Annotated in this window: 47 protein-coding genes (1 of these 47 only partly in view); 34 read left to right on the top strand and 13 right to left on the bottom strand. The window is 72.4% G+C overall.

Annotated elements, in window-relative coordinates:
• A protein-coding gene (locus ACZ5CZ_RS27600; protein ID WP_468946939.1) for an FAD-dependent oxidoreductase crosses the window boundary here: on the top strand, nt 1-907 show its 3' portion. The gene continues 737 nt to the left of window position 1, outside the view; the window shows 907 of its 1644 coding nt (coding positions 738-1644); its start codon lies beyond the left edge, outside the window; its stop codon occupies nt 905-907.
• A gap of 889 nt (nt 908-1796) precedes the next feature.
• On the opposite strand, the gene ACZ5CZ_RS27595 is transcribed toward ACZ5CZ_RS27600, so the two are convergent.
• Complete coding sequence (locus ACZ5CZ_RS27595) at nt 1797-2264, bottom strand: RDD family protein (protein ID WP_385845074.1); 468 nt, start codon at nt 2262-2264, stop codon at nt 1797-1799.
• A 209-nt stretch (nt 2265-2473) separates the two neighbouring features.
• Between ACZ5CZ_RS27595 and glnA (ACZ5CZ_RS27590) the strand changes: the two genes are divergently transcribed.
• Nucleotides 2474-3883: a type I glutamate--ammonia ligase gene (glnA, locus tag ACZ5CZ_RS27590; protein ID WP_385845075.1), complete on the top strand. Its 1410-nt coding sequence runs from the start codon at nt 2474-2476 to the stop codon at nt 3881-3883.
• 79 nt (nt 3884-3962) lie between these two features.
• On the opposite strand, the gene ACZ5CZ_RS27585 is transcribed toward glnA (ACZ5CZ_RS27590), so the two are convergent.
• Nucleotides 3963-4949, bottom strand: a complete 987-nt coding sequence (locus ACZ5CZ_RS27585; RefSeq protein WP_468946936.1) for a GlxA family transcriptional regulator — start codon at nt 4947-4949, stop codon at nt 3963-3965.
• Nucleotides 4950-5032: 83 nt separating this feature from the next.
• Between ACZ5CZ_RS27585 and ACZ5CZ_RS27580 the strand changes: the two genes are divergently transcribed.
• The 4 genes from ACZ5CZ_RS27580 (at nt 5033) to pspAB (ending at nt 7800) form a co-directional block, all read left to right on the top strand.
• Complete coding sequence (locus tag ACZ5CZ_RS27580; protein ID WP_468946934.1) at nt 5033-5623, top strand: cysteine hydrolase family protein; 591 nt, start codon at nt 5033-5035, stop codon at nt 5621-5623.
• A 110-nt stretch (nt 5624-5733) separates the two neighbouring features.
• Complete coding sequence (locus tag ACZ5CZ_RS27575) at nt 5734-5991, top strand: SCO2583/SCO2584 N-terminal domain-containing protein (RefSeq protein ID WP_468946931.1); 258 nt, start codon at nt 5734-5736, stop codon at nt 5989-5991.
• 271 nt (nt 5992-6262) lie between these two features.
• Nucleotides 6263-7183 (top strand): zinc metalloprotease HtpX, encoded by a 921-nt coding sequence (gene htpX / locus ACZ5CZ_RS27570; protein WP_468946929.1) that lies wholly within the window; start codon nt 6263-6265, stop codon nt 7181-7183.
• A gap of 32 nt (nt 7184-7215) precedes the next feature.
• Nucleotides 7216-7800 carry a PspA-associated protein PspAB gene (pspAB, locus tag ACZ5CZ_RS27565; protein ID WP_385845083.1) on the top strand — a complete coding sequence of 195 codons (585 nt, stop codon included), beginning with the start codon at nt 7216-7218 and terminating at the stop codon, nt 7798-7800.
• Nucleotides 7801-7816: 16 nt separating this feature from the next.
• Here the strand turns inward: pspAB and ACZ5CZ_RS27560 are convergent, their stop codons facing one another.
• Entirely contained in the window at nt 7817-8128 is a 312-nt protein-coding gene (locus tag ACZ5CZ_RS27560; RefSeq protein ID WP_468946926.1) for a hypothetical protein, read from the bottom strand.
• A gap of 197 nt (nt 8129-8325) precedes the next feature.
• Nucleotides 8326-9669, bottom strand: coding sequence for a DUF2252 domain-containing protein (locus tag ACZ5CZ_RS27555; RefSeq protein WP_385845087.1), 1344 nt, complete (start codon nt 9667-9669; stop codon nt 8326-8328).
• Nucleotides 9670-9833: 164 nt separating this feature from the next.
• On the opposite strand from ACZ5CZ_RS27555, the gene ACZ5CZ_RS27550 reads away from it, so the two are divergent.
• On the top strand, nt 9834-11003 hold the full coding sequence (locus ACZ5CZ_RS27550; RefSeq protein ID WP_385845088.1) for a winged helix DNA-binding domain-containing protein: 1170 nt from the start codon (nt 9834-9836) through the stop codon (nt 11001-11003).
• A 46-nt stretch (nt 11004-11049) separates the two neighbouring features.
• Here ACZ5CZ_RS27550 and ACZ5CZ_RS27545 read toward each other — a convergent pair whose 3' ends face one another.
• Nucleotides 11050-11364 carry a hypothetical protein gene (locus ACZ5CZ_RS27545; RefSeq protein WP_385845089.1) on the bottom strand — a complete coding sequence of 105 codons (315 nt, stop codon included), beginning with the start codon at nt 11362-11364 and terminating at the stop codon, nt 11050-11052.
• 201 nt (nt 11365-11565) lie between these two features.
• Entirely contained in the window at nt 11566-12483 is a 918-nt protein-coding gene (locus ACZ5CZ_RS27540) for an SGNH/GDSL hydrolase family protein (protein ID WP_385845091.1), read from the bottom strand.
• 179 nt (nt 12484-12662) lie between these two features.
• Here ACZ5CZ_RS27540 and ACZ5CZ_RS27535 point away from each other — a divergent pair, with 179 nt between their 5' ends.
• The 3 genes from ACZ5CZ_RS27535 (at nt 12663) to ACZ5CZ_RS27525 (ending at nt 15084) form a co-directional block, all read left to right on the top strand.
• Entirely contained in the window at nt 12663-13859 is a 1197-nt protein-coding gene (locus tag ACZ5CZ_RS27535) for a PucR family transcriptional regulator (protein WP_468946922.1), read from the top strand.
• A gap of 10 nt (nt 13860-13869) precedes the next feature.
• The gene (locus ACZ5CZ_RS27530) at nt 13870-14238 is read left to right on the top strand and encodes an arsenate reductase family protein (RefSeq protein ID WP_385845093.1); all 369 of its coding nucleotides are present in this window, start codon (nt 13870-13872) and stop codon (nt 14236-14238) included.
• A 120-nt stretch (nt 14239-14358) separates the two neighbouring features.
• On the top strand, nt 14359-15084 hold the full coding sequence (locus tag ACZ5CZ_RS27525; protein WP_468946919.1) for an RlpA-like double-psi beta-barrel domain-containing protein: 726 nt from the start codon (nt 14359-14361) through the stop codon (nt 15082-15084).
• Nucleotides 15085-15087: 3 nt separating this feature from the next.
• Here ACZ5CZ_RS27525 and ACZ5CZ_RS27520 read toward each other — a convergent pair whose 3' ends face one another.
• Nucleotides 15088-15960 carry an alpha/beta fold hydrolase gene (locus tag ACZ5CZ_RS27520; RefSeq protein ID WP_468946916.1) on the bottom strand — a complete coding sequence of 291 codons (873 nt, stop codon included), beginning with the start codon at nt 15958-15960 and terminating at the stop codon, nt 15088-15090.
• A 66-nt stretch (nt 15961-16026) separates the two neighbouring features.
• Between ACZ5CZ_RS27520 and ACZ5CZ_RS27515 the strand changes: the two genes are divergently transcribed.
• The 6 genes from ACZ5CZ_RS27515 (at nt 16027) to ACZ5CZ_RS27490 (ending at nt 21363) form a co-directional block, all read left to right on the top strand.
• Nucleotides 16027-16539, top strand: a complete 513-nt coding sequence (locus ACZ5CZ_RS27515) for a MarR family winged helix-turn-helix transcriptional regulator (protein ID WP_468946913.1) — start codon at nt 16027-16029, stop codon at nt 16537-16539.
• 139 nt (nt 16540-16678) lie between these two features.
• A complete protein-coding gene (glnII, locus tag ACZ5CZ_RS27510; protein ID WP_385845099.1) occupies nt 16679-17710 on the top strand; it encodes a glutamine synthetase in 1032 nt (343 codons plus the stop codon).
• Nucleotides 17711-17856: 146 nt separating this feature from the next.
• The gene (locus ACZ5CZ_RS27505) at nt 17857-17979 is read left to right on the top strand and encodes a hypothetical protein (RefSeq protein WP_385845100.1); all 123 of its coding nucleotides are present in this window, start codon (nt 17857-17859) and stop codon (nt 17977-17979) included.
• 79 nt (nt 17980-18058) lie between these two features.
• The gene (locus ACZ5CZ_RS27500) at nt 18059-18652 is read left to right on the top strand and encodes a winged helix-turn-helix domain-containing protein (RefSeq protein ID WP_468946908.1); all 594 of its coding nucleotides are present in this window, start codon (nt 18059-18061) and stop codon (nt 18650-18652) included.
• 67 nt (nt 18653-18719) lie between these two features.
• Complete coding sequence (locus tag ACZ5CZ_RS27495; protein ID WP_468946905.1) at nt 18720-19751, top strand: SDR family oxidoreductase; 1032 nt, start codon at nt 18720-18722, stop codon at nt 19749-19751.
• Between the two features lie 100 nt (nt 19752-19851).
• Complete coding sequence (locus ACZ5CZ_RS27490) at nt 19852-21363, top strand: DUF1996 domain-containing protein (RefSeq protein WP_468946903.1); 1512 nt, start codon at nt 19852-19854, stop codon at nt 21361-21363.
• A gap of 90 nt (nt 21364-21453) precedes the next feature.
• On the opposite strand, the gene ACZ5CZ_RS27485 is transcribed toward ACZ5CZ_RS27490, so the two are convergent.
• Nucleotides 21454-21849, bottom strand: a complete 396-nt coding sequence (locus ACZ5CZ_RS27485; protein WP_385845105.1) for a hypothetical protein — start codon at nt 21847-21849, stop codon at nt 21454-21456.
• A 146-nt stretch (nt 21850-21995) separates the two neighbouring features.
• On the opposite strand from ACZ5CZ_RS27485, the gene ACZ5CZ_RS27480 reads away from it, so the two are divergent.
• From ACZ5CZ_RS27480 to ACZ5CZ_RS27465, 4 genes are all read left to right on the top strand, one after another.
• Nucleotides 21996-23915 (top strand): hypothetical protein, encoded by a 1920-nt coding sequence (locus ACZ5CZ_RS27480; protein WP_468946900.1) that lies wholly within the window; start codon nt 21996-21998, stop codon nt 23913-23915.
• A gap of 69 nt (nt 23916-23984) precedes the next feature.
• The gene (locus ACZ5CZ_RS27475) at nt 23985-24863 is read left to right on the top strand and encodes a metal-dependent hydrolase (protein WP_385845108.1); all 879 of its coding nucleotides are present in this window, start codon (nt 23985-23987) and stop codon (nt 24861-24863) included.
• The gene (locus ACZ5CZ_RS27470; RefSeq protein ID WP_468946898.1) at nt 24863-25921 is read left to right on the top strand and encodes a PDR/VanB family oxidoreductase; all 1059 of its coding nucleotides are present in this window, start codon (nt 24863-24865) and stop codon (nt 25919-25921) included. The genes ACZ5CZ_RS27475 and ACZ5CZ_RS27470 overlap by 1 nt, the downstream gene beginning before the upstream one ends.
• A gap of 36 nt (nt 25922-25957) precedes the next feature.
• On the top strand, nt 25958-26674 hold the full coding sequence (locus tag ACZ5CZ_RS27465) for a TetR/AcrR family transcriptional regulator (protein WP_385845110.1): 717 nt from the start codon (nt 25958-25960) through the stop codon (nt 26672-26674).
• A 12-nt stretch (nt 26675-26686) separates the two neighbouring features.
• Here ACZ5CZ_RS27465 and ACZ5CZ_RS27460 read toward each other — a convergent pair whose 3' ends face one another.
• Nucleotides 26687-27052 carry a 5-carboxymethyl-2-hydroxymuconate Delta-isomerase gene (locus ACZ5CZ_RS27460; RefSeq protein ID WP_385845111.1) on the bottom strand — a complete coding sequence of 122 codons (366 nt, stop codon included), beginning with the start codon at nt 27050-27052 and terminating at the stop codon, nt 26687-26689.
• Nucleotides 27053-27084: 32 nt separating this feature from the next.
• Complete coding sequence (gene pulA / locus ACZ5CZ_RS27455) at nt 27085-32484, bottom strand: pullulanase-type alpha-1,6-glucosidase (RefSeq protein WP_468946894.1); 5400 nt, start codon at nt 32482-32484, stop codon at nt 27085-27087.
• 190 nt (nt 32485-32674) lie between these two features.
• Here pulA and ACZ5CZ_RS27450 point away from each other — a divergent pair, with 190 nt between their 5' ends.
• The 7 genes from ACZ5CZ_RS27450 (at nt 32675) to ACZ5CZ_RS27420 (ending at nt 43536) form a co-directional block, all read left to right on the top strand.
• Nucleotides 32675-34741, top strand: coding sequence for a carbohydrate-binding module family 20 domain-containing protein (locus ACZ5CZ_RS27450; protein WP_468946892.1), 2067 nt, complete (start codon nt 32675-32677; stop codon nt 34739-34741).
• Between the two features lie 1646 nt (nt 34742-36387).
• Nucleotides 36388-37677 carry an extracellular solute-binding protein gene (locus ACZ5CZ_RS27445; protein WP_385845114.1) on the top strand — a complete coding sequence of 430 codons (1290 nt, stop codon included), beginning with the start codon at nt 36388-36390 and terminating at the stop codon, nt 37675-37677.
• A gap of 149 nt (nt 37678-37826) precedes the next feature.
• On the top strand, nt 37827-38822 hold the full coding sequence (locus ACZ5CZ_RS27440; RefSeq protein ID WP_468946889.1) for a carbohydrate ABC transporter permease: 996 nt from the start codon (nt 37827-37829) through the stop codon (nt 38820-38822).
• A 12-nt stretch (nt 38823-38834) separates the two neighbouring features.
• Nucleotides 38835-39746 carry a sugar ABC transporter permease gene (locus ACZ5CZ_RS27435; protein WP_468946886.1) on the top strand — a complete coding sequence of 304 codons (912 nt, stop codon included), beginning with the start codon at nt 38835-38837 and terminating at the stop codon, nt 39744-39746.
• 89 nt (nt 39747-39835) lie between these two features.
• Nucleotides 39836-41488 (top strand): glycoside hydrolase family 13 protein, encoded by a 1653-nt coding sequence (locus ACZ5CZ_RS27430; RefSeq protein ID WP_468946882.1) that lies wholly within the window; start codon nt 39836-39838, stop codon nt 41486-41488.
• A 25-nt stretch (nt 41489-41513) separates the two neighbouring features.
• Nucleotides 41514-42548: a LacI family DNA-binding transcriptional regulator gene (locus ACZ5CZ_RS27425; RefSeq protein WP_385845119.1), complete on the top strand. Its 1035-nt coding sequence runs from the start codon at nt 41514-41516 to the stop codon at nt 42546-42548.
• 118 nt (nt 42549-42666) lie between these two features.
• Entirely contained in the window at nt 42667-43536 is an 870-nt protein-coding gene (locus ACZ5CZ_RS27420; RefSeq protein WP_468946879.1) for a phosphatase PAP2 family protein, read from the top strand.
• On the opposite strand, the gene ACZ5CZ_RS27415 is transcribed toward ACZ5CZ_RS27420, so the two are convergent.
• Entirely contained in the window at nt 43524-46559 is a 3036-nt protein-coding gene (locus tag ACZ5CZ_RS27415) for a bifunctional [glutamine synthetase] adenylyltransferase/[glutamine synthetase]-adenylyl-L-tyrosine phosphorylase (protein ID WP_468946876.1), read from the bottom strand. The genes ACZ5CZ_RS27420 and ACZ5CZ_RS27415 overlap by 13 nt on opposite strands.
• A 315-nt stretch (nt 46560-46874) precedes the next feature.
• Here ACZ5CZ_RS27415 and ACZ5CZ_RS27410 point away from each other — a divergent pair, with 315 nt between their 5' ends.
• From ACZ5CZ_RS27410 to ACZ5CZ_RS27400, 3 genes are read left to right on the top strand one after another with little or no spacing between them, the layout of a single operon-like run.
• The gene (locus ACZ5CZ_RS27410) at nt 46875-47756 is read left to right on the top strand and encodes an alkaline phosphatase family protein (RefSeq protein ID WP_385845123.1); all 882 of its coding nucleotides are present in this window, start codon (nt 46875-46877) and stop codon (nt 47754-47756) included.
• Between the two features lies 1 nt (nt 47757).
• Nucleotides 47758-48999 (top strand): MFS transporter, encoded by a 1242-nt coding sequence (locus ACZ5CZ_RS27405; RefSeq protein WP_385845125.1) that lies wholly within the window; start codon nt 47758-47760, stop codon nt 48997-48999.
• Nucleotides 48996-50015 (top strand): TolB family protein, encoded by a 1020-nt coding sequence (locus ACZ5CZ_RS27400; protein ID WP_468946872.1) that lies wholly within the window; start codon nt 48996-48998, stop codon nt 50013-50015. Before ACZ5CZ_RS27405 ends, ACZ5CZ_RS27400 begins: the two co-directional genes overlap by 4 nt.
• Nucleotides 50016-50113: 98 nt before the next feature.
• Here the strand turns inward: ACZ5CZ_RS27400 and ACZ5CZ_RS27395 are convergent, their stop codons facing one another.
• A complete protein-coding gene (locus tag ACZ5CZ_RS27395; protein ID WP_468946869.1) occupies nt 50114-50995 on the bottom strand; it encodes a hypothetical protein in 882 nt (293 codons plus the stop codon).
• A 188-nt stretch (nt 50996-51183) separates the two neighbouring features.
• On the opposite strand from ACZ5CZ_RS27395, the gene ACZ5CZ_RS27390 reads away from it, so the two are divergent.
• The gene (locus ACZ5CZ_RS27390) at nt 51184-51501 is read left to right on the top strand and encodes a hypothetical protein (RefSeq protein WP_468946866.1); all 318 of its coding nucleotides are present in this window, start codon (nt 51184-51186) and stop codon (nt 51499-51501) included.
• Nucleotides 51502-51617: 116 nt separating this feature from the next.
• Here the strand turns inward: ACZ5CZ_RS27390 and glnA (ACZ5CZ_RS27385) are convergent, their stop codons facing one another.
• A complete protein-coding gene (gene glnA / locus ACZ5CZ_RS27385) occupies nt 51618-52979 on the bottom strand; it encodes a type I glutamate--ammonia ligase (protein ID WP_385845130.1) in 1362 nt (453 codons plus the stop codon).
• 379 nt (nt 52980-53358) lie between these two features.
• Between glnA (ACZ5CZ_RS27385) and ACZ5CZ_RS27380 the strand changes: the two genes are divergently transcribed.
• The 3 genes from ACZ5CZ_RS27380 to ACZ5CZ_RS27370 all read left to right on the top strand — a co-directional run bounded on the left by ACZ5CZ_RS27380 (nt 53359) and on the right by ACZ5CZ_RS27370 (nt 56969).
• Nucleotides 53359-54069, top strand: coding sequence for a DUF3105 domain-containing protein (locus ACZ5CZ_RS27380; protein ID WP_385845131.1), 711 nt, complete (start codon nt 53359-53361; stop codon nt 54067-54069).
• The gene (locus tag ACZ5CZ_RS27375) at nt 54069-54707 is read left to right on the top strand and encodes a DUF305 domain-containing protein (protein ID WP_468946863.1); all 639 of its coding nucleotides are present in this window, start codon (nt 54069-54071) and stop codon (nt 54705-54707) included. Before ACZ5CZ_RS27380 ends, ACZ5CZ_RS27375 begins: the two co-directional genes overlap by 1 nt.
• A gap of 315 nt (nt 54708-55022) precedes the next feature.
• Nucleotides 55023-56969 (top strand): S53 family peptidase, encoded by a 1947-nt coding sequence (locus ACZ5CZ_RS27370; protein WP_468946861.1) that lies wholly within the window; start codon nt 55023-55025, stop codon nt 56967-56969.
• Nucleotides 56970-57123 lie beyond the last annotated feature (154 nt).

The following is a 57123-nucleotide window of genomic DNA, read 5'->3' as shown; positions in this document are numbered from 1 at the left end:
CCCCTGGCACCCCGAGCACGGCGAGACGCTGGACGAGTTCACCGAGGAACGGCTGCGCCGGCACATCCGCCGCGCCGTCGGTGTCCCCGACCTCGACGTGGAGATCACCGGCAAGGCGTCCTGGCGCGCCGCCGAACGGGTCGCCGCGGCCTACGCCGACGGGCGGGTCTTCCTGGCCGGCGACTCCGCCCACGAGATGTCCCCGACCGGCGCGTTCGGCTCCAACACCGGCATCCAGGACGCCCACAACCTGGCCTGGAAGCTCGCCGCCGTCGTCGACGGCTGGGCCGGCCCCGGCCTGCTCGGCAGTTACGACGCCGAGCGCCGCCCGGTCGCCCTCGCCACCAGCGCCCGTGCCTCGGCCCGCTCGGTGGAGCACAGCCACCCGGGCTTCGCCCCGGCTCCCGGCATCGGCGGCGGCAGACGCGGCGGCATCCTCAACGTCGTCCTCGGCCACCGCTACCCGGACGGCGCGGTCGTCGGCGCCGACCGGTCCCAGCCCGTCGTCCCCGAGGGCCTCGGCCTGTCCGGCGAGCCGGGCACCCGCGCCCCCCACCTGTGGCTGCACCGCGCGGGCGACCGCCTGTCCACCCTGGACCTGTACGAGCGGTCACTGGTCCTGCTCAGCGACGCGTCGACCCCGGCGGGCGCGGAGTGGCAGCGGGCGGCGCACCGGATCGCCCAGACGGACGGGGTACGTCTGGAGCCCTACCGAATCGGCCCCGCCACCGCTCCGGACGCCGACCTGCACTGCGACACCGCCTGGACCGAGTCCCACGGCACGACGGCCGACGGCGCGGTACTGATCCGCCCGGACGGCTTCGTGGCCTGGCGGACGCAGGACGCCCCGACGGACGCGGAGGCCGAGCTGCGGGGAGTGGTGCGGGAGGTGCTGGGGTTGGGGTGAGGGGGGTGGGGTTGGGGCGGGGCTGAGGCGGGGCTGAGGCGGGGTGGGTGCGGCGCGAGCGCGGGGGTCAGGCCGGCGCCGGGTGGGTCACCGGCCGGCCGGGGGGCCGGTGACCGGCCGGTGCGGGGTCGGGCCGGTGGTCGGCCGGTGCGGGGTCGGGCCGGTGGTCGGCCGGTGCGGGGTCGGGCCGGTGGTCGGCCGGTGCGGGGTCGGGCCGGTGGTCGGCCGGTGCGGGCCCCGGCCGGTGGCCGACCGGTGCAGATCCGGCCCGGTGGCCGGTGTGCGTCAGCGGATGCGGGAGGCCGACCTTCGGCGGACGGTGCGACAGGGGCTGACGCGGAGAGGGTGCGGGGGCCGGGCCGACGCGGAGAGGGTGCGGGCACCGGGCCGACGCGGAGAGGGTGCGGGGGCCGGGCCGACGCCGGATGGGTCGCCGACCAGCGGGAGTCCGAGCCCGGTGGCCGACCCGTGCGGGGTCGGGCCGGGGGCCGACCGCTACGGTTCCGGCCGGGGGGCGGGTCCCGGCCGGTGCGGGTCCGGACCGGTGGCCGGTGTGCGGGTCTGGACCGGGGGCCGACCCATGAGAGCGCAGGCGGCGTCGGCGGATGCGGGAGGCCGAGCTGCGGGGGACGGTGCGGCAGGGGCTGAAGCGGGATCGGCGCAGGCGCCCGGGACCTGGGCCGACGCCGGGCGGGTCGCCGACCAGCGGGAGTCCGGGCGCAGTGGCCGACCGGCACGGGTCCGGACCGGTGGCCGACGTGCGGGTCCCGGCCGTGGGGACCGGTGCAGGTACGGACCGGTGGCCCGATGCCGGGCGTCGGCGCTGCGCAGGTCGGCGGCCGGTACTGGGACCGGTGCCGGATCGGTGTGGTCCTGGCCTCGGCCGGTGTTAGATACGGACCTCGACCGTTTTCGCGAGGCGGTCGTGGAGTCCTCGCCCGTCCCGGTCCCAGATCAGCGCCGGGATGGCCAGGCAGAGCAGGACCGAGCGGAACAGGGAGCGCAGCGGGCTGACCGTGCCGGTCTCCAGGGCGACGACCCGGAGGCCGAAGATCCGCTTACCCGGAGTGGAGCCGACCGTGCCGACGGTCAGCACGCTCAGCACGAAGAAGATGCCCAGTGCCCAGTTGCTGGTAGCCGGGCCGTTGCCGTGCGTGATCAGGCCGTATGCGATCAAGACACACAGCCCCCAGTCCACGAGCAGCGCGCCGAGCCGCCGCCCGGGCCGGGCGATCGAGTTCGGCCCCTGCTCCGGGAGCCCCAGCTGCTCACCCCGGTAGCCGAAGTCCGCACCGGCCTCTTCCATGGCCGCGCGGGGCCCGGAGAGCCACGATCCGATTGCCTGCCTGTTGTCCACGCGACCACGGTACTGTGCCCGAAATGACCGGGGTACGGCGGGGTGTCCCGGGGCTACGGTGGAAGCGTGGCCGGTTAACTTCTGCGAAACAAACGAGTCACGCCCGAGAAATCACCCATCCCTAGGGTCGAGACCAGCGTGTGCCACCGCACTGGCCGCACGAACGATCTACCACCCCGGCGAGGACGGTCGGGAGTAGGAGGAGCTGGATGTTCCAGAACGCCGACGAGGCCAAGAAGTTCATCGCGGACGAGGACGTCAAGTTCGTCGACGTCCGCTTCTGCGACCTGCCGGGCGTCATGCAGCACTTCACGGTGCCCGTTGAGGCGTTCGACCCGGACGAGGAGCTCGCCTTCGACGGCTCGTCGATCCGCGGCTTCCAGGCCATTCACGAGTCCGACATGGCCCTGCGCGCCGACCTCTCCACCGCCCGCGTGGACCCGTTCCGCCGCGACAAGACCCTCAACATCAACTTCTTCATCCACGACCCGATCACGGGCGAGCAGTACTCCCGCGACCCGCGCAACGTGGCGAAGAAGGCCGAGGCCTACCTCGCCTCGACCGGCATCGCGGACACCGCCTACTTCGGTCCCGAGGCGGAGTTCTACGTCTTCGACTCGGTCCGCTTCGCCACCTCCGCGAACGAGTCCTTCTACCACATCGACTCCGAGGCGGGCGCCTGGAACACCGGTGCGGTGGAGAACAACCGCGGTTACAAGGTCCGCTACAAGGGCGGCTACTTCCCGGTCGCGCCGGTCGACCACTTCGCCGACCTGCGTGCCGAGATCTCCCTGGAGCTGGAGAAGTCCGGCCTGAAGGTGGAGCGCCAGCACCACGAGGTGGGCACGGCCGGCCAGGCGGAGATCAACTACAAGTTCAACACGCTGCTCGCCGCGGCCGACGACCTCCAGCTCTTCAAGTACATCGTGAAGAACGTGGCCTGGCGCAACGGCAAGACCGCGACCTTCATGCCGAAGCCGATCTTCGGTGACAACGGCTCGGGCATGCACGTGCACCAGTCCCTCTGGTCCAACGGCGACCCGCTGTTCTACGACGAGGCCGGTTACGCGGGCCTGTCGGACACCGCCCGCTACTACATCGGCGGCATCCTCAAGCACGCCCCGTCGCTGCTGGCCTTCACCAACCCGACGGTGAACTCGTACCACCGCCTGGTGCCGGGCTTCGAGGCGCCGATCAACCTGGTGTACTCGCAGCGCAACCGCTCCGCCGCCATGCGTATCCCGATCACGGGTTCGAACCCGAAGGCCAAGCGTGTCGAGTTCCGCGCGCCCGACTCCTCCGGCAACCCGTACCTCGCCTTCTCGGCCCTGCTCCTCGCGGGCCTGGACGGCATCAAGAACAAGATCGAGCCGGCCGAGCCGATCGACAAGGACCTGTACGAGCTGGCTCCGGAGGAGCACGCGAACGTCGCCCAGGTCCCGACCTCGCTGAACGCCGTCCTGGACGCGCTCGAGGCCGACCACGAGTTCCTCCTCCAGGGCGACGTGTTCACGTCCGACCTGATCGAGACCTGGATCGACTTCAAGCGCACCAACGAGATCGCCCCGCTCCAGCTGCGTCCGCACCCGCACGAGTTCGAGCTGTACTTCGACGTGTGATCGACACCGCCGAGCGCCTCTGGGGGCCGTCATCCGCAAGGGTGGCGGCCCCCGCCGCGTTCGCCGGTCCCGGCCGCGCTCAGCCCGTGTGCCGGAACCGGCTGCGGTACTCCGTCGGGGTGGTGTCGAGCTTGCGGCGGAAGGCGCGGATGAGGGTGTCGACGGTGTTGAACCCGCAGGCCGCGGCCACCCGCTCCAGGGTGTCGTCGGTGGTCTCCAGCCGGTTGCGGGCCGCCTCGACCCGGGCCGACTCGATGTACGACGCCGGGGTCGTGCCCAGTTCGGTCTTGAACAGGCGGGTCAGCTGGCGCTCGCTGACATGGGCGTGGGCGGCGAGGTCGGCGACGGTGAGCCGGCCGGTGGCGTGCCGGGTGACATGGCGGCGCAGCTCGTCCATGCGGCGGGTGGTCGAGACGGGTTCGAGGGGGACGCTGAACTGGCTCTGGCCGCCCGGCCGCTTCAGGTACATCACCAGTTGCCGGGCGACCCGCAGCGCGACGGTCTCGCCGAAGTCCTCGGCGACCAGGGCGAGGGAGAGGTCCAGGCAGGCCGTGATGCCCGCGCCGGTCCACACCTTGCCGTCGCGGATGAAGATCGGGTCGGCGTCGACCTCGACGGACGGGTGCTCGGCGGCCAGCTGCTGTGCCGTCGACCAGTGGGTGGTGGCGCGCCGGCCGTCGAGCAGTCCGGCGGCGGCGAGCAGATGGGCGCCCACACAGACGGAGGCGATGCGCCGGGCGCGTTCGGCGAGGATCCCCACCCACCGGACCACCTCCGGGTCGGTCCGGGCATGGACCCGCCGGTGCTCGTCGACGTCGACCGAGCCGGGCACCAGCAGGGTGTCGATGGGGCCCTCGGCGGCCTGCTCGAAGGTGAGGTCCGGCAGCACCCGCACCCCGGCGGAGGTGGTGACCGGGTCCAGGCCCGCGGCCGCCAGCGCGACCCGGTAACCGCCGGCCTCCTCCGTCTCCCGGCGCAACAGCGCGAACACCTCCGGCGGCCCGGTGACATCGAGCAGATCGACCCCCTCGAACAGCAGCACGACGACCACGCGCTCCTCCCCCACCTCGTCCCTCTCCTTCTCGATGTCCGAATCTGCAAGTCACCCGACATTGTCGCCATAGCGGGAGCGCTCCTAGCGTGAGGGGCATGGAAACGACAACGCTCCGCGACCTCAACGACCTCGACCCGACCCCGGCCTCGCTGGCCGCCTCGACGCTGATCCTGGTCGACTACCAGAACACCTACACCCGGGGCGTCCTGGAACTGACGGGCTGGGAGGCCGCGCTCGACGCCGGCGCCGAGCTGCTGGCCCGGGCCCGCGAGGCCGGCGCCAGGGTCGTCCACGTCATACACGACGGCGGCCCGGGCACCCCCTACGACATCCGCGCCGACATCGGCCGGATCCACCCGCGCGTCGCGCCCGCCGAGGGCGAGGCCGTGGTGGTCAAGGGGGCACCCGACGCGTTCCGTGACACCGACCTGGGCGCCCATGTCGACGCGGCCGGCCACCAGGACGTGATCATCGCCGGCTTCATGACCCACATGTGCGTGACCTTCACCACCCAGGGCGCCTTCCTCCGCGGCAACCGCCCCACGGTCGTCGCCGACGCCTGCGCGACCCGCCCCCTGTCCACCCCCGTGGCCGCCGTCCAGGCCCCCGAGCTCCACCACAGCGCCCTGGCCACCATCGCGGACCTGTACGGCGTGGTCGTACCGTCCGTGACGGCCCTGCGCTGAGCCAGGCCGCCCTCTCCACCGGCGCCGCACAACCTTCCCGGCTTTCCATGCTTCCTACTCTCGGGGGATCATCCCTCCTGACTCTGTCGGACGAGAGAGGTTGAACGGGGATGTCTGAACTGGACGACTGGGAGGGCGAGTTCGACCACAGGTGGGCGAACTCGGCTGAGCACAAGGAGCCTTCGGCGCGGGCTCGGATGCTGGCCGCGCGGTGGAAGGAGAACCCGCCGAATCCGGCGCCCTTCCGCGCCGACCCGGATCCGGTGGGGCCGCGACGCTCGTCGTGGGTGTCGACGGTCGTGGTGCTCGGCTGCGTGGCCGCGGTGATAGTGCTGCTGGGGTACGCGCAGATGCGTTCCTCGTACTGAGGGGGTGCGGGCGGTGGCCGGGCTGCGGGTGCTCGATGCCCCGGCTGCCCTCGGCCGCCGGCCTGCTCGGAGATCCGGATGGACGGCTGCGGGCGCGGATCCGGGTGCTGCTGGGTTGATTTCTCCGGGGCGGCCGGGGTGCCCCTCGTGCCGCGCCCGGGACACGCCGGCGGCCTTTTGCTGGTCCTAGGGCCGATCGGGAGCGCTTCATGGCGGTCCGGAGGTGCACACTGGACAGCGGGACGAGTGCCTGACTGCGGGGTGATGCACAATGCAGAGCCGCTTCCGGAGCGACCGGCGACTGACCATGCGCATGGGTCTCACGCTGTTCCTGCTCGGGTTGCTGTACGTGGGCTTCGTAGCTGCCCTGATCGTGCTGCTGAAGTCCTGGCTGCTGGTCGTCGTCCTGGTCGGGGCGATGTTCGTGGCGCAGTTCTGGTTCTCCGACCGGATCGCCATGTTCGCGATGCACGGCCGGGTGGTGGAGCGGGAGGAGTATCCCGAGCTGCACGCGGTGGTCGACCGGCTGTGCGCGATCGCGGACATGCCCAAGCCGGTGGTCGCGGTGTCCGAGATGGACATGCCGAACGCGTTCGCGACCGGGCGGAATCCCGATCACGCCGTCGTCTGTGTGACGACCGGGCTGCTGCGCCGGCTGGACCCCGCCGAGCTGGAGGGCGTGCTCGCGCACGAGCTGTCGCACGTGGCGCACAAGGACGTCGCCGTGATCACGATCGCCTCCTTCCTCGGGGTGATCGCGGGGCTGATCGTGCGGTTCGCCTTCTACTCACAGGTGTTCGGCGGAGGCCGCCGGGACCAGAACACGGCCGTCGTGTTCGCCGCCGTGCTCGGTGTCTCCGCGGCCGTGTACGCGATCAGCTTCCTGCTGATCCGGGCGCTGTCCCGGTACCGGGAGCTGGCCGCCGACCGCGCCGCCGCCCAGCTGACCGGCCGGCCCTCGGCGCTGGCGTCCGCGCTGACCAAGGTCTCCGGGGACATCGCCCGGATCCCGACCAAGGATCTGCGCACCGCCCAGGCGTTCAACGCGTTCTACTTCACCCCGGCCGCCGGCAAGGAGCCCGGGCTGGAGCGGTTCTTCTCCACCCATCCGACCCTGGAGCAGCGTCTGGCACAGCTGGGCCGGATCTCGGCGGAGCTGGGCGAAGCGGCCATCCCCGGGGCGGGCGAATGACCGTGACACGTCGGCGGAAGGCGGGCTGAGCGTTGGGGCTGCTGGACATCCTGCTGGGGCGTACGAAACCGGTCGCGCCCGATCTCGACCAGCTGTTCGCGCTGCCGTCGGCCGCCGTCACCCTCCAGGCGGCGGCCGGTTTCACCCCGACCGGCGGCGGGGCGGTGTGCTTCGCCACGGTGGAGGGCGCGGCCTTCGAGCAGACCCACCGGGAGGTGCAGGCGCTGCTCGACGCGGACGCCGAGCGCACCGGTCCCCCGGTGGACCTGCGGCGGGACGACTACGGCTACTCCTGGCTGGTGTCCCAGCGCTCCCCCGACCAGCTCCCGCAGCTGGTCAACGACCTGCACGCGGTGAACAGCTCGATGGAGGCCAACGGCTTCGGCCCGCAGCTGCTGTGCTCGCTGGCCGGGTTCCGGGACGACGGGGGCCGCAGTCTGGCGCTGGTGTATCTGTACAAGCGGGGGAGCTTCTATCCCTTCGCGCCGCTGCCGGGCGGCGGGCAGCGGCGGAACAGCGCGCTGGAGCTCCAGGTGAAGGCGGCACTCGCGGACGATCTGCGGATCGAGCCGGACCTCGCCCGCTGGTTCCCGGTGTGGGGCGCCCCCGGACTCTGACCGGGGACGCCCTGGCTCACCTGCTCTTCTGCTGCTCCTGACGGCGGGCCTCGTAGGGGCACTCACGGCGGTAGCGGCGCTCCCAGCGGGCCTGCCGGTCGCGGCGCTCGCGGTAGGCCCGGTAGCTGTCCGGCAGCGCACCGGCGCCGGGCGCGGGCGGGGCCGTACCGGTCGAACCGGTCGTGCCAGTCGTGCCGGTCGTACCGGGTGATCCGCGGCCGTGCGTGGCGTAGAGATAGAGCAGCGCTACGGCGGCGAGCCACCACAGATGGTCTCCGATACCGAGGATGACCAGGACGGCAGTCCCGGTCGCGACGATGCCACGCATGACGGACCTCCTTGGGTGCCGGTGACGGAAAGGGTGGGTGGCTGAAGGGGAGGGTGTCGGCTTCGTGCCGTTTGTTCAGCGTAGGGAGAGCGGGAGCGCGGCTGCATCCGGTTTTCCGCGGCCCGTGCCGGATTCCACGGCCGTGTCGCTACCCGGCGCGTTCGCCGTCCCGCGCCCTCACAGGCCGGGCGCCGCCCTCACAGGCCCGGCGCCGCCGTCACCACGCCCGCCGCGATGGCCGCGCCGAGCGTGCCGTGGTCGGCGGCGGTCCGGTCGGCGTAGGCGAGGGCGAAGTCCGCGACCGAGCGGTCGAAGGTGTCGGCGCCGCCGAGGTAGGCGGCGATGGCGACCCGGTCGCCGGAGCGGGCGTGCGCGCGGGCCAGGACGCTGCCGCACAGCCGGGCGTAGCCGGCCAGGGCCGCCGGGCCCAGGCCGGCCACGTCCACCGCGCCGCCCTTGGCCTGGCGCAGGTGCCGCCAGTAGAAGGCGCGGCCCTGGGGGCCGGTGGCGGCGCCGAGGAAGAGGTCGGCACCGGCCTGGAGCAGCCGCTGCCCGGCGACGACCCGGTCCCCGGGGTGGACGTACGGCCCGCTCGGCAGATGCTCCTCCAGCACCGAGGTCCGCGCCTCCCTGATCCGCAGGAACAGCGGGTCGCCCGCGTCCCGTCCGGCGAGCAGCACGAGGAAGCAGCGCATGCCGACGCTGCCGACGCCGACGACCTCGCGGGCGGCGTCGGCGAAGCGGTAGCGGTCGAGGAGGCTGCGGCGCTCCTCGGGGAGGGTGGAGCGGTAGTCGCTGAAGAGCTTGCGCAGGGAGGCGGTGTCCGGGGCACCGGCGGGCTCCAGCAGCGGCGGGTCGTGGATGATCCGGCACCGCCCGTCCACCAGCTCGGTGAGTTTGCCGAGGGCCGGCAGGTGGGTGCGGCGGCGGGCCCGGGTGAGCGTGGCCCCGGCCCGCGCCCGGCGCCGTCCGGAGCGGACCAGGGGGCGCAGGCTCGCCGTGTCGATCCGCTCGTGCCAGACGGCCAGTTCGCCGAGTCCGGCCAGCCGGCGGACGGTCGTGCGGTAGCCGGCGCAGGCGGCCCGGGCGGCGGTGCGCGCGGCGCCCTTGCCGTGGCCGTTCTCCAGGGCCGCGACGGCGACGCTGGCGGCGAGCCGCTTCACGTCCCATTCGAAGGGGCCGGGGAAGGTCTCGTCGAAGTCGTCCAGGTCGAACAGGAGGGTGCGGTCGGGGGCGGTGTACAGGCCGAAGTTCAGCAGATGGGCGTCGCCGCACAGCTGCACGGTGAGACCGGTGTGCGGGGCGGCGGCCAGGTCGGCGGCCATCACCGCCGCGGCGCCGCACAGGAAGGCGAGCGGGGAGGCGGCCATCCGGCCGTACCGCACGGGCAGCAGCTCCGGGAGCCGGTCGCGGCCCTGCCGTTCCAGTACGGCGACCGGGTCGGGGCGCTCGGCGGACGGCAGCCAGAGGGCGTGCGCGGAACGGGCGACGCGCTTGCGGGCCTCCTTGCCGCGCCGGGCGCGGTCCTCCGGAGTACTCATACGGCGGCCTCCCTCGGCTCCTCCCGCGCAGCTCCTGCTCGCAGTGAAGGCGCGGGAGGAGCCGGCCGCACGCGGATTACGCCGAACAGGTGACGGGAGGCCGGGGCCGTTGTCAGTGCGGTGCGCGACCATGCAGGCAGGGATCGGCGTGAGGGGATGGCGGCATGCGGCACATCGGCGTGGAGGAGCGGCGGGCCCGGCTGGCGGTGCGGCACCGGCTGGCGGGGGCGGTCCGGGCGGCGCGGCCGGAGGAGGTCGCCGGCGCGCTGGTGGCCCTGCACGGCACGGACCCGGCGACGGTGTATCTGGCGCTGGCCGCGCGCCTGGCCGACCCGGCGCGGACGGTCCCGGAGACGGAGCGGGCGCTGTACGAGGACCGCACGCTGGTCCGGATGCACGGCATGCGGCACACCGTGTTCGTGTTCCCGGCCGAGCTGACGGCGGTCGTGCACGCTTCGACGGGGCTGGCGGTGGCCGCGCGGGAGCGGGCGCACCTGCTCCGGGACATGGCCCGGGCGGGCGCCCCGGACGCGGACTGGCTGGCGGAGGTGGAGAAGGCGACGCTGGCCGCGCTGGAGCGGCGGGGCCAGGCGACCGCGGCGGAGCTGTCGGCGGACGAGCCGCGGCTGCGCGAGCAGTTCGTGTACGGCGCGGGCAAGAGCTACGAGGGCGTGCACACGGTGTGTTCGCGGCTGCTGCGCGTGCTCGGGGTCGAGGGCAAGGTCGTCCGCGGGCGGCCGCTCGGCTCCTGGACCTCCGGGCAGTTCCGCTGGGCGCCGGCCCCGCCGCATCCGGAGCTGGACGGCGGTGTGGCCCGGGCGCGGCTGCTGGAGCGCTGGCTGAGAGCCTGCGGCCCGGCCACCGAGGCGGATCTGAAGTGGTGGACGGGGTGGCGGGTGAGCGAGGTCCGCGGGGCGCTGACGGCGATCGGGGCGCGTGAGGTGTCGCTGGCGGAGGGCACGGGCTATGTGGCGGACGGCGACACGGACCCGGTGCAGGCCCCGGAAGAGCCGTGGGCGGCGCTGCTGCCGGCTCTCGACCCGACGGCCATGGGCTGGCAGCAGCGGGACTGGTACCTCGAACCGGGCCTGCGGCCGCAGCTGTTCGACCGCAGCGGGAACGTGGGGCCGACGGTGTGGTGGAACGGCCGGGTGGTGGGCGGCTGGGCCCGGCGCGCGGACGGGGAGGTCGTGTGGCGGATCCTCGCGGACGGCGTCGGCGCGGAGGGCGAGGCGGCGATCGCGCGGGAGGCGGAGCGGTTGCGGGCCTGGGTGGGGGCGACGCGGATCATCCCGCGTTTCCGGACGCCGCTGGAGCGGGAGTTGTCGGCCTGAGACCGGCGCCGGGCGCCCCGGGTCACGGGGCGTCCGGCGCCGTACCTCATCGGCTGTAGCGCAGCAGGGCGCGCACCATGTGGCAGGTGGTGGCGGACGGCGGATGCACACCGATCCGCTCGGCGGTGCTGCGGATCGCCTCGTCTCCCGCCTGGTTCGGCGCGTAGACACCGGAGTCGAGCAGGGCTATGGCGAGGCGCATGGCCTTCAGCCGCCGGTTGTGCGTGACGTACCAGTCGCGCGGCCGTCCGGCCGGCAGCGGCCGCTTCACCACGGGCTCGTAGGGCGAGTCGAACAGCACGGAACGCTTGGCGGTGGACTGGGTCGGCAAGGGCTTCGGCTTCAGAGCGGCAGCGGGCACAGGCATCCTCCTGTCGCGGTCAGGGGGCCGTCCAGGGTTCCGGTGACCCCCTCGAACACTGCCTCCATTCTACTGCCGGGCACTGACAACGGGATGGTCGCGGAGTGCGCGAACTCCCAGGTCAGGCTGGAAATTGGCACTGTGTCACACCAGGTTCGGAAGGTGCGGATGAGGCGGTCGGAATTCGAACACGCCGGGGGGTCAGCGGCCGAGGGCGTGCAGCACCGCGGCCGCGATGGCGCCTTCCCCCGTGGCGTTCGGATGCAGCGGCAGGGCGGGCGAGGCGGGGAGGAGCCCCTCGATCCAGGGGGCGGCGGAGCAGGCGTCATGACCCAGGGTCGGGGTCAGGGTGTCGACGTAGGTGTCGCCGTCGGCGCGGGCGGCGGTGGCGACCGTGTCGTTCAGGTCGCCCAGGACGGTGCGCAGGAACGTGAGGTCCCCGGTGGTGATGGGCATCTTGCCGAGGCACCGGGTGGGGTCGTCGGGCAGTACCGCCGGATAGCCGACGACCAGCACCCGGGCCCGGGGGGCGCGGGCGCGGATCTGCCGGAGGGCGCTGCCCAGTTCCGCCCCGGCGGCCTGGAGCCGCTCGGTGAGGGTGTCCTGGTAGTAGTCGCGGCACGGGGTGCCGAGCGGGGCGGTCACGGACAGGCCGGAGCAGGTGGCGGCGACGTCGCCGAACCCGAAGTCGGACGTGCCGAGGTTGTCGCCCGCGACGGTGACGGTGACCAGGGTGGCGTCCGGTGCGACGGCGTCGAGCTGGGGGCCGTTGACCGCCGAGCCGGCGTCCGTCTGGGCGGTGGTGAGCGCGCCGGTCTTCGCCCCGGCGCAGGTCACGTCCCGGTAGCCGGCCGGGGTCAGGGAGGCCGCGACGAGCCGGCCGTAGTCGTGGTCGGAGCGCATGCACAGCCCGGCGGACTGGCCGGGGATGCCGGCGCCGGCGGCGTAGGAGTCGCCGAGCGCCACATAGGTGCCGGCGGCCGGGTCGGTGCCGCTCGCGGCGGTGGTGTCCGCGTGGGCGGTGGTGGTGAGGGCGGTGGCGAGCAGGGCTCCGCCGACCAGGGCGGACATTCTCTGCACCGCGGTCGGCTTCGGTCGGTTCAGTGCGGCTCTGGGCACGGTCACTCCTGGGGAGGCTCACGACGGACGTCACGTTCGATACCGGCCGGTAACGGTGTGGACATCGTGGTGGGCCCAGGCCCGGCGGGCCATGTGCCCGCGCACCGTGCCGGGCCGGTCCGACTGTCCCGGCGCACAACGGTCTTGTGGGGCGCGCGGCGCTGCGTAACCTCCCGGTCATGACCCGCATACCGCCGCCCCCGCCCGCGATCGCGCCGGTCGCCGCCGTGCTGCTGGGCCGCGCGCCGGACCTGGGGCTGCGGATGGCCCGCCGGATCCGCGCCGAGGTCGGCTACTACGGCGGCCGGGGGCCCGTCGCCTTCGAGGATCTGACGGCCTCCTGCCGGCGCAACGCCGAGCTGGTCTTCGGGCAGCTGGCCGACGGCTGCCCGGCCGGTCCGGAGGCGGCCCGGGAGACCGGCCGCAGAGCGGCCCGCGAGGGTGCGCCGCTCGGGGAGCTGCTGCACGCCTACCGCGTCGGCTCGGAGTTCCTGTGGGCCGAGCTGGCGGCCGAGGCTCGCACCGCGGACGCCGTCACCACCGACACCGTGGTCGCGCTGGCAGCGTGGTGGATGAACGAGGGGCTGGCGGCGGCCGCCAGTGACGCCTACCGGGAGACCGCCTCGGAGCTGCTGCTCCAGCGGGAGCGCGAGCGGTCCGCGCTGGTCGAGGCCCTGTTCACGGGGGTGCTGACCGACCGCACCACCGTGTGGGAGGCGGCCGACGCGCTCGGGCTGCCGGCCGAGGGGCCGTTCGTCGTGGTGGCGGCCGGGGTGCCCGCGCCGGGCCGGGAGGGGCTGCCCGGGATCGAGCCCCGGCTCCAGGCGGAGCGGATCCGCTCGGCCTGGCGGCTGCTGCCCGACGCGCAGATCGGCGTGGTGGCACCCGCGGGCCCGGACGGCGAGGAGGCGGTGCTGCGCGTCCTCGGCGGTTTCACCGCCTCCCGGGTGGGGGTCAGCCCCGCCTACTCCGCGCTGCGGGACACGCCCCGGGCGCTGCGGCTGGCCCGGCTGTGCCTGGCGCGGCTGCCGAAGGGGGCGGCGGGCGTCGTACGGTTCGACGACAGCCCGGTCGCCACGCTCGTGGCCGCGTCCCTGGACGAGGCCGGCCGGATCGCGCGGGCGGTGTTCGCGCGCGTGCTGGAGCTGCCGCCGGAGGAGAGCGGCCGGCTGCTGGAGACCCTGGACCACTGGTACGCGGCCGGGGGTTCGGCGGCCGACGCGGCGCGGCGGCTGTACTGCCATCGCAACACCGTCCGCTACCGGCTGCGCCGGCTGGAGGAGCTGACCGGCCGCTGCCTGCGCGATCCCCGCGCGGTCGCCGACCTCGCCGTGGCCCTGGAGGCACTGCGGCTGCTGCCGCCGGAGCCCGGGTAGCGTGGCGCGCATGGAAATCTGGATCAATCCCGCCTGCTCCAAGTGCCGTAGCGCGATCGGCCTGCTCGACGCCGAGGGCGCCGACTACACCGTCCGCCGCTACCTGGAGGACGTGCCGAGCGCGGACGAGATCAGGGCCGTACTGGAGCGGCTGCGCCTGGAGCCGTGGGACATCACCCGCACCGGCGAGCAGGCCGCCAAGGAGCTGGGGCTGAAGGACTGGCCGCGGGATGCGGAGTCGCGGGAGCGGTGGATCACGGCGCTCGCCGAGCACCCGAAGCTCATCCAGCGGCCGATCATCACCGCCGACGACGGTACGGCCCTGGTCGCCCGCACCGAGGAGGCCGTACGCGAGGCCCTGGCGCACAACAAGAGCTGAGCGCCGCTCAACTCCCCTGTGACTCAGGTTACTTGAGCAAGCGCTTGAGCGGCTGAGCAACCCTGTTCGGTATCTCGTACCTAGCGACGTACGCTCCCCTACCTCTTTCAGGAGGCGCGCATGTCGCGCAGGAGAACTCTCGGTACGAAGAAGAAGATCGCGCTGCTCGTCAGCGCCGCGGCGGTGGCTGGTGGCGGTGCCTTCGCGCTGGCCACCACGTCGAACGCCGCCCAGCCCGGTGCCCAGCACGCGCGGACGCTGTCGGCCGGGGACGCGGGCGTGTGCCAGGGGCTGGCCACGGCGCTCGGCAACAACCAGAAGTTCATCGACGGCCAGAAGGCGCATCCGGACGGCCAGTCGGCGGCCCGGATCGCCAACCGGCAGGCGGTGATCGACCAGATCAAGGTCCAGCAGAAGGCCGCCGGATGCACCGTCGGGGAGTCGGCTCAGGGCTCCCAGACGGCACAGGACGGCACCGCCGGACAGGCCGGGCAGCAGGCGGGCGGACAGGCCGGGCAGCAGGCGGGCGGACAGGCCGGGCAGCAGGCCGGCGGACAGCAGGGCCAGCAGGCCGCCGGACAGGCGGGCGCGCAGTCCGGTCAGCAGGTCTGCAAGGGCTCCACCGTGACCCTGTCCGGCGAGGCCGGTGCCCCGGCCGCGTCCAGCGGGCAGTTCCCGGCGGGTACGACCCTGAAGGTCACCAACCTGGACAACAACAAGTCCACGACGGTGAAGGTCACCTCCGTCTCCGGCAGTTGCGTGCTGCTCAACAACGCGGCCTTCGAACAGGTCAGGGAGCCCGGCAAGTTCCTGATCCGGCACGCGCTGATCGAGAAGGTGGGGTGAGGCTCAGGATCCGGACAGGAACGCGGTGAGGCGGCCGGCCACGTCGTCGTCGGGCCCCGCGGACTGGGGCAGCGCGTGATGGGAGACCCCCGGCAGGATCGCCGTCCGCACGCGCGGCAGCAGTGCGCGCGCCCGGCCGGCCACCTCACCCGCCGCATGGGTCCTGCTGTTCGCGGCCACGAGCAGCAGGACCGGCAGGTCCAGCGCGCGCAGCGCGTCCGGCGCCGGGCGCGGGCCGGTCACCGGCCGCTCGGCGGGGAAGCCGGCGGCGGCCTCCTGGAGCCGCAGCCAGTCGGGGTCCAGGTCCCTCCGCCCGGTCTCCCACTCCAGGAAGGCGCGGACCCGGCCGGGTGTGGGCCCGAGCAGCATCGGCAGCGCGCGCAGCAGGTAGGACTTCCGGTACCCGGCGAAGCACTGGGTCGGGTCCAGGAGGAACAGCCGGCGTACCCGGGCGCGGGAGCGCAGCGCGTGGTGCAGGGCGATCCAGCCGCCGTACGAGTGTCCGCCCACGTCGGCGGCGCCGGCGCCGAGGCCGTCGAGCAGGGCGTCCAGCCAGGCCGCCAGATCGTCGGCGGTGCGCAGCGGGCGGGCGTCGGCCGGGGTGCCGAGGCCGGGGCGGCCGATCAGGTCGGCGGCGTACACCCGCCGGATCCGGGACAGCTCGGCGGCCTGGGCGTACCAGGAAGCGGCGGTCGCCCCGTCGCCGCCGGGCAGGAGCAGCAGCGGGGGCGCGTCGCGCGGGCCGCAGGCGTTGACATGGGTGTCCCCGAAGGGGGTGGAGACGAACAGGGACTCCCGGTCCGCCGGCCATTTCGCCAGCACCCTGTCGTACGCAACCCGGAAGGCGTCGCCGTCGTACCCGGCCGTGGAAACCATCGGAGAACCCCCTATTATCTCGCTCAGCAAGATATTCGCCGAGCGAGATAGTAGCGGGGAGGCCCTGTGGAGACGGACCCGGTACCCGGACCCGAGCTGGAGACCGTCCATCTGCTGCGGGCGGTCGCCGTCGAGCTGGGGCTGCACAGCGGCCGGTTCGCGCAGGAGCACGGCATGCACCCCACGGACGTACGCGCCCTGATCGCGCTCATGGACGCGCGGCGGGCCGGCGAGGAGCTGACCGCCGGACGGCTCGGCGCCGCGCTCGGCCTGAATTCGGCGGGCACCACCGCCCTCGTGGACCGGCTGGAGCGGGCGGGACACGTACGCCGGGTGCGCGGGACGCAGGACCGGAGGCGGGTGGTGATCGAGGTGGAGGAACGCGCCGTCGCGCTCGGCTGGTCCTTCTTCGGCCCGCTGATCGAGCGCTGCCTGGAGCTGCTGCGCGGCTACGACGAGCGCGAGCGGGCCGCGATCCACGGGTTTCTCGACGGGGTGCGGCGGGCCGCGGCGGACGCGTCCCATACCCCGCCCGCCGGCACCTCACAAGGTGACCCGCGGCACAGAACCACCAGGTAACACGGGGTTCACATTCGAGCAATGACCGGGAAACCGCCTGTTGACAAGCTGCGCGGCAGATCGAGCGGCGCCCCAGTGCCGCAGCGCCGCAGCACCCGCCCGCCGGTGCGCCCGACCCACCCCCGAAGGATGTGGCCCCGTGACCTTCAAGGCTGAGTACATCTGGATCGACGGCACCGAGCCGACGGCCAAGCTCCGTTCCAAGACGAAGATCATCACGGGTTCCCCGGCCGGTCTCGACGCGCTGCCGATCTGGGGCTTCGACGGCTCCTCCACCAACCAGGCCGAGGGCCACTCCTCGGACCGCGTCCTCAAGCCGGTCTTCACCTGCCCGGACCCGATCCGCGGCGGCGACGACATCCTGGTGCTGTGCGAGGTCCTCGACATCGACATGACCCCGCACTCCTCCAACACCCGGGCCGCGCTGGCCGAGGTCGCGGAGCGGTTCGCCGCGCAGGAGCCGATCTTCGGCATCGAGCAGGAGTACACCTTCTTCGACGGCGCCCGCCCGCTGGGCTTCCCCGAGGGCGGCTTCCCGGCCCCCCAGGGCGGCTACTACTGCGGTGTCGGCGCCGACGAGATCTTCGGCCGTGAGATCGTCGAGGCCCACCTGGACAACTGCCTGAAGGCGGGCCTGGGCATCTCCGGCATCAACGCCGAGGTCATGCCCGGCCAGTGGGAGTTCCAGGTCGGCCCGCTGGCCCCGCTGGAGGTCTCCGACCAGCTGTGGGTGGCCCGCTGGCTGCTCTACCGCACCGCCGAGGACTTCGGCGTCTCCGCCACCCTCGACCCCAAGCCGGTCAAGGGCGACTGGAACGGCGCCGGCGCGCACACCAACTTCTCCACCAAGGCGATGCGCGAGGGCTACGACGCGATCATCACCGCGTGCGAGTCGCTCGGCGAGGGCTCCAAGCCGCTCGACCACGTCAAGAACTACGGCGCCGGCATCGACGACCGGCTGACCGGTCTGCACGAGACCGCCCCGTGGAACGAGTACTCCTACGGCGTCTCGAACCGCGGTGCCTCGGTCCGCATCCCGTGGCAGGTCGAGAAGGACGGCAAGGGCTACATCGAGGACCGCCGTCCGAACGCCAACGTCGACCCGTACGTGGTGACCCGCCTGCTGGTGGACACCTGCTGCTCCGCCCTGGAGAAGGCCGGCCAGGTCTGATCCTCCCGCTCGTCCGCAGGGGCGCCCGCCGTGACGGCGGGCGCCCCTGCCGCATGCCCGGCGCCCGCCCTGCCCCGCTCCCCCGTCCGCGAGTTGCCGGTGACACCAGGGTCGTCGGAGCGGACCGGGTCTGCTTCAATAGGCGCATGGCCGGCTTCCAGAAGAACCTCGCGACGGGTCGTCACGACCTCGAGCCCTTCTGGCCGTCCCGTCAGCACCACGACTTCGACCGGATGTGTTGTCGCGCGACCACCGCGCGGACCCGCTGAAGCCGTAACTCCCGGCCCCGGTCGGCGCGAAACGACGTACGTCCCCGACGCACTCCTCGCGCGAAAGAGCTGACCTCTCATGGCGATCACCCGTTCCCTGCCCTCCCCTTCCCCCGTCGCCCCCTCCCCCGTCGGCGCCCGGCACCGGCTGCGCGCCGTCGCCCCGGACGAGGCCTTCGACATCGCGGAGCTGCTGCCGCCCGGCGCCACCTGGCTGCCCGCCCCGCAGCACACCCTGCCCGCGCTGCCCGGCCGGCCGCCGATGGTCGGCTACCTGGTGCTGGTCCCCGCCGACCAGCACCCGCCGTTCACCCCCGTCGCCGTACCGGACCCGGTCGCCGTGCCGGACCCGGCCGACGACGCCGCGGCCGGCCCGCCCGATCCCCTGGTCCGCATCGACCTCACCCGGCGCACCGCCGGCGTCGACGGCCGCACACTGGACCTCACCTACCTGGAGTTCGAGCTGCTCGCCCACCTGGTGGCCAACCCGCACCGGGTGCACACCCGCGACCAGCTGGTCTCCACGGTGTGGGGGTACGGCCATGTCGGCGACGGCCGTACCGTCGACGTGCACGTCGCCCGGCTGCGCCGCAAGCTGGGCGCCGAGCACCGCCGGGCGATCCAGACGGTGCGCCGGGTCGGCTACAAGTACACCCCGCCGGCCGGGCGCTGAACCCCGTCGTTCTGCCGACGGCAGAGCGCTCTTCCCGCCCCGCCCCCGGGCGGGCAGGCTCCCCGGTATGAGACTTCTGGTGCTGGGCGGTACGGAGTTCGTGGGCCGGGCCGTCGTGGAGGCCGCGCTCGACCGCGGCTGGGAGGTGACCGTCTTCAACCGGGGGCGCCGCGAGCCCCCCGCCGGGGTGCGGTCGCTGACCGGTGACCGCGCCTCCCCGGACGGCCTGGCCGCCCTCGCCGCGCACCCGGGCAGCTGGGACGCGGTCGTCGACACCTGGTCCGGTGAGCCTCGTGCCGTACGGGGGTCGGCACGAGCCTTGCGGGAGCGGGCCGGACGGTATGTGTACGTCTCCAGCCGCTCGGTGTACGCCTGGCCCTGGCCGCCCGGGGCCGCCGAGGACGCCGCCGCGCTGGTCGAGGGGGCGTCCGCCGACGCCGGGACGTCCGACTACGCCCGGGACAAGCGGGGCGGTGAACTGGCCGCCGTGGCGGAGTTCGGCGCCGCACGCTCGGTGCTGGTGCGGGCCGGGCTGATCCTCGGCCCGTACGAGAACGTCGGCCGGCTGCCCTGGTGGCTGTCCCGGACGGCCCGCGGCGGCCCGGTCCTGGCGCCGGGACCGGCCGGGCTGCCGCTCCAGTACGTCGATGTGCGCGACCTCGCCCAGTGGCTGCTCGGCGCGGTGGAGCGGGGGGCGAGCGGGCCGTACAACCTGGTGAGCCCGCCCGGCCACACCACCATGGGCGAACTGCTGCGGGCCTGCGCCGAGGTGACCGGCGCGGGCGCCGAGCTGCGCTGGACCGACCCGGAGACGATCCTGGCCGCCGGCATAGAACCGTGGACCCAGCTGCCGGTCTGGGTGCCGCCCGGCGAGGAGTGGGCCGGCGCCCACGGAGCGGACGTCTCCCGGGCGCTGGAGACCGGGCTGGTGTGCCGGCCGGTGACGGAGACCGTCGCGGACACCTGGCGCTGGCTGACCGGGATCGGCGGCGAGGCGCCCCGCCGCCCGGACCGGCCCGCCGTCGGGCTGGATCCGGACGTGGAGGCCGGGGTGCTGGCCCTGGCGAGCCAACTCGCTGTTTCCGAAGGGAATTTGTGAGACCGGTGAACACCTTTGGGGCGGCGCCCGTATGGAAGGGCGCCGCTTCACTCCTGTCGGGCGCCTCGCTGCCGCCCCGCAAGGAAGTCAGAGGAGTTCCATGGGACGCAACACACGCAAACGCCGTACGCCACCGGCCACCAAGGCGCTAGCCGCAGCGGCGGCCCTAGCGCTCGGTGGGGGCGGGCTGCTCTGGGCGAACTTCTACGCCTCGGCGCACGAGTCGGACAATCAGATGTGGGGAGGCAACCAGACGAAGGCCGCAACGGCGCAGGTCGCCACCATCTCCTGCCCCGACGTCGGCCAGAAGCTGACGAACGTGCCGAACGCCGCCCGCTGGGGTGTCGCACAGGAGCTGTCGAACCTCGACAAGCAGATCACCGAGGCCTACACCCGGCTCGCCTCCACCCGGGACGCGCAGTCGAAGGACCCCAGCTTCGTGCAGAACGCGATCGTCGGCCCGCTCAAGGAAAAGCGGTCGGCGACGATCAACCGGATCCGCATCGACGTCCAGCGCGCCGGCGGCAGCTTCGACAACTCGCTCGCCCAGCTCGCCTCCTGCACGACGCAGTCCGCCAACCAGACCACCGCTGGGGGGAACAACGGTGGCCAGCAGAACAACACCGGCGGTCAGCAGCAGGGCGGCGCCGGCCAGCAGGGCGGTGCCGGGCAGAACATCGGCGGCCAGGCCGGCAACGGCCCCGTCGCGGCGGACTTCGTGGACATCACCAAGGTCGCCCCGAACGTCCAGGGCAAGCCGCGCCAGACCGGCAACGCCTCGACGGGCACGTTCGTCACCCGCTGCGGGGTGAACGCCAACAAGAACCACAACACCGACAACGTCATCGTGGCGCCCGGAGTGACCAACGGCGCGCACCACCTGCACGACTACGTCGGCAACCAGAAGATCAACGCCTTCGCCAGCAACCAGACGTTCCTCCAGGGCGGCACCAGCTGCCAGAACAAGAACGACCTGTCGGCGTACTACTGGCCGGTGGTCCGGGTCCAGGACGGCACCCAGGACTTCGACCAGAACGCCCTCGGCGGTGGCAAGGAGGGCAACGCCGGCCGGATCCTGACCCCGGTGGCCGCGCAGATCAAGTACGTGGGCAGCCCGGCGAGCAAGGTGGTGCCGATGCCGCAGTTCCTGCGGATCATCACCGGTGACGCCAAGACCACCACCAACGGCCTGGCGAACGCCAACGCGCACTGGAGCTGCACCGGCTTCGAGAACAAGGTCCAGCTGACGCAGCAGTACCCGATCTGCCCGCAGGGCAGCAAGGTGGTGCGGACCTTCGCCTTCCAGAGCTGCTGGGACGGGCAGAACATCGACAGCGCCAACCACCGTACGCACGTGGCCTTCCCGGACCCGGCGAGCGGGGTCTGCCCGAACGGCTTCAAGGCCATCCCGCAGCTGACCATGCGGCTGGTCTACAACATCACCCCGCCGACCGTGCAGAACGGCCAGGTGAAGAACGCCTACGCGGTGGACGGCTTCCCGGAGCAGCTGCACAAGCCGGCCACGGACCACGACGACTTCATCAGCATCACGACCGGCGGTCTGGCCAACCGGATCGCGAACTGCATCAACAGCGGCGCGAACTGCGCCTGACCCCGCCCCACCCCGCGGACGGGCCGTGAACGAGGCCGGTGACGGAAGCCCCCCTCCCGTCACCGGCCTCCCGCGTGCCCGGGGCCGCGCTCAGCCGCCGTGCATATGGCGGTGGTCGGTGCCCATCTCGACATCACCGCCGAGCGTGCCCCGCAGCGCACGGACCGTGCCGTCGTCGCCGACGGCGACCCACTTGCGGCCGACGAGGTAGTAACCGCCGTAGTCCTTCGCGTCGTTGATCCACTCGCGCTGGCCGCGGTCGGTGGCGAAGGTCGCGAGGATGAACTTGCCGTCCTTGTTGGCGCAGATGGCCTGGCGGATCTCGTCGGCGTCCGTCTGCATGTCCGGCGTGCAGCGCACCGCGGCGGCCAGCTTCTCCAGGCTGCCGGTCGCGGTCGGCGGCACCTTCGCGGTCGTGCCGCCGGCGCCGCAGCCGCCCAGCGCGAGGACCGCGGCGGCGGCGAGCATCGGTCGGGTCAGCCTCATCTGTTCCTCCGGATCGTGTGGCCCACAGCATGCGTCAGCTCCTTCGGATACGGCTCCCGGCCGCGGAGCGCTCAAATCCGGGGCCGCGCCGGGGCGGGCCACCCGGCCGGCGGTGACCGATCAACGCGTCGCTCGTTTTCCCGGACGTGCAGTCACAGGATGTAGCCCAGCGCCACGCACCCGCCTCCTCCGGAGCAGCCGGCCCGGTCGACGTCGAGCAGGCCGAGGCCGCGCTCGTCGAGCACTACCCACGGCTGGTCCGCATCGCCTACCTGGTACTGCCCCCCGGTCTCGGCCGCAGCCGCCGGGTGCTCACCGCGCACGCACTGGTCCAGCGGGCCCTGCCCCGGGGCCGCGGCCGGCGGTCGACGATCCCGGCCCAGGCCGGCCGCCGGGACGCCGACCCCGGGTACGCCTTCCTCCGTGAGCGGGTGCTGCGTTCGGCGCTGGAGGCGGCCCGGCCCCGCGCGGGTCTGCCCAAACTGTCCCAGCTGCCGCCGCTGCTGCCGCAGGTGTGGGGCCTCAGGCTCTTCCCGCGCTCCGGCGGCGCCGACGAACTCGCCCTGGACCAGCGGCTGTCCGCGCTGTCCGGGCCGGCCCGGGCCGCCTGTGTGCTGCGCGGCCTGGACCGGCTGTCCGACGCCGAGGTGCGCAAGGTGCTCACGGCCGCCGGGGTGGACGACCCGGGCGGCGCGCTGGCCACCGCGGACGACATCCCCGCGCCGGGCCCGCTGCTCGACTCCCCCGAGTTCGACCCCTGTTCGCTCCAGGCCCGGCCCACCGATCTGGTGCGCCGCCGTCAGCACACCAGGGCCGCGCTCGCCGCGGCCGCCGCGCTCGCGGTGTGCGGGGCGCTGGTCGCGCTGCCGGGCGACGGCTGGGGCCCGGACGGCGCCGCCGCGCCCGCCTACGCCGAGAACCCGTCCGCCGAGGCCGCCCTCGATCCGGGCAGGCTGGTGCGGATCTCCCCCACCGCCTGGAAGACCTCGGCGCGCACCGACTTCTCGGTGTGGCCCGCGCGCGGCCCGCTCACCGGGGACACCGCGCTGCTGCGCCGGGCGCTCGCCGTCTGGGCCCGCCCCGGGCAGACCGTCCGGGTCTCGGCGACCCCCGGCACCCAGACCGGCGGCCCGGCGGGCCCGCCCCAGCTGCTGTACGCGGGCGAGGTGGACACCGCCCGGGTGGTGATCCTCTACGACGGTCTGCGCATCGCCCGCTACGCCGAGCCGAAGGACGGCACCGCGGGCGCGGCCCTGGACTTCGCCCGGGTCGACGGCGCGACCGGCGCCGAGGCGAGCGCGCTGGTGCTGGGCCGCGCCGACGGCAACGTCCGCTATCTGACCGCCCCCTGGGTGCGCAGGGCGGCGGCGCGGGACCTGATGAAGCCGGCCTCGGCGGCGACCCCGCTGACCGTGACGGACGGGGTCACCGCACCGCTGGCCAGCCCGGCGTTGCAGCCCGGCGCCTGCACCTCGTGGACCGTGCTCCAGCTGACCGACGCCTCCGGGACCCGGCTCGCCACCGACCTCGGCGAGCTGGTCCCGGCCCATCTGACGGCCGGGCGGCCCGGTGCGCCCGGCGAGGCGTCCGGAGCGGCGGGGCTGCGCGCGTGGGCGCCGTTCGCCTGCTCGCTGGCGGCCGAGCGGGCGGCCGGGGTGCGCACCGTCAACGCGTGGCCGTACGCCGAGCAGCCGCTGCCCGACGGCAGCGGGGCGGGTGACTGGGTGTGCACCCGTGCCGACACCTGGCGCGGTGACGGCACGGTGGCGCTGGCCCAGTTCCGCACCCCGAACGGGCCGGTCGGCGCGGCCGTCGCCAAGGGCGTGGACGTGCCGGCCTGCGGGCCGCGGGATCCGCATGTGCTGGCCGGGGTGCTGTGGAAGTCCGGCGGCGGGCACTGGTACCTGCTGGCGGCGGGTGACCCGCGGACGGCGTCGATCCGGGCCACGGGCGGGGTCACCGCCTCCGGCCCGGGCGCGCTGCTGGCGGCGCGGGCCACGCAGGGGGCGCAGGCCGAGCTGAAGGGCACCCTGGCGGACGGGCGGACGGTCACCGGACTGCACTAGTTGACACTGGCGTCAACAAGCTCGGTCGCGGGGGTTCCCAGGGGACCTACCCGTCAGTACATTGACGCCATGTCTAACACGCAGGCCCGGGTGCCGCTCACGGCACGCAAGGTGTCCTTCTCCTGGGACGGCACCCCGTTGCACTGGGTGCCGGGGGATCCGTTCACCACCCACACCATCAATGTGCTGCACCTGCTGCTGCCGGCCGGTGAGCGGTGGTTCGTGCACGTGTACAAGCAGGTGCTGCCGTACATCCGCGACGAGCGGCTGCGCGAGGACGTCATCGGGTTCATCGGCCAGGAGGCCATGCACTCCCAGGCCCATGACGAGGTGCTGCCGCACCTGCGCGAGCAGGGGCTCGACCCGACGCCGTACACCGCGCAGGTCGACTGGTTCTTCGAGAAGCTGCTCGGCGACCGGACGCTGCCGCCGGGCAGGCCGCGCCGGTGGTGGCTGCTGGAGCGGGTCGCGCTGATCGCGGCGATCGAGCACTACACCGCCTTCCTCGGCAACTGGGTGCTCAACGCCGAGCAGCTGGACCGGTGCGGCGCCGACCCGACCATGCTGGACCTGCTGCGCTGGCACGGCGCCGAGGAGGTCGAGCACCGCTCGGTCGCCTTCGAGCTGTTCCTGCACCTGGACGGCAGCTACCGGCGGCGCGCCCGGACCTGGGCCACGGCCTTCACGGCGCTGGTGTTCCTGTGGCAGCGCGGGGTGCGGTTCTTCATGGAGAACGACCCGACGCTGGTCGACGGCAAGGCCTCCTTCAAGGACTTCTACCTGCGGGGCAGGAGCGGTCTGCTGCCCTCGACCGGGGACATGCTCCGGTCCATCCCCCGCTATCTGAGCCGGGACTACCACCCCTCGCAGGAGGGCGACACCGAGCAGGCGGTCGCCTATCTGGCCTCCTCCCCCGCGGCCACGGCGGCGCAGAAGAGGGCCGCGTGATGCCGCAGCCCCGCGCCCTCGCCACCGCCGCGCTCCTCACGGGCGCCGCCCTGCTGACCCGGCGCGCCCTGCGCCGGCGCATCCAGGACTCGCCGCTGTGGCCGCTGCCCGCGCTGGACCCGCCGATATCCGGCCGGCCGCGTTCCCGGGCGCTGCGGCTGCTGCTCACCTCGCACGAGACGGTCGCCGACGGGGTCGTACGGCTGCGGCTGGAGGGCGAGGCGCTGCCGCGCTGGGAGCCGGGCGCGCATCTGGACCTGGTGCTGCCCTCGGGACGGGTGCGGCAGTACTCGCTGTGCGGGGACCCCCGGGACACCTCGGGCTACACGGTCGCCACCCGGCTGGTGGCGGACGGGCGGGGCGGCTCGCGGGAGGTGCACGAGCAGCTGGCCGAGGGCATGGAGCTGGAGGTGCGCGGGCCGCGGAACCGTTTCCCGCTGGTCGCGGCGGACTCCTATGTCTTCGTCGCGGGCGGGATCGGCATCACCCCCATTCTGCCGATGCTGCGGGCGCTGCCGGACGGCGCTCACTGGCGGCTGCTGTACTGCGGGCGGACCCGGGCGTCGATGCCGTTCCTGGCCGAGGTGCGGGAGCTGGCCGGGGAGCGGCTGACGCTGGTCGCCGAGGACGAGGACGGACGGCCGGACCTGGACGCCCTGTTCGCCGGGGTGCCGGAGGGCACGGCGGTGTACTGCTGTGGCCCCGAGGGGCTGATGGCGGCGGTGGCGGAGCGGCTGCCCGAGGGCGCCGCACTGCACCTGGAGCGGTTCGCCCCGCGCACGGCCACCGAGGGCGACACGGAGTTCGAGGTCGAACTGCGGCGCAGCGGGCGGACGGTGACCGTGCCGGCCGGCTCCACCGTGCTGGACGCCGTACGCCGGGAGCTGCCGGACACCCCCTACTCCTGCCGGCAGGGCTTCTGCGGGACCTGCCAACAGCGGGTGCTGGAAGGGGAGATCGACCACCGGGACGAGCTGCTCACGGACGCGGAGCGTGGTGACTCGATGCTGCTCTGTGTATCGCGTGCACGAAGTGATCGATTGGTGCTGGACATGTGAACACCACCGATCCGAACCGGTCGGTAAGGTGTTCGCATGAGTACCGGGGTTCGCCGCAGGATGGGCGTCGAGGAGCGGCGGCAGCAGCTCATCGGTGTCGCACTGGAGCTGTTCAGCCGGCGCTCGCCGGACGAGGTCTCCATCGACGAGATAGCCGCGGCCGCGGGCATCTCCCGGCCGCTGGTCTACCACTACTTCCCCGGCAAACTCAGCCTGTACGAGGCGGCGTTGAAGCGTGCGGCGGAGGATCTCGCGGCGCGCTTCGCCGAGCCGCACGAGGGTCCGCTCGGCGCCCGGCTGCTGCGCGTGATGCGCCGCTACTTCGACTTCGTGGACGAGCACGGCCCGGGCTTCTCGGCACTGATGCGCGGCGGCCCGGCCGTCTCCGCGGACGGCGTCGGCACCAAGGACCACGTGTCCACGACCAACGCCCTCATCGACTCCGTACGGCAGGCCGCCTACGAGCAGATCCTGGCGCACCTCGGTGTCACCGACGCCTCCCCGCGCCTGGAGCTGGTCGTCCGCTCCTGGATCTCGCTCGCCGAGTCCACGGCGCTGCTCTGGCTGGACGGCCGGCGGGTGCCGCGCGCCGAACTGGAACTCCAGCTGGTGCACGACTTCGCCGCGCTGGCCGCGGTGAGCGCGGCCTACGACGACGACATGGCCGAGACCCTGCGCACGATGGTCAAGGAAGAGCCGGCCGACGGCCCCTTCGCGGAGCTGGTCGGCCGGCTGCTGTCCCTGGCGCCCTGAGCGCCGGTCCCGCTATCCGTCGTACTTGCGGTAGGAGGGATCGAGGTCGCGCACCTCGGCGGAGGCGTGCAGGACGACCCCCTCCTCCGGCGCCACATGGGCGCGGACCAGTTCCAGCACGGTCTCGGTGAGCCGCGCCCTGGTCTCCTCGCTGCGGCCGGCGAGGAGCCCGATGGTCACGTTCACGATGGCGTGTCCGTGCGCCTCCGGGTCCTCGTATCCGAACGCCATGGAGTCACTGGACCGGAAGAGCGTCATGCACGCCTCCGGCCGGGCCGCCGCGATCTCGACAACCGCCTGGTGCAGGGCCCGCGCGAAGTCCCTCTCGTCGAAGGCGTCCTCCACCGGGTGCGAGTAGTCGACGGTGATCTGCGGCATGGCCACTCCTGTTCTACGGCAACGGCCCGACCCTACTTCGCCGCCCTGGTGAACACCGCCACGGTCCGCGCCGGGACGGTGAAGGTGCCCGAGCCGGCCGCGTAGGAGGAGGTCTTCACCACCGGGTCGGCGCCGCCGGCCTGCACCGGGTGCAGCCGGTAGTCCGTCCCGGCGAGGGCGGTCACCTTCTGCTCCTGCTGGTGCGGGGTGGCGTTGAAGACGACGACCAGGTCACCGAGGGTCATGGTGATCACGCCGGGCGTCTCGTCCGGGCCGGACAGCGGGAAGGACAGCCGGCCCTGCACCGCGTCCGCCGTGCCGAGCGAGAACGCCTTCTCGGTGGTACGGATCCGCAGCAGGTCCCGGTAGGCGGCGGAGGCGCCGGTGATCTGCGGGCAGCCCACCCTGACCGTGCTCAGCAGGGGCTTGGCGTACTCCCACTTGGACTGGTTGTCGGCCGCCATCGGCAGGCCCCGGCCGAAGCCGTTGCCGTCCGCGCAGTTCCAGTGGATGGCGTTGAACCAGTCGCCGCTGTCGAAGGAGTTGCGGTCCAGCGACTTCGAGCGCAGCAGGTCGGTGCCGGCCTGGGAGAGGGCCGGGCCCTGCGAGAGGGCGGCCGTGGCCATCGCCAGGACCTGCATCCGGGCCCGGTCGGCGGCGCTCGTCGAGGCGGGCAGCTTGTAGGTCAGCGCGTCGAACAGCGACTCGTTGTCATGGGCGTCGACATAGGCGAGGGCGTCGCCCGGTGCGTCGGCGTATCCGGCGGGTGCGCCGTTGTAGTCGATCTCCGCTCCGGTGACCTCCTTGCCGTCGTCGTCCGTGAAGCGGTACTTGGCGAGGTTGCCGGTGAGCCCGACCTTGATCAGGTCCTGGTAGTGCAGCAGCCGGGCCTTCTGCTCGGCCGGGGTGCCGTTCGCCGCCGAGCCGTTGGGGTCGGTGTACAGGCCGGAGGCGAAGCCCTGGACGCCGGGGTCGGAGTCGAAGGGGCTGCCGCCGCGTACGGCGTCCCGGGCGCGGTCGGAGAAGGTGGCGATGCCGGTGCCGGCCATGTTCTTCTGCGTGGCCTGCACGAAGCGGGCGTCGTTGGCGACCTCGCCGAAGTTCCAGCCCTCGCCGTACAGGATGATCTTCTTGCCGTCGACGCCGTCCTTGGCCGGGGTGAGCGCGTCGAGGGCCTTGCGGACGGCGAGGATGTTGGCCTTCGGGTGGTGGCCCATCAGGTCGAAGCGGAAGCCGTCGACCTTGTACTCCCTGGCCCAGGTGACGATCGAGTCCACGACCAGCTTGCCCATCATCGCGTTCTCCGGCGCGGTGTTGGCGCAGCAGGTGCTGTCGGCCACCGAGCCGTCGGCGAGGAGCCGCTGGTAGTAGCCGGGCACGACCTTGTCCAGGACGGAGGTGTCCGCCTGGCCGCTGGCCGCCGTGTGGTTGTAGACCACGTCCATGACGACCCGCAGGCCGTCCTGGTTGAGGGCCTGCACCATCCTGCGGAACTGGACCGTGCGGGCGGTGCCGTCCGGGTCGGTGGCGTAGGAGCCCTCGGGGACCGTGTAGTGGTAGGGGTCGTAGCCCCAGTTGTAGGCGTCCTTGGCGGCGGTCTTCGCCACGCATGCCTGCTGCTGGTCGGAGTCGGCCGGGTAGGAGGCGAGGTCGCAGCCGGGGCTCGCCTGGTCGGCCTTCTTCTCGGGGACGGTCGCGAAGTCGAACGCGGGCAGCAGATGGACGTAGGAGGTCCCGGCCCCGGCCAGCGCGCGCAGGTGCTTGGAGCCGTCGCTGTTCCTGTCGGTGAAGGCCAGGTAGGTGCCCGGGTGCTTCGCGGTGGGGTCGCCGATCGAGAAGTCCCGGATGTGCAGCTCCTGGATCTGCGCGTCCTTCAGCGGTACGGCCTTCGGCTTGCGCAGGGCGGACCAGCCGCTCGGGGCGAGGGACGGGTCGTCCAGGTCGGCGACGACACTGCGCTCGGAGTCGGCGGTGAGCGCGACCGAGTAGGGGTCGGTGACCTTGTTGGTGACCAGCTTGCGGACGCTGGGCGCCCACACCTTCACGACGTACCGGTAGGACCGGCCCTTCCAGGACGCCGGGCCGGTGACGGACCAGACGCCGGTGGTGTCGTCGCGGTGCATGGCGTGCAGCGAGCCGTCCAGCTCCAGGGCGACGCTCTGCGCGGTCGGCGCCCACACCGACAGGGTGGGCCGGCCGTGGTGGAAGACCGGGCCGAGCCGCGCCTTGGTGGCGGCCGGGTAGAGGTCGTCCAGGACTCCGGCGATCTGCACCCCGGTGGCCGCCAGCACGGCTCCGTTCGCGGCCCGCTGGGAGGCGACGAGCTGACCCTTCAGGGCCGCACGCACCCGGTCCCGGTCGCGCGGGTCGACGGACCAGGCGGTGTAGTCCTTCAGGTGCGGGAACCTGGCCTTCTGGGCGTCCGTCAGCGTGGTCCTGGTCAGCCGGATCCAGTGCTCGTCGTCGCTGGTCAGCGTCCCGTCCTTGACGGCGATCGAGCCGTCGGGCGAGTACAGCAGCTGGCTGGAGGCGGCGCCGTCGACGCCGTTCCAGGCGACCGTGTCCCGGTCGATCCAGATCGCCTTGGCGGTGGTCGGGTCGAGGGCGGCGGCGCTGCCGGCGGGCTGCGGCAGCAGGTGCTCCTCCTGCCCGCTCACCAGCCACACCTCGTGGCCGTCGGCCTTGAGGTCCAGGGACTGGTCGGTGGGCAGGTCCTTGTCGTCGCCCTTGTGGATGATGTAGCTGAGACTGGTGGCACCCTCGGTGAGCGGCACCTCGAAGACCGCGCCATACGCATCAGTCTTGACCGGCTTCAGCGGGTTCGACCAGTCGGTGGGGTGCGCGGCGCCCGTCCAGACGTGCAGGCCCCAGCCGCTGTAGTCGCCGTCGGCGCGGTGGTAGTGCAGGACCGCCTTGGTGGTGTCCTGGGCGGGGTAGCCGGGCTTCTGCGTCAGTACGTCGCTCTTGCCCTGCTCGACCCAGACCTCGCCGGTGCGGGTGACGTCGATGCTCCGGTCGGCGGAGACGTCCTTGTTGCCGTCCTTGTCGACGACCAGGAAGCCGACGTTCGAGGCGCCCGGCTTGAGCTTGACGTAGGCGAAGGCGCCCCAGGCGTCCCGGCCGATGAAGGGGTGGCCGGCGGGCCAGCTGGTCGCCTCGCCGTCGGCGAGGTCGCCCCAGGCGTACAGGCCCCAGTTGTCGTAGTCGCCGTCGGTGCGCTTGTAGTGGACGATCGCGTAGTCGCGGGAGGAGGCGGTGGGGACCTGCGGCGCGGGCGGGGTGCCGCTGGTGCTGCTCGCCAGGGCGCTCGCGGTGTGCCCGGCCGAGTCGACGACGACGGCCTTGTAGCGCAGGGCGGTTCCGGCGGGGACGTCCTTGCCGAGGTTCTGGGTGACCTTGTAGGGCGCGTGGTCGGCGGTGCCGAGCACGTGCCACTTCGCGTCGCCGACCTGGGCGGCGAACACGACCCGGTCCAGCTGTCCGCCGGTCACGCCGGCGGTGACCTCCACGGTGCCGGTGGCGCCGGCGGCGGGGGCGGTCAGGGTGACGGAGGGGGCGGCGGCGGGCGCGTCGAGGGTGCCGGAGGCCTTGTAGACGACGGCGGACTCGGCCGGGACGGTGACGGTGACCTTGCGGTCGCCGTCGGAGGTCACGGAGCCGGTGGCGCCGTGGATCGCCCGGTACGCCATGCCGGCCGAGCCGGTCGCGAAGGTGGCCGTCCGCGCCGTACCGGCGTTGTTGAAGGCGACGATGTACTCCTGGCCGGTGGCCGCGTCCGTGCGGGTGACGGCGTAGATGCCGGGGCCGTCGGCCGCGTAGCGCTCGGTCTGGACCCCGTCGGCCAGGGCGGGGTTGGCCCTGCGCAGCTCGGACAGGGCGGCGATGTCGCGGTAGAGCGGGGCGCCGGTGTCGTAGGAGTCGCTCGCGTGGGTGCGGTCGGTGCCGATCTCGTCGTCGTCGAGGTAGTCGGCGACCTTGGAGGCGAACATGGTCTGGCGGGCGTCCTTGTCGCCGCCGGAGCCGGTGAAGCCCTGCTCGTCGCCGTAGTAGACGACCGGGTTGCCACGGCTGAGGAACATCAGCTCGTTGGCGAACTCGTCCTTCTTCAGCAGTTCGGCGTCGGTGGCGCCGGGGTTGTCCTGCTTCAGGAAGTACCCGATGCGGCCCATGTCGTGGTTGCCGAGGAAGGTGACCTGCTCATAGGCGTTGGCCTTGTCGGTCGTGTACCTGTAGTCGGCGCCGAAGACGCTCGCCAGCTTCTGCGCGCTGCCGCCCTGGGAGGCGTAGCCGCGGGCGGCGTCCTGGAAGGGGAAGTCGAGGGTGGCGTCGAGGCGGCCCTGGGTGACGTACGGGGAGGTGACGTCGGGGTCGGCGGAGTAGACCTCGCCGAACATGAAGAAGTTCTTCCGCCCGTGCGCGGCCGCGTACCGGTCCAGGGCGGTGGCCCACTGGGTCCAGAACGGCAGGTCGACGTGTTTGACGGTGTCGATCCGGAAGCCGTCGACGGCGAAGTCCTTCACCCACCGCTCGTAGATCTTCTCCATGCCGTGCACGACCTCGGGCCGCTCGGTCCACAGGTCGTCCAGGCCGGAGAAGTCGCCGTACGTGGTCGATTCGCCCGCGTAGGTGGAATCACCCCGGTTGTGGTACATCGTCGGGTCGTTGAGCCAGGCCGGGACCTTGGCGTTGCTGGTGACCTGCGGGGTGTACGGGAAGGAGGCGTTGGAGACGGCGGGGAACTTCCGGCCGCCGTCCGCGTAGTCGGCGTCGTCGAACGGCCGCCCGTCCTCGGTCAGATAGGGGAAGGCGCCCTTGGAGAGGTAGCCGTACTCCTTCTGCCGGTAGTCGACGACGTCGGCGGTGTGGTTGGTGATGACGTCGAAGAAGACCTTCATGCCCTTGGCGTGCGCCGTGGAGATGAGGTTCTTCAGGTCCTGGTTGGTGCCGAAGTGCGGGTCGACCCGGGTGAAGTCGGTGATCCAGTAGCCGTGGTAGCCGGCCGAGGCGTTCGCGCCCGTGCCCTGCACCGGCCGGTTCTTGAAGATCGGCGCCATCCAGATGGCGGTGGTGCCGAGGCCCTTGATGTAGTCGAGCCGCTTCGTCAGGCCCTTGAGGTCGCCGCCCTGGTAGAAGCCCTTGTCGGTGGGGTCGTAGCCGGTCTGGAGCCGGGAACCGGTCAGCCCGCCCCGGTCGTTGGCGGTGTCGCCGTTGGCGAAACGATCCGGCATGACGAAGTAGAACTGCTCGCGGGTGTCGTCGTGCCGGGTGGCCTGGGCGGCGAGCGCGGCGTCCGAGGGCGGCTCGGGCGCGGTCGCCGCGTGCGCGGCCAGTGGCTGGATCAGGGCGGTTGCGAGACAGGCGGCGGCAACGGCCGCGGCCCCTCTCCGGCGTGGGGTACGGCGCGTGCGGGGCGCCGGCCATCTCGGTATCACGGGCGGGTAACTCCTCGCGTCACGGCTCAGGGGGGTCCGACCCCGCGGGACCGTATCGCCAACGAAAGGTTTACAGCAAGAGTCTTGAAACACACAGCAAGAAATTTCAGCACCGCCCTTGACGTGCCCTTCTCAACGGCCCCAGTCTCACCAGTTGTTGAAAGCCGAACCCCCACTGTCGGAGCCGCACATGACCAGACACCGGCCACCGGGTGTCCTCCACCGCACGGCGAGCGCCGTCGCGGCGGGGGCGCTCGCGTTCCTGGGCGTGACCACTCTTCAGGTCACGCCCGCACAGGCGGATCCCGCCGCCAAGGGCGATGTGATCGCCAACCTGTGGGAGTGGAACTGGGACTCGATCGCCTCGGAGTGCAAGAACGTGCTGGGCCCGGCGGGCTACGGCGCGGTCCAGGTCGCCCCGCCCGCCGAGTCGCTCAAGCAGTCCAACTACTACTGGTGGGACGTCTACCAGCCCTACTCCTACGACCTGAACAGCCGCTTCGGGTCCCAGGCCAAGTTCGCCTCGATGATCAGCGCCTGCCACCAGGCGGGCGTGAAGGTCTACACGGACGCGGTGATCAACCACACCTCCGCGCAGACCGGCACCGGATACAACGGCACGACGGTCGGCAACAAGTACGACACCCCCGAGTGGGACCGCACCGACTACCACGACTCGACCGACTGCCCCACCTCCGACCTGACCATCCAGGACTACTCCAACCTGACCCAGGTCCAGAACTGCGAGCTGCTCGGCCTGCCCGACCTGAGGACCGGCTCGGACCACGTCCGCAGCGGCATCGCCGGCTACCTCAACAGCCAGCTCGCCCTGGGCGTCGACGGCTTCCGGGTGGACGCGGCCAAGCACATCCCCGAGGCGGACCTGGCCGCCATCGAGTCCAAGCTCACGCGTACGACGTCCGGGACGACGCCGTACATATTCCAGGAGGTCTACCCGGGCGCCACCCCGCAGCCCTCGGACTACTACGCCTCCGGTGACGTCCTGGACTTCACCTACGCGAGCAAGCTGAAGTCCGCGTTCCAGGGCAATGTGTCCGACCTGTCCTCGATCGAGAGCAGCGGCATCCTCCCGGCCGCCAACTCGGTCTCCTTCGTCACCAACCACGACACCGAGCGCAACGGCACGGACCTGTCCTACAAGGACGGCGACAGCTACAAGCTGGCCAACCTCTTCCAGCTCGCCTACAAGTGGTCCACGCCCACGGTCTACGCCAGCTGGGAGTGGACCCAGAGCGACCAGGCGCCGCCGAACTCCTCGGGCTTCGTGACCAACACCGACTGCTCCGGCAGCTGGTACTGCCTCGACCGCGACACCGCCGTGGTCGGCATGGTGGCCTGGCACAACGCCGTGGACACCGCCGCCGTCTCGGACTGGCAGACCAAGTCCTCGTCCGTGATCGGCTTCGGGCGCAGCGGCAAGGGCTTCTTCGCGCTGAACAACGGCACCTCGGCGGCGACGTACACCTTCGCCACGGGCATGGCCGACGGCACCTACAAGAACGTGATCGACGGCGGGGCCTCCACGGTGACCGTGTCCGGCGGCAGCGCCTCCCTCACCGTCCCGGCCAAGGGTGCGGTCGCCTTCTACAACGCGTCCTACACCTGCACGGTGGGCTGCGGCGACGCGGGCGGCGGCTCCGGTGACACGGTCAGCGCGACCTTCGACGAGTACGCGTCCACGCCCTCCGGCAGCAACGTCTACGTGGTCGGCTCCATCCCGGCGCTGGGCGGCTGGGACACCTCCAAGGCGGTCAAGCTGTCGTCCGCCGGGTATCCGGTCTGGTCGGGCGAGGTGAACGTGCCGGTGAACGCGTCGTTCGAGTACAAGTACCTCAAGAAGGACAGCTCCGGGAACGTGACCTGGGAGTCCAACGCCAACCGGTCGGCCACCACGACCACCTCGGCGCTCACCCTGAACAACTCCTGGAACGTGGCGAACACCGACGCCACGGATGTCACCTTCGCCGAGAACGCGACGACCGCGTACGGCACCAACGTCTACGTCGTCGGCTCCGTCCCCTCCCTCGGCTCCTGGAACACGGCCGACGCCATCCCGCTGTCCTCGGCGTCCTACCCGGTGTGGAGCAAGGCGGTCATCGTGCCCAAGAGCACCACCTTCCAGTACAAGTACATCAAGAAGGACGGCTCCGGGAACGTGACCTGGGAGTCGGGCGGCAACCGGTCGTACACGACGGGCGCCGCCTCCGGCTACAGCACCCACGACAGCTGGCAGTAACCCGAACGGCGCGGTGGCGGTGCCCCTTCCCACGAGGGGTCACCGCCACCGTCGCATGCGGCCGGGTGGAGCCCGGCGCCGGGTTGGCGGCGCCCCGGCGGGCCCTTCGGCGGGGCGGCCGGAGCGCGGGCCGCCTGCTGCTCTCCGTGCGGGCCGCGGCCCGGGGCACCCTCGGGCGGGCGGCCGGGGCGGCGGGGAACGGGGGCCACCGCGGTGCTGACGCCCCCAGACCGACCGCTGGGCGGCAAGCCGGCCCTACGCCCGGGGTGAACAGGTTCGATGACCCGGCTGCGGCCGGCCGAGCAGCCCGGTCGGCACCGCCGCGCGCACATCATGAGCGCGGCATGCCGGGATGACCGTGAGCGGCCCCGTGGAGTCACTGTGACCGGTCCGGCGCGCTGCGGCCCTCGCAGCGGAGCCGCACCCGGCGGCCGGTCAGCTCCGTCGGGATCGCCGAGCAGTACGGTCGGGACACGCCCCGCAGATCGTGACCGCGGCGGTGACCTCCACAGCCCGCGACGACCAGCGACCCCTTGGCGTCACTGCGGCCAGTCCACCCGCGCCTGGCGGCCCTGGCCCCGCCCGGCGCGCCGCGACCCTCGCAGCGGAGCTGCGGCGCGCCCGGACCCGGACCACCGCCGGACGCGATGGCACCGGGCGGTGCGCGCGGCGGCCCGGGACGACCCCACGGTCGGGACCTGGCGGCGCCCACCTCGGCGGTGGCGGCCGTACAGGGCGACCCTGCCGGGATCGCAGCGCCCCCGCGGCCGCGGCCCACCACCATCTGCCGACGACCGCACCGCAGAACCCGCCGGCACCCCGGGGCCGACCCCGCGGCCACGGCCCGGCAGCGGCGGCCCGGGGCGACCCCACGGTCGGGACCTGGCGGCACCCACCTCGGCGGTGGCGGCCGTGCGGGGCGGCCCGGCCGGGATCGCAGCGCCCCCGCGGCCGCGGCCCACCACCATCTGCTGACGACCGCACCGCAGAACCCGCCGGCACCCCGGGGCCAACCCCGCGGCCACGGCCACGGCCCGGCAGCGGCGGCCCGGGGCGACCCCTCGGCCAGGGATCTGGCGGTGCTCACCTCGGCGGTTGCGGCTGTACAGGACGGCCCGGCCGGGATTGCGGCCACTGCGGCCGTGGCTGCGGCCCGGCAGCGGGCTTGGGGGCTGCGGGCTGCGGGCTGCGGGCTGCTATGCAGGTGCTACGGCCCCACCCGGGGCAGCGTCCCGTGGGACGGGGCCGACGTCCGGCAGGACGACGCCGGGGAGCCGCGCCGGCGGATCGGGGCGGTGTTCCACGACCTCGTGCGCTACGACCGACAGCCGCCGCCCGGCCGGGCCCCGCCTCGGGAGCCGCGACACGCCGGCCACTCCGACCCGGGCCTTCCCGCGCGGCGACTCCCCTCTGCCCGCCCCTGGACGAGCCGGTGGGAAATGGCCACCCTGGCGGGGGGAACGGAACCTGGCGGTAACGGAAACGTCACGCTTGCAAGATCTTGCAGAAATCTTCTTGCAACGCCTTTCGCAAGGACTTGCAGGCTTGCTACTTTCCTCCCGCGCCCGGCGGCCGTCGATTGGGACAGACGGCACCCGCGGTCTCCCAAGGGACGATCCGGGCCTCCCTTCTTCTAGGAGCTTCATATGCGACGTGGCATATCGATCGCCGCCGCGGTCACCGTGATCGCCCTCTCCGCCACCGCCTGTGGCGGCTCGGGTGACAGCGCGGCCGGCAAGCCGAAGGACCCGAAGGACGTCTCCGGCACGATCACGTACTGGGACACCTCGGACGCGGCGACCGAAGCCCCGACGTACAAGGCCCTGATCAAGAAGTTCGAGGCCACGTACCCGAAGATCAAGGTGAACTACCAGAGCATCCCGTTCACCGATGTCGAGCAGAAGTTCAAGTCGGCCGCGAAGAGCGGCAAGGGCGCCCCGGACGTCGTCCGCACCGACGTCGGCCTGATGGCGGAGTACGCCTCGCTCGGCTACATCGCCCCGCTCGACGGCACGGCCGCGCTGAAGGACACCTCGGACTTCAACACGGGCCCGATGAACACCGCCAAGTACAACGGCAAGACCTACGGCGTGCCGTCGGTCACCGACACCCTGGGCCTGCTGTACAACAAGGACCTGCTGAAGAAGGCCGGCATCGCCAAGCCGCCGGCCACGTGGGACGAGTTCATCGCCGACGCCAAGACCATCAAGAAGAAGACCGGGGCCTACGGCACCTACGTCAACCCGGACTCCTACTTCCTGCTCCCGCTGCTCTACAGCAACGGCGCCGACATGGCCGACACCTCCGCCAAGAAGATCACCATCAGCGACGACAAGGCCGTCACGGCCCTGACGACCGCGAAGAAGATCTACGACGAGGCCTCGATGAAGGTCGACTTCGCCAACGCGTACCAGAACATGCAGACGGCCTTCAAGAACGGCAAGGTCGCCATGCTGGTCCAGGGCCCGTGGTCGGTGAGCGACGACGTGACCGGCTCGGCGTTCAAGGGCAAGGAGGACAACCTCGGCTTCGCCCCCGTCCCGGCCGGCGCCGGCGGCACCGCCCAGGCCCCGACCGGCGGCCACGACCTGGCCGTCTACCAGGGCTCGTCGAACCTGGACGCCAGCTACCTGTTCACCCAGTTCATGACGTCCACCGAGAGCCAGATCGCGATCGCCAAGGGCACCGGCACGCTGCCGACCCGCAAGTCCGCGTACACCTCCGATGTCACCGCCAACGCCAAGATCGCCGGGTTCAAGCCGATCCTGGAGAAGACCGCCCGCCCGCGCGTCGCGCTGCCGCAGGTCGGTTCGCTCTTCACGCCGCTCGCCCAGAACTACGTGAAGATCCTCCAGGGCGACGAGTCGGTCAAGTCCGGCCTGGACGCCACCGCCAAGCAGTTCCAGCAACTGCTGCCCGGCTACTCCATCGGCTGACCCTGACCGTCAGCAGCCGACCACGGTAGCCGCACGGCGACCGAAGGACACGCAGCCCCGGGGACACACGTTTCCCCGCTGCCGCCCCGCCCGGGGCTCCCCGGGGCTGCGCGCACCACCAGACTTCTGCCGCGAAAGAGCCGATGAGGATGACGACCGCAGCGAGCACCGGACCCACCGACAGGACAGCGCGAGGCAAGAGCCCGCGCCCCGAACGCGTTTCCGCGCTCCGGCGCTCCTGGGACAAGTACTGGTACGCCTGGGCGATGGTGACCCCGGTCGCCGTCGTCATCACCGTACTCGTCCTCTATCCGCTGGGCTACGGCCTCTACCAGTCGCTGACCGACGCCAACGAGGCGAACGTCGCCACCACGATCGGTGCCTTCCACCGCCCGGCGACCTACCACTTCGTCGGCCTGGACAACTACTGGCACGTCCTGTCGGGCGCGGACGGCGACTTCTACCCGCGGCTGGTGTGGACGATCGTGTGGACCGTGTCCTGCGTCGCCCTCCAGGTCGGCCTCGGCATGGGCCTCGCGGTGCTGCTCAACCGCGAGATGCGGCTGCGCGGCTTCTACCGGGCGATGCTGATCCTGCCCTGGGCCGTGCCGTCGTTCATCGGCGTCTTCGCCTGGCGGCTGATGCTGAACTCCCAGTACGGCGTCCTCAACGACATCATCACCTCGGTCGGCCTGCCCGCGCAGAACTGGCTCGGCACCCCGCTGGCCCAGAAGATCGCCGTCATCATGGTGAACGTCTGGATCGGCATCCCGTTCAACATGGTCGCGGTCCTGGGCGGCCTCCAGTCGATCCCGAAGGAGCTGTACGAGGCGGCCGAGATGGACGGCGCCTCGCCCTGGCAGCGCTTCCTCAACGTCACCCTGCCCGGTCTGCGCCCGGTGACGAACACCGTGATCCTGCTGGGCTGCATCTGGACGTTCAACATGTTCAACGTCATCTACCTGCTGCTGGGCAACAACACGACCGGTGACACCGACATCCTCGTCACCTTCGCCTTCCACAAGGCCTTCACCGGCGTCTCGGACTACGCGGGAGCGGCGACCTACGGGATCATCATCCTCGCCCTCCTGATGGCCTTCTCGACGTTCTACCGCCGCAGCACCCTGAAGTCCGAGCAGGCGTAAGGAGCCATCGTCATGACCGCAGCCACGCACGAGACGGCCGCCGCCGCCCGCTCCGCCGCCGAGCCCGCCGCCGCTCCCCGCGCCCGCAGGGTGCGCGGCCGGGAGGAGCGCAGCCTGGGGGCCTCCGTCGCCCTGCACGCCACGCTGATCCTGGCGGCCGTGATCGCCGCCTTCCCGGTGGTGTGGATCTTCTTCATCTCGCTGGGCCCGAAGACCGCCTGGCAGCAGCCCAGCGAGGTGTTCAAGGACCTGAGCTTCCACAACTACGCCGATGTGCTGTCCCACTCGGACCTGCCGAAGTGGTTCCTGAACACCGTCATCGTGGCGGGCGGCACCACCGTGCTCGGTGTCTTCCTCGCGGCGACCGCCGGCTACGCGGTGTCCCGGATGAGGTTCCCCGGCAGCAAGCAGCTGATGTGGACCTTCCTGGTCACCCAGATGTTCCCCTCCATCGTGCTGATCGTGCCGCTGTACCTGCTGATGTCCGACCTGGACCTGCTGGACAACTACCTCGGCCTGATACTCGCCTACGCGACCACCGCGGTGCCGTTCTGCGCCTGGATGATGAAGGGTTACTTCGACACGATCCCCAAGGAGATCGACGAGGCGGGCAGGGTGGACGGCCTCACCCCGTTCGGCACCTTCTGGCGGCTGATCGTGCCGCTGGCCCGGCCGGGGCTCGCGGTCACCGCGTTCTACAGCTTCCTCACCGCCTGGGGCGAGGTCGCCTACGCCACCCAGTTCATGCAGTCCGACCACTACACGCTGGCGGTCGGCATCCGCACCTTCGCACAGGACCAGCGCCCCGACTGGGCGTGGACCTCGGCCACGGCGATCATCATCACCGTCCCGGCGGCCATCGTCTTCCTCCTCGTGCAGCGCAGCCTGGTCTCCGGGCTCACCGCCGGCGGTACCAAGTCCTGACCGCCGGCCCCGGCCGGGCGGCGACCCCGCCCGGCCCGCACCCGTCTGCAAGCGCTTCTGTCGTTCCCCCCGCATCCTTAAGGGAATCCATGACCCAGCACGTCACCGACGCAGTCCCCACCGACGCCTCCCCCGCCGCCTCCGGGCGCCGGGAGTGGTGGCGCGACGCGGTCATCTACCAGGTCTATCCGCGCAGTTTCGCCGACGGCAACGGCGACGGCATGGGCGATCTGCCCGGCATCCGCTCCCGGCTGCCGTACCTGAAGAAGCTGGGGGTGGACGCCGTCTGGCTGTCGCCGTTCTACGCCTCCCCGCAGGCGGACGCCGGCTACGACGTCGCCGACTACCGGGCCGTGGACCCGATGTTCGGCACCCTCACCGACGCCGACGACCTGGTCCGCGACGCGCACGCCCTGGGCCTGAAGGTCATCGTGGACGTCGTCCCGAACCACTGCTCGGACCAGCACGAGTGGTTCAAGCAGGCGCTGCGCGAGGGTCCCGGCTCGCCGCTCCGGGAGCGCTTCCACTTCCGGCCCGGCAAGGGCGTGGACGGCGAACTGCCGCCCAACGACTGGGAGTCGATCTTCGGCGGTCCGGCCTGGACCCGGGTCGCGGACGGCGAGTGGTACCTGCACCTGTTCGCGCCGGAGCAGCCCGACTTCAACTGGGACCACCCCGCGGTGCACGACGAGTTCCGCTCCATCCTGCGGTTCTGGCTGGACCTCGGGGTCGACGGCTTCCGCATCGACGTCGCGCACGGCCTGGTGAAGGCGCCCGGTCTGCCGGACATCGGCCACGAAGAGCAGGTCAAGCTGCTGGGCACCGAGGCGATGCCCTACTTCGACCAGGACGGCGTGCACGAGATCTACCGGGGCTGGCGGCGCATCCTGGACGAGTACCAGGGCAGCGAGCGGATCGCGGTCGCCGAGGCGTGGACGCCGACGGTGGAGCGCAGCGCCCTGTACGTCCGCCCGGACGAGCTGCACCAGGCCTTCAACTTCTCCTACCTGACCACCGAGTGGGACGCGGCCGGCCTGCGCGATGTCATCGACCGCTCGCTGAGCGCCGTCAACGCCGTGTCCGCGCCCGCCACCTGGGTGCTGTCCAACCACGACGTGGTCCGGCATGTCACGCGGCTCGCGGACGGGGACGAGGCGCACGGTCTGCGCCGGGCGCGCGCGGCGACGCTGCTGATGCTGGCACTGCCCGGCTCGGCCTACCTCTACCAGGGTGAGGAACTCGGCCTCCCCGAGGTCGTCGACCTGCCCGACGAGGTCCGCCAGGACCCGGCGTTCTTCCGCAGCTCGGGCCAGGACGGCACGCGCGACGGCTGCCGGGTGCCGCTGCCGTGGTCCGGGCAGGAGCCGCCGTTCGGCTTCGGTCCGGTGCCGGGCGGCCCCAGCTGGCTGCCGCAGCCCGCGGACTGGAAGCACCTGACCGTCGAGGCGCAGGAGGGCGACCCCACCTCCACGCTGGAGTTCTACCGCAGCGCGCTCGCCGTACGGCGCGAGCACCCGGCGCTCGGCGCGGGCCGCGAGATCACCTGGCTGCAGACCCCCGAGGGGGTGCTGGCCTTCCGCCGCGACACCGCCGAGGGCTCCTTCGTCTGCACGGTCAACCTCACCGCCGCGCCGGTCGTGGTCCCGACGCCGGGCACCCTGCTGCTCGCCAGCGCCGACGTCCAGCCGGGCGCCGCGTCCACGGAACTGCCCGCGGACTGCACCATCTGGTGGGCAGTCTGAGATGCGGCCGGTACAGTCCAACACTGTGACCACACGGCTTGCCGACATCGCTGCGCAGGCGGGGGTGAGCGAAGCGACCGTCAGCCGGGTCCTCAACGGGAAGCCGGGCGTCGCCGCCACCACCCGCCAGTCCGTGCTCGCCGCGCTCGACGTCCTGGGCTATGAGCGTCCGGTACGGCTGCGGCAGCGCAGCGAGGGGCTGGTGGGGCTGATCACGCCGGAGCTGGAGAACCCGATATTCCCGGCCCTGGCCCAGGTCATCGGACAGGCGCTGACCCGCCAGGGCTACACGCCGGTGCTCGCCACCCAGACCCCCGGCGGGTCGACGGAGGACGAGCTGACCGAGATGCTGGTGGACCGCGGGGTCGCCGGGATCATCTATGTGTCCGGGCTGCACGCGGACACCACCGCCGACATGCAGCGCTATGAGCGGCTGCGGGCGCAGGGCGTGCCGTTCGTCCTGGTGGACGGGTTCTCGCCGAAGGTGCAGGCGCCGTTCATCTCGCCCGACGACCGGGCCGCGATGACGCTCGCGGTGACGCATCTGGTGTCGCTGGGCCACACCCGGATCGGGCTGGCCCTCGGGCCGAAGCGGTTCGTGCCGGTGCAGCGGAAGATCGACGGTTTCGTACGGGCCATGCACGACCAGCTGGGCTTCGCGCCCGAGACGGTCGAGTCGGAGCTGATCCAGCACTCGCTGTACACGCTGGAGGGTGGTCAGGCGGCCGCGCTGGCGCTGATCGGGCGGGACTGCACGGCGGTGGTCTGCGCCAGCGACATGATGGCCCTGGGGGCGATACGCGCGGCCCGGCAGCAGGGCCTTGAGGTGCCGCGGGACATCTCGGTGGTCGGCTTCGACGACTCCCCGCTGATCGCGTTCACCGACCCGCCGCTGACCACGGTCCGCAAGCCGGTGCCGGCCATGGGCCAGGCGGCGGTGCGCACACTGCTGGAGGAGATCGGGGGGACGCCGGCGCCGCACAGCGAGTTCGTGTTCATGCCCGAACTGGTGGTGCGGGGGTCCACGGCCTCGGCGCCGCACGGGGTGCGCGCCTCATAAGGATGTCCGTTCTGTCGTAGGACGTCGTAGGACATCAGGGTCTGCCACAGGACGTGCGGGATGGACCCGGGCTTGGGATGATCTGTCGGAGAAGTCTTTTCTGGCAGACTTGATGCCCATGAGTGACTCGACCGTGACAGCGTCGGAAGGTCGCGAGGAGCTGCCCCTTCCGCGGGCCGTCACGAGCGAGGCCGGAAGGGGACCGCTGCGCCGGCTGCGACGGCTGCGGCGGCCCCGGCTGTGGTTCGAGATCCTTCTGATCGCGGTGAGTTACTGGACGTACTCGCTGATCCGCAACGCGGTCCCCGAGCAGCGGGCCGAGGCGCTGCGCAACGCCGACTGGATCTGGCGCACCGAGCACCATCTGGGCATCGCCGTGGAGCAGTCGGTCAACCATGCGCTGAACTCGGTGACTTGGCTGATCATCGGGATGAACTACTACTACGCCACGCTGCACTTCGCCATCACGCTCGGGGTGCTGGTGTGGCTCTTCCGGTGGCATCCCGGGCGGTACGCGGCGACCCGGCTGGCGCTGTTCGCCACCACGGGCGTCGCACTCGTCGGTTACTACCTGTTCCCGCTCGCCCCGCCCCGGCTGATGCGCGGCGGGGCCTTCGTGGACACCGTCATGATCCACCACACCTGGGGTTCGATGGCCTCCGGCGACCTCAAACACATGTCCAACCAGTACGCGGCCATGCCGTCCATGCACATCGGCTGGTCGCTGTGGTGCGGGCTGACCGTCTTCCTGCTGGCCTCGGTGCCGTGGGTGCGGCTGCTGGGGCTGCTGTACCCGACGGTCACGCTCGCGGTCATCGTCGCCACGGCCAACCACTTCTGGCTGGACGCGGTGGGCGGGATGCTCTGTCTCTCCTTCGGGGTCGCGGTGGCCCGGCTCTGGTACGGCGCGCTGCCCTGCCGGCTGCCGCGCCGGGTGCCGCAGCCGGGGCCGGAGCGGGAGCCGGCCCGGGCCGCTCAGCCCTCGTAGAACAACTCCTGGACGACCGTGCGGGCCCTGCGGGTGGTACGGCGGTAGGCGTCCAGCATGTCCCCGGCGTGTCCGGCGCCGTAGCCCAGGTAGCGGCCCACCGCGGCCAGCTCGCGCGGCTCCGTCGGGAAAGTGTCCCCGGCCCGGCCGCGGACCAGCATCACCGCGTTGCGCACCCGGGTGGCCAGCACCCAGGCCTCGTCCAGCACGGCCGCGTCGTCGGCGTCCAGCAGCCCCGCCGCCTGCGCCGCGGCCAGGGCCGCGCGGGTGCGGGTGGTGCGCAGGCCGGGCACCTCGTGGGCGTGCCGCAGCTGGAGCAGCTGGACGGTCCACTCCACGTCCGACAGGCCGCCGGGGCCGAGCTTGGTGTGCAGCTTGGGATCGGCGCCGCGCGGCAGCCGCTCGGACTCCATACGGGCCTTGAGCCGGCGGATCTCGCGGACGGAATCGTCCTCCAGACCGCGCGGCGGATAGCGCAGCGGGTCGATCAGCTCGATGAAGCGGCGGGCCAGGTCCTCGTCGCCGGCCACCGGCTCGGCCCGCAGCAGCGCCTGCGACTCCCAGACCAGCGACCAGCGGCGGTAGTACGCCTCGTACGACTTCAGGGTGCGCACCAGGGGCCCCGACTTGCCCTCCGGGCGCAGACCGGCGTCGATCAGCAGCGGCGGGTCGGTGCTGGGCAGCTGGAGCAGCCGGCGCATCTCCTCCACGACCTTGTTGGCCGCGGCGGCCGCCTCCTGCTCGTCGACGCCGTCCCTCGGCTCGTGCACGAAGAGGACGTCGGCGTCGGAGCCGTACCCCAGCTCGCCGCCGCCGAACCGGCCCATTCCTATGATCGCGAACCGGGTGGGGAGCGTGTCGCCCCAGCCTCCCCCACTCTCGGCTTCGCTCGAGTGGGGGGACCCCCATCGCACCACCGCGCGCAGGGCGCCCGCGAGGGTGGCCGCGGTGAGGTCGGAGACCGCCGTGCCGACCCGGTCCACCAGGGCGCCCTGGTCGGCCTCCACGGGGCTGGTCTCCGTGCCGTAGGACGCCACGATGTCCGCGGCGGCGGTGCGGAACAGCTCCCGGCGGCGCACGCCACGGGCCGCGGTGACGCCCTGCCGGGCGTTCTCCGCGCGGCCCACCGCCGCCAGGACCTCCTGTTCCAGGTGGACGCGTTCCCGCGGTGCGAGGCCGCCGCCCCGGCCGTCGCCGTCGCCGAGCAGCGCCACCGCCTCCGGGGCGCGCATCAGCAGGTCGGGGGCGAGGCGGCCGGCCGACAGGACCCTTGCCAGGTTCTCGGCCGCCGCGCCCTCGTCCCGCAGCAGGCGCAGGTACCAGGGGGTCTTGCCGAGCGCGTCGGAGACCTTGCGGAAGTTGAGCAGTCCGGCGTCCGGGTCCGCCGAGTCGGCGAACCAGCCGAGCAGGACCGGCAGCAGGGTGCGCTGGATCGCCGCCTTGCGGGTCACCCCGGAGGCGAGGGCCTCCAGGTGGCGCAGGGCGGAGGCCGGGTCCGCGTAACCGAGGGCGACGAGGCGTTCACGGGCCGCCTCCGGGCTCAGCCGGGTCTCGCCCGGGGCGAGTTGGGCGACCGCGTCGAGCAGCGGGCGGTAGAAGAGCTTCTCGTGCAGCCGCCGTACGACCGTGGTGTGCCGCTTCCACTCGCGGGTCAGCTCGGCCACCGGGTCCGTGCGCAGGTTCAGCGAGCGGCCCAGGCGGCGCAGGTCGGCCTCGGCCTCGGGGACCAGGTGGGTACGGCGCAGCCGGTACAGCTGGATGCGGTGCTCCATGGTGCGCAGGAAGCGGTACGCCTCGTCCAGCCGGGCGGCGTCCTCGCGGCCCACGTAGCCGCCCGCGGCGAGCGCCTGGAGGGCGTCCAGGGTGGTGCCGCTGCGCAGCGTGTGGTCGGTGCGGCCGTGCACCAGCTGGAGGAGCTGGACCGCGAACTCGACGTCCCGGAGGCCGCCCGGGCCCAGCTTCAGCTCGCGGTCGACCTCGGCCGCGGGGATGTTCTCCACGACGCGTCGGCGCATCTTCTGCACGTCCGGTACGAAGTTCTCCCGTTCGGCCGCCTTCCAGACCAGGGGGTGCAGGGCGTCCAGGTACGCCTGGCCGAGGTCGGGGTCGCCGGCCACCGGGCGGGCCTTGAGCAGGGCCTGGAACTCCCAGGTCTTCGCCCAGCGTTGGTAGTAGGCGAGGTGGGAGGAGAGGGTGCGGACGAGCGGGCCGTTGCGGCCCTCGGGGCGCAGGTTGGCGTCCACCGGCCAGATCGAGCCCTCGACCGTGCTCTCGGAGCAGATCCGCATGAGGTGCGAGGCCAGTTTGGTGGCCGATCTCAGGGCCTGGGTCTCGGTGGCGTCCCCCGCCGCCTCCGCCACGAAGATCACGTCGACGTCCGAGACGTAGTTCAGCTCATGACCGCCGCACTTGCCCATCCCGATCACCGCGAGGCGGCAGGCCGCGGCGTCGGCCGGGGCGGCCTGCCGGGCGATCGCGAGGGCCCTGCGGAGGGTGGCGGTGGCCAGGTCGGCCAGTTCCGCCGCGGTCTGCGCGGTGTCCGTGGTGCCGCAGACGTCCCGCGCGGCGATGGACAGCAGGCAGCGGCGGTAGGCGACGCGGAGGGAGACCGGGTCGGTGGCCTCGGCCAGGCCCCGCTCGAACTCGGCGAGGCCCGGGTGCAGGTCCTGGGGCTCGTAGGTGACCAGGGCGCGCCAGTCGGTGGGGTGCCGGGCCAGGTGGTCGGCGAGGGCGGCGGAGGCGCCCAGGACGCCGAGGAGGCGGTCGCGGAGGGGCTTGGCCGCGATGAGGGTGTCCAGCAGTTCGCGGTGGACGGCGGTGGAGGGCTGGGCCTCCAGGAGGCGGACCAGGCCGTGCAGGGCCAGGTCGGGGTCGGCGGTGGCGCCCAGGGCCTCCAGCAGGACGGGATCGTTGCGGACCGGGGTCAGCTCGGGGCCGTCCAGCAGGCGCTCGGCGGCGGAGGGGTCGGTGAAGCCGTGCCGGAGCAGGCGGGTGAAGGTGCTGCTTCTGCGGCCCGGCGTCATCTCCGTGGTCTCCCCTCGGATCGGGTTCGTCCTGGCCAGAGCCTAACCGGAGGGGTGGTGGGGTGGCCTGGGCGGGCGGGCGGAGGGCTGGGGTGGTGGGCTGGGTACAGGCGGTGGTCCTATGCCTGCGGCGGCCTGTGCGGGTGCATTGTGGTTGGCGTGGCGCCTTCGGGCCGTTCTGAACCGGCGCCGCGCGCGGCCGCACCCAGCGTTCATCGGCTCTTCACCCGCGCGGTTGGCTCGCGTGGCGCCCGGGAATGTTGACGTGTGCATGCTCTGTCCGCACCGCCAGCCCTCTTCCAACCGGAGGTTGATGTGTCCGGCAGTTCCGTGTACCGCCGAGCCCGTACCGTCGCGGCGTCCGCAGTGGCCCTCGCCGCGGCCGCGACCGGGCTGTGGACGGGGCTGGGGTCCGCGCACGCCGCGGGCGCCGTGCCCACCCCGGACCACGTGGTCGTCGTGGTCTTCGAGAACCACGCGTACAGCCAGGTCATCGGCTCCTCCAGCGCGCCGTACATCAACTCGCTGAAGTCCGGTGGTGCCAGTCTGAGCCAGTCGTACGCCGAGACCCACCCGAGTCAGCCGAACTACTACGCGATGTTCTCGGGCTCCACCCAGGGCATCACCGACGACAGCTGTGTGACCCCCGGGTTCTCCTCGGCCCCCAACCTCGCCTCCGAGGTGATCGCCGCGGGGAAGAGCTGGGCCAGCTACAACGAGTCGCTGCCGAGTGACGGGTCGACCGTGTGCAGCAGCGGCAATTACGCCCAGAAGCACAACCCGTGGTTCGGCTTCAGCAATGTCCCGACCTCGACCGCGAAGACGTTCGCGGAGTTCCCCACGGACTACTCGACGCTGCCGCAGGTGTCGTTCGTGGTGCCGAACCTCTGCGACGACATGCACGACTGCTCCGTCGCCACCGGCGACACCTGGCTGAAGAACAACCTCGGCGCCTATGCCACCTGGGCCAAGACGCACAACAGTCTGCTGGCCGTCACGTTCGACGAGGACAACCGGCTGAGCGGCAACCGGATCCCGACCGTGTTCTACGGGCAGCCGGTCACCCCGGGGTCGACCAGTTCCACGACGTACAACCACTACAACCTGCTGCGCACCCTGGAGGACATGGAGGGGACGGGCACGCACGCGGGCAACGCGGGCTCGGCGCAGGACATCACGGGTATCTGGGCGTCCTGACGTGTACGTAGCGGACAGTCGCGCGTCCGCCGATGGCGCCGTCCGGCCGCTGGCCGGGCGGCGCCGGGCGGCGGTCGCCCCTGCCGTTCTCGCCCTCGGGGCGGTCAGCCTGATCACGGACGTGTCGTCCGAGATGGTCACGGCCGTACTGCCGTTGTACCTGGTCAGCGGGTTGGGCCTGTCCCCGCTGGGGTTCGGGGTGCTGGACGGTGTGTACAACGGGTTCTCGGCGCTCGTACGGCTCGCGGGCGGGCATCTCGCCGACCGGGGCGGCGGGCGGCACAAGTGGGTCGCCGGTGCCGGTTACGCGCTGTCGGCGGTGTGCAAGCCGTTGCTGCTGGTGGCTCACTCGCTGACCCCGATCGGGCTGGTGCTGGCGCTGGACCGGACGGGGAAGGGGCTGCGCACCGCTCCGCGGGACGCGCTCATCTCGCTGTCGGCTCCGGCCGAGTCGCGGGGGCGGGCCTTCGGGGTGCACCGGGCCATGGACACCGCGGGCGCCCTGTGCGGTCCGCTGGTGGCGTTCCTGATCCTGCGGGCCGCCGTGGACGGGTACGACGCCGTGTTCACGGTCAGCTTCTGTGTGGCCGTGCTGGGTGTCCTGGTGCTGGTGCTGTTCGTGCCGGGCGGCCGGGGCGGTGCGGTGCCCGTGCAGCGGCCCACGCTGCGGGGGGCCGTGGGACTGCTGCGCGGGCGGGCGCTGCGGCGGGTCGGCGTGTGTGCGCTGCTGCTGGGGCTGGCCACGGTGAGCGACTCGTTCGTGTACCTGCTGTTGCAGCGCCGGCTCGGGGTTCCGGACCGGTGGTTCGCGCTGTTGCCGCTGGGTACGGCTGCCGCGTTCCTGTTGCTCGCGGTGCCGCTCGGGCGGTTCGCGGACCGGGTCGGGCGGTGGCGGGTGTTCCTCGCCGGCCATGGGGCGCTGCTGGTGGCGTACGGGCTGCTGCTCACGTCGTGGCGGGGGGCCGCGCTGCCGTTCGTGGTGCTGGCGCTGCACGGCTGCTTCTACGCGGCGACCGACGGGGTGCTGATGGCCGCGGCCTCGGACGGGGTGCCGGAGGCGCTGCGCTCGTCCGGGCTGGCCCTGGTGCAGACCGGGCAGGCGGGGGCCCGTTTCGCCTGCTCGCTGCTGTTCGGCGCGGCCTGGACGGTGTGGGGCGACCGTGCCGCGCTGGCCGGCGCGACGGTGGCGCTGGCCACGTGCGCGTTCTTCTCCTTCCGTCTGCGTCCGAAAGGCGTCGTGTGACTGTCCGTGCGCGGGTTCTGGTTCTGGTCTCGGCCGTCGTCCTGCTGGCGGCCGTAGGGGTGGCGGCCGTGCTGCATGCCTCGGCCCGGGCGGAACGGCGTGACCAGGTGCAGGCCGGCGGGCCGCGCGTCAGCCCGGGCACGGTGACGCTGACGCAGGCCGGGCGCATGCTGTTCCGCACCATGGCGTGGGGGCCGCACCGGGACGAGGTGGTGTCCGTCCCGGCCGGCGATCCGGCGGGGGCGCGTACCGCCTCCGGGCTCACGTGCCTGCGTTTCTACGCGGCTTCGGGGACCGGCGTGTGTCTCCAGGCGGTGCACGGGCCGGTCTCGGACACCTATCGTGCGCTGGTCCTGGACGCGCGTCTGCGGACCCTGCACCGCTACGACGTGCCGGGTATCCCGTCGCGCGCCCGGGTCTCCCCCACCGGGCACTTCGCCGCCTGGACGGCGTTCGTGGGCGGTGACTCGTACGCCGGGACGAACTTCTCCACGCGCGCGGCGATCGTGGACACCCGCAGCGGGGCGCTGATCCCGACCCTGGAGGACTTCCGGATCGTGAAGGACGGCCGCCCCTACCGGGCGGCGGACGCCAACTTCTGGGGCGTGACCTTCGCCGCGGACGACCGCACCTTCTATGCCACGCTGGCGACGAAGGGGCGTACGTACCTGGTGCGGGGGGATCTGCGGGGCCGCACGCTCACCACCGTGCACGAGAACGTCGAGTGCCCCTCGCTGTCGCCGGACGGCACGCGGATCGCCTACAAGAAGCGGGTGAAGGGCCTGCCCAAGGACGCTCCCTGGCGGCTGTACGTGCTCGACCTGCGCACATGGCGCGAAACACCGCTGGCCGAGCGGCGCAGCGTCGACGACCAGGCGGTGTGGAGGGACGACCACCACATCGTGTACGCACTGCCCGGGGACTACGGCGCGGATCTGTACGAGGTGCCGGCGGACGGGTCGGGTCGGGCGCGGAGGATCAGTACGGCCGCGGTGTCCCCCGCGTTCCCCCGCTGACCGGTCCCCCGGCGGGCCCCGCACCTGTACGCCCCGCTATGCATTCCTGCGCCGTGCGAGCCTGGACGACGTCATCTCCTGAGGTCCGCCGGGATCCGTTACGCCGATCCGGTGCCGGGTCCGGAGCGGCGGCGGGCGCGGGCGCGCAGGGTGAGGGCTGTTGCCGCAGCGGCGGCGAGGAGCAGGGCGGCCGTGGTCCAGGTCGCGGCGCCGACGGAGGAGGGTGCGGCGGTGCAGTGGTCGGCGGGGGTGACGCGCAGCCGGGCCCAGGGCCGGGCGGGCTCGTCCAGCCGGGAGTCGTGCCGGTAGACGACGTAGAGGCCGGGGGACGCGTCGCAGGCGAGGGTGGTGGTGGCGGTCAGGACGGCCTTGGCTCCGCGCAGCACGGGACGGTCGGTGAACGCGCGGGAGGTGAGGGTGATGTCGCCGTCCGCGCCCTCGTCGTCGTTGTCGGTGAGGGTGATCCGGCTGCCGGCCCGGAAGGTGCGTACGTCCCACGCGGACTGGGGCCAGGGGTCGTCCGGCGCCCAGCGTTCCTCCAGGGAGGGCTTGGGCAGGCGGGCCACCTCGGTACGGCAGGCGCGGCGTGCGGAGTCGCCGGCGGGCGCCACGCGCACACGTGCCCAGACGAAGGGGGTCTCGTCCGGTCCCACGTCCCCGGCGCCCCTCAGCACCACCGGGTAGGTGCCCGGCCGGGTGTCGCAGGCGATGGTGACGGTGGTGGTCAGCAGCGGGTCCCTCATGCGCAGCGTTCCCGGCGCGAGGAACGCGCGCGAGTTGAGGGTGTCGCCGTACCGGCCCAGGGCACCCCGCCGCTCCTCGATCGTCAGGGTGTCACCGGGCCGCACCGAGCGGACGCTGCCGAGCGGAAGCGATGCGTGCGACCGTGCGGCTGCGGCCGGTGCGGCCTGTGCGACCGGTGCGGCCGCGAGGAGGGGCAGCAGAAGCGCCGCGCACGCGGCCCTGTGGAGTCGGTGCATCGCCTCGCCTGTCAGTCGCCGGTCGGTGGTCCCTCTGGAAGAGGGGTGGGCGGCCCGCGCCGTTCCCGGCCGACGGCGCACAGCCATGGCCGTCCCGGCGGGCGCCATCGAGGACGGAAGGCCGGTCCGGTCATCGGACTATCGTGTCGGTCCAGGTGGCGGCCGCCATGTGCGGCGGGGGGTTGTGCGTGCCGAAGGGGCTGGCCCAGCTGGGCCGAGGGCTGTACGGGACGAGGGCTCGGGACCGGCGCCTCGGCCCGGCTCCGCCGGGCAGCGGCGACAGGGGCCTGCTGCGCAGCGGGTCCGTCCCCTGCCTGGTGACGGCCCTGCGGCCGGCGGCGCACCACAACGCGGCCGAGGGCGCCGGCGTCGGGGACACCGGGGTGGCAGGCTTCATCGCGTGCGGCCCCCTGTGCGTGCTCGCCCTGGCACTGGCGGCCACCCCGGACTGGCTCCACCGCATCCGCTCCGGCCCCCGCCCCGCTGTCCGCTCCGCTCGCGGGTGATCCCCGGCCCGGTGGCTTCGGCTCCCCTGCGACGGCCCCGGCGGGGCGGAAACGCCGTGTGGCCGGCCGCGCAGAGCGGTCGGCCACACGGGAGCCGATACAGGTCGGACCTGCTCCTACAGCACCGGCAGGTTCTTGCGCAGTTCGAAGGCCGTGACCTCGCTGCGGTACTCCTCCCACTCCTGGCGCTTGTTGCGGAGGAAGAAGTCGAAGACGTGTTCGCCGAGGGTGTCGGCGACCAGGTCGCTGCGTTCCATGAGGCTGAGGGCCTCGCCGAGGTTCTGCGGGAGGGGTTCGATGCCCATGGCGCGGCGCTCGGCGTCGGAGAGGGCCCAGACGTCGTCCTCGGCGCCCGGCGGGAGCTCGTAGCCCTCCTCGATGCCCTTGAGGCCGGCGGCCAGCAGGAGCGCGTAGGCCAGGTAGGGGTTGGCGCCGGAGTCCAGGGAGCGGACCTCCACGCGCGCGGAGCCGGTCTTGCCGGGCTTGTACATCGGGACGCGGACCAGGGCGCTGCGGTTGTTGTGGCCCCAGCAGATGTACGAGGGAGCCTCGCCGCCGGCGCCCGCGGTGCGCTCGGAGCCGCCCCAGATGCGCTTGTACGAGTTGACCCACTGGTTGGTGACCGCGGAGATCTCGGCGGCGTGCCGCAGCAGGCCCGCGATGAAGGAGCGGCCCACCTTGGAGAGCTGGTACTCGGCGCCCGACTCGTAGAACGCGTTGCGGTCGCCCTCGAAGAGGGAGAGGTGGGTGTGCATGCCGGAGCCGGGGTGCTCGGAGAAAGGCTTCGGCATGAAGGTCGCCTGGACCCCCTGCTCCAGCGCCACCTGCTTCATGACCAGGCGGAACGTCATGATGTTGTCGGCCGTGGAGAGGGCGTCCGCGTAGCGCAGGTCGATCTCCTGCTGGCCCGGCGCGCCCTCGTGGTGGGAGAACTCCACCGAGATGCCCATCGACTCCAGCATGGTGATGGCCTGGCGGCGGAAGTCCATGCCGATGTTCTGCGGGGTGTGGTCGAAGTAGCCCGAGTTGTCGGCCGGGGTGGGGCGGGAGCCGTCCAGCGGGCGGTCCTTCAGCAGGAAGAACTCGATCTCGGGGTGGGTGTAGAAGGTGAAGCCCAGGTCGGAGGTGCGGGCCAGGGCGCGCTTGAGGACGTAGCGCGGGTCCGCGAAGGAGGGGGAGCCGTCCGGCATGAGGATGTCGCAGAACATCCGGGCGGTGCCGGGGGCCTCGGCGCGCCAGGGCAGGACCTGGAAGGTGGAGGGGTCCGGCTTGGCGATCATGTCGGACTCGTAGACCCGGGCGAAGCCCTCGATGGCGGAGCCGTCGAAGCCGATGCCCTCGTCGAAGGCCTGCTCCAGCTCGGCAGGGGCCACGGCGACGGACTTGAGGAAGCCCAGCACGTCCGTGAACCACAGGCGTACGAACCGGATGTCGCGCTCCTCCAAGGTCCGGAGCACGAACTCCTGCTGCTTGTCCATCTTCCGCTTCCCCATCCTTGCTGGTCAGGCCGCCTGTCCCCGGTACCACGGGAGGCGGTCGGGCACCTGAGCATCCCACCACAACACCATTTCGTGCGCGTTGCGGACCTTGATCGCCCGAGCATCCACGGGCTGAACGCCTCTCGTCCGGCAGGTGTACTGCTCTGCCGCCCATCTTGCCTGCTCGGACCGGTATCCGTAATGGCCGGTCCGGTTCGAGGCGGTACAGGGACAGCGTAAGGAGTGCCCCTGCACGGTTCACATGATCGGCCGGGTCGCGGGGCCCGGGCGGGCGCTCTTCGGTTGGGCACGGGTTCCCCATTACGATCGGCGGGCCCCACCCTCACCGTCCGCCCCTCGCCAGAAGGACATACGCCTCATGGGTTCCGCCAAGAACAGCAGCAGCGGCAGCGCGGCGCGCAAGGCGCGCATCGAGGAGATGCGGCGCGCCGACCGTGCCCGCGAGCGCCGCAACCGGGTGCTGGTCGTCGCCGCGTCCGTGGTGGTCGTCGCCGGTCTCGCCGTCGGCGGTGTGGTCGTGGCGAACGCGCAGTCCGGCAAGAAGTCGGACACCGCCACGAAGGACGCCCCGGCCAAGAACACGCTCGACGGCAAGGGCGGGGACGCGGGCGACTCCGGGCACTTCGTCACCGGCAAGGACGGCGTGCGGACCTGGACCGGGAAGCTGTCCCGGACGCATGTGCCGACCAAGGTGGCGTATCCGATGCACCCGCCGGTCGGCGGCAACCACAACCCGGTCTGGGCGACCTGTGACGGCACCGTCTACACCTCGCCGCTCCAGGACGAGAACGCGGTGCACTCGCTGGAGCACGGCGCGGTCTGGGTGACGTACACCAGCAAGGCGAAGAAGGCCGACGTGGACGCGCTCGCCGCGAAGGTGCACAAGACGCCGTACTCGCTGATGAGCCCCTACGAGAACCAGGCCGCTCCGCTGATGCTGACGGCGTGGGGCCACCAGGTGGCCGTGAAGAGCGCGAGCGACCCCGAGGTGAACAAGTTCCTCGCCGCCTATGTGCAGGGCCCGCAGACGCCGGAGCCGGGGGCCGCCTGCACCAGCGGGGCGATGTAGTGGGCCGGCAGCACATCGGCTGGCTGGCGGGGGCCGCGGCGGCGGTCCTGGTCGCGGCCGGCGCGGCCACCTACGCGGTGGCCGAGGACGACGGCGGATCGGATCCGCGCGCACAGGTCCCGGCGGCGGAGTCGGCGGACGCGGGGTTCGCCCGGGACATGGCGGTCCATCACCAGCAGGCCGTGGAGATGGCGTACATCGTGCGGGACCGCACGAGCGACCCGGACGTGCGGCGGCTCGCCTACGACATCGCGCAGACGCAGGCCAACCAGCGCGGCATGCTGCTGGGCTGGCTGGATCTGTGGGGGCTGCCCAAGGTGTCGGCGGATCCGCCGATGACCTGGATGGGCATGGGGGACATGGCCTCCGGCAAGGACGGCGCGCTGATGCCGGGCATGGCGACCGACACCGAGCTGGGCAGGCTCCGGTCGCTCAGCGGCAGGCAGGCGGAGATCCTCTTCCTCCAGCTGATGACGGACCACCACAAGGGCGGGATCCACATGGCCGAGGGGTGTGTCGCCAAGTGCACCGTCGGCGTGGAGAAGCGGCTGGCGCAGGGCATGGTCGACGCCCAGCAGTCGGAGTTGCAGGTGATGGCGGGGATGCTCAAGGAGCGCGGGGCGAAGCCGCGTTCGTGAGGCCGCCTTCGTGAGGCCGCGTTCGTAGGCCGCCACGAGCGTGAAGATTCAAAGGGAAGGAGCTTGCCCGTGTTGTTGAACAGCGGGCAAGCCCTTTCGTGACATTTCCGTAATCACAAAAGCCCTCAAATCGCCCTACCTGGCGGTTACTTGAGCTTCTCTTGACCTTTACCTTTACCTGGCATGAACCGTTCATCGACAGAGTGACCCCCATCGTGTGATCCATACGGCCGGCCGTAACCGCCGCGGGCCGGCGCGCGGACCGCGTGTCGTATCGACCACTACATGCATGCGAACCGCATCGCAGGGGGTTTTATGAGATCCAACCGCGCCAAGATGCGCGCCGGTGTGAGCATGGCGGCAACTCTGCCCATGATCGCCGGTGCTCTGGCGCTGGGCATACCCGCGGCCCACGCCTCGGGCAGCCCCGCTCGTGACGCACTCAAGGGCACCAAGCCGCTCTGGGCCACGGCCAAGGCGGACAAGGGCGCGACCGCTGACAGCGCCCAGGTGAACGCCCGGGTCTACCTGGCCGGCAAGGACGCGGCGGGCCTCGCCGCCTACGCGAAGGCCGTGTCCGACCCCAGCTCCAAGCTGTACGGCAAGTACCTGAGCGCCAAGAAGGCGCAGAGCCGCTTCGGTGCCACCAAGGCCCAGGTCGCGGCCGTGAAGTCCTGGCTGACCTCGGCCGGCCTCAAGGTCACCTCGGTCACCCCGCACTACGTCGCCGTCTCCGGTGACGTGGCCGCCGCCGAGAAGGCGTTCGGCACCCAGCTGCACAACTTCGCCAAGGGCTCGAAGACCTACCGCGCCCCGGCGCAGCCGGCCTCCGTCCCGGCCGCCCTGAAGGACGCCGTCCTCACCGTCACCGGTCTGGACAACGCCCCGCACAAGGCGAACCACGACGACCAGCTGCCGCCGCCGGACGCCGTGTTCAAGAACTCCGGGCCGTTCTCCTCGTACTACGGCTCGAACATCGCGACCACGCTGCCGGACGCGTACGGTGGCAAGATCCCGTACGCGATCAAGGGCTACACCGGCAAGCAGCTGCGCGCCGCCTACGGCGCCGGCTCCTACACCGGCAAGGGCGTGCGCATCGCGATCACCGACGCCTACGCCTCGCCGACCATCGCGTACGACGCGGGCGCCTACGCGGTCAAGCACGGTGACGCGGCCTGGAAGACCAGCCAGCTGCACCAGGTGCTGCCGAAGTCGTACACCAAGACCAAGGAGTGCGGCGCGGCCGGCTGGTACGGCGAGGAGACCCTCGACGTCGAGGCCGTGCACGCGGTGGCCCCGAACGCCGACGTCACCTACGTCGGTGCGGCGTCCTGCTTCGACGACGACCTGCTCGACTCGCTCAGCAAGGTCGTCGACAACCACCTCGCCGACATCGTCTCCAACTCCTGGGGCGACATCGAGGCCAACCAGACGCCGGACCTCGCGGCCGCCTACGACCAGGTCTTCCAGCTGGGCGCGGTCCAGGGCATCGGCTTCTACTTCTCCTCCGGTGACGACGGCGACCAGGCCGCCAAGTCCGGTACGAAGCAGGTCGACACCCCGGCCAACTCCGCCTGGGTGACCGCGGTCGGCGGTACCTCGCTGGCCGTCGGCAAGAACAACTCCTACATGTGGGAGACCGGCTGGGGCACCGAGAAGGCGACCCTGTCGGCGGACGGCAAGAGCTGGGACAACTTCCCCGGCGCCTTCACCTCGGGCGCGGGCGGCGGCACCAGCAAGACGGTCCCGCAGCCGTACTACCAGAAGGGCGTCGTCCCGGACTCGCTCGCCAAGGCCAACAGCGCCGACGGCAACCGCGTGGTCCCGGACATCGCGGCCATCGCCGACCCGAACACCGGCTTCCTGGTGGGTCAGACCCAGACCTTCCCGGACGGCTCGCAGCAGTACAGCGAGTACCGCATCGGCGGCACCTCGCTGGCCGCCCCGGTGATCGCGGCGATCCAGGCGCTGGCCCAGGAGGCGCGCGGCGGCAAGGCGATCGGCTTCGCCAACCCGTCCATCTACGCCAAGTACGGCAAGGCCGGCGTGTACCACGACGTCACGGACAACCCGACCGGCTCCGGCCTGGCGGTCGCCCGCGTGGACTTCGCCAACGGCCTGGACGCGAGCGGCGGCCTGCGCTACTCGGCCCGCACCCTCGGCAAGGACAGCTCCCTGTCGGCGGTCACGGGCTACGACGACGTGACGGGCGTCGGCACGCCGGCGAACGGCTACGTCCAGTCGTACGCCAAGAAGAAGTAACGCTCCGCTGAGGGGCGGGGGGGGGGGGGGGGGGGGGGGGGGGGGGGGGGGGGGGGGTGGGTGGGGGGGGGGGGGGGGGGGGGGGGGGGGGGGGGGGGGGGGGGGGGGGGGGGGGGGGGGGGGGGGGGGGGGGGGGGGGGGGGGGGGGGGGGGT

Source organism: Streptomyces sp. NPDC031418 (assembly GCF_055581605.1).
Note: the sequence above shows the minus strand (reverse complement) of the source record. Positions and strands in the feature narration are given on the sequence as shown.

Excerpts from the sequence above, each read along its gene's own strand:
- glnA (WP_385845075.1), top strand. The coding sequence starts at position 2,474 with ATGTTCCAGAACGCCGACGAGGCCAAGAAGTTCATCGCGGACGAGGAC.
- ACZ5CZ_RS27580 (WP_468946934.1), top strand. The coding sequence starts at position 5,033 with ATGGAAACGACAACGCTCCGCGACCTCAACGACCTCGACCCGACCCCG.
- ACZ5CZ_RS27575 (WP_468946931.1), top strand. The coding sequence starts at position 5,734 with ATGTCTGAACTGGACGACTGGGAGGGCGAGTTCGACCACAGGTGGGCG.
- htpX (WP_468946929.1), top strand. The coding sequence starts at position 6,263 with ATGCAGAGCCGCTTCCGGAGCGACCGGCGACTGACCATGCGCATGGGT.
- ACZ5CZ_RS27560 (WP_468946926.1), bottom strand. The coding sequence starts at position 8,128 with ATGCGTGGCATCGTCGCGACCGGGACTGCCGTCCTGGTCATCCTCGGT.
- ACZ5CZ_RS27555 (WP_385845087.1), bottom strand. The coding sequence starts at position 9,669 with ATGAGTACTCCGGAGGACCGCGCCCGGCGCGGCAAGGAGGCCCGCAAG.
- ACZ5CZ_RS27550 (WP_385845088.1), top strand. The coding sequence starts at position 9,834 with ATGCGGCACATCGGCGTGGAGGAGCGGCGGGCCCGGCTGGCGGTGCGG.
- ACZ5CZ_RS27535 (WP_468946922.1), top strand. The coding sequence starts at position 12,663 with ATGACCCGCATACCGCCGCCCCCGCCCGCGATCGCGCCGGTCGCCGCC.
- ACZ5CZ_RS27530 (WP_385845093.1), top strand. The coding sequence starts at position 13,870 with ATGGAAATCTGGATCAATCCCGCCTGCTCCAAGTGCCGTAGCGCGATC.
- ACZ5CZ_RS27525 (WP_468946919.1), top strand. The coding sequence starts at position 14,359 with ATGTCGCGCAGGAGAACTCTCGGTACGAAGAAGAAGATCGCGCTGCTC.
- ACZ5CZ_RS27520 (WP_468946916.1), bottom strand. The coding sequence starts at position 15,960 with ATGGTTTCCACGGCCGGGTACGACGGCGACGCCTTCCGGGTTGCGTAC.
- ACZ5CZ_RS27505 (WP_385845100.1), top strand. The coding sequence starts at position 17,857 with ATGGCCGGCTTCCAGAAGAACCTCGCGACGGGTCGTCACGACCTCGAG.
- ACZ5CZ_RS27500 (WP_468946908.1), top strand. The coding sequence starts at position 18,059 with ATGGCGATCACCCGTTCCCTGCCCTCCCCTTCCCCCGTCGCCCCCTCC.
- ACZ5CZ_RS27495 (WP_468946905.1), top strand. The coding sequence starts at position 18,720 with ATGAGACTTCTGGTGCTGGGCGGTACGGAGTTCGTGGGCCGGGCCGTC.
- ACZ5CZ_RS27490 (WP_468946903.1), top strand. The coding sequence starts at position 19,852 with ATGGGACGCAACACACGCAAACGCCGTACGCCACCGGCCACCAAGGCG.
- ACZ5CZ_RS27485 (WP_385845105.1), bottom strand. The coding sequence starts at position 21,849 with ATGAGGCTGACCCGACCGATGCTCGCCGCCGCCGCGGTCCTCGCGCTG.
- ACZ5CZ_RS27475 (WP_385845108.1), top strand. The coding sequence starts at position 23,985 with ATGTCTAACACGCAGGCCCGGGTGCCGCTCACGGCACGCAAGGTGTCC.
- ACZ5CZ_RS27470 (WP_468946898.1), top strand. The coding sequence starts at position 24,863 with ATGCCGCAGCCCCGCGCCCTCGCCACCGCCGCGCTCCTCACGGGCGCC.
- ACZ5CZ_RS27465 (WP_385845110.1), top strand. The coding sequence starts at position 25,958 with ATGAGTACCGGGGTTCGCCGCAGGATGGGCGTCGAGGAGCGGCGGCAG.
- ACZ5CZ_RS27460 (WP_385845111.1), bottom strand. The coding sequence starts at position 27,052 with ATGCCGCAGATCACCGTCGACTACTCGCACCCGGTGGAGGACGCCTTC.
- ACZ5CZ_RS27450 (WP_468946892.1), top strand. The coding sequence starts at position 32,675 with ATGACCAGACACCGGCCACCGGGTGTCCTCCACCGCACGGCGAGCGCC.
- ACZ5CZ_RS27445 (WP_385845114.1), top strand. The coding sequence starts at position 36,388 with ATGCGACGTGGCATATCGATCGCCGCCGCGGTCACCGTGATCGCCCTC.
- ACZ5CZ_RS27440 (WP_468946889.1), top strand. The coding sequence starts at position 37,827 with ATGACGACCGCAGCGAGCACCGGACCCACCGACAGGACAGCGCGAGGC.
- ACZ5CZ_RS27435 (WP_468946886.1), top strand. The coding sequence starts at position 38,835 with ATGACCGCAGCCACGCACGAGACGGCCGCCGCCGCCCGCTCCGCCGCC.
- ACZ5CZ_RS27430 (WP_468946882.1), top strand. The coding sequence starts at position 39,836 with ATGACCCAGCACGTCACCGACGCAGTCCCCACCGACGCCTCCCCCGCC.
- ACZ5CZ_RS27420 (WP_468946879.1), top strand. The coding sequence starts at position 42,667 with ATGAGTGACTCGACCGTGACAGCGTCGGAAGGTCGCGAGGAGCTGCCC.
- ACZ5CZ_RS27415 (WP_468946876.1), bottom strand. The coding sequence starts at position 46,559 with ATGACGCCGGGCCGCAGAAGCAGCACCTTCACCCGCCTGCTCCGGCAC.
- ACZ5CZ_RS27395 (WP_468946869.1), bottom strand. The coding sequence starts at position 50,995 with ATGCACCGACTCCACAGGGCCGCGTGCGCGGCGCTTCTGCTGCCCCTC.
- glnA (WP_385845130.1), bottom strand. The coding sequence starts at position 52,979 with ATGGACAAGCAGCAGGAGTTCGTGCTCCGGACCTTGGAGGAGCGCGAC.
- ACZ5CZ_RS27380 (WP_385845131.1), top strand. The coding sequence starts at position 53,359 with ATGGGTTCCGCCAAGAACAGCAGCAGCGGCAGCGCGGCGCGCAAGGCG.
- ACZ5CZ_RS27370 (WP_468946861.1), top strand. The coding sequence starts at position 55,023 with ATGAGATCCAACCGCGCCAAGATGCGCGCCGGTGTGAGCATGGCGGCA.